The organism is Azohydromonas lata (assembly GCF_034427735.1).
GTDB classification, from domain to species: domain Bacteria; phylum Pseudomonadota; class Gammaproteobacteria; order Burkholderiales; family Burkholderiaceae_C; genus Azohydromonas; species Azohydromonas lata.
Genome location: NZ_JAXOJX010000031.1, coordinates 1 through 55,747, shown reverse-complemented (window position 1 = coordinate 55,747; position 55,747 = coordinate 1). Strand labels below are relative to the sequence as shown.

Genomic DNA, 55,747 nt, shown 5'->3' with positions numbered 1-55,747 from the left:
GTGGGCCTGGGTTTCGTGCTGTGCATGGCGGCACTGACTTATTGGGTGGGCTTGTGGCAATCGCGATGGCTGCCCCGTACCTTCATCGCCGGCAGCGGTTTGACCGATTTCAAAATCGGTGCCGAATATGCGCTGTCAATTGTGCTGGCCCTGGTGGCGCTGCGCCTGGCCTGGCGGGCACGGCGCAAGCCTACCCACACTTTGCACCTGATGGCCGCCGCGGCCTGGACGCTGAGCCTTTGCGGCCTGTTTTTCGCTCTCTACGCCACCGTCACCGACATTCTCAACCTGCTGGGCCACCTGTACCAGTCGGCGGCCTACGCCATGATTTACTACGGCATTTATGTGCATGGCGTGCGCCAGCCGCAGGCGGCGCTGACTAGCCTGAGCTCGCGCTACCGCAATATCCTGGACAGCACCGACGTCGGCACCTGGGAATGGAACGTGCAAAGCGGCGACGTATTCTTCAACGAGCGCTGGTGCAGCATGCTGGGTTATGCCCAGCATGAAATAAAACCGCGCCTGGAGAGCTGGTACAGCCTCATCCACGTGGACGATTTTGCCAACATAGAAAAAGCGCTGGTGGCCCATTTGGACGGCGGCACGCCGTTCTATGAATGCGAGCACCGCCTGCGCCACAAAAATGGCCATGACATCTGGGTACTGGACCGCGGCCAGGTATTGGAGCGCGACGAACAGGGCCGCCCCCTGCGCGCCGCCGGCATGCACATGGACATTACCGACCGCAAGGCCATGCAGCGGCGCAATGACGAATTGCTGGCGCGCCTGCAGAAAATCACGTCCAAAGTGCCGGGCATGGTTTTTCAATACCAGTGGTGGCCGGGCGGGCGCAGCGCCTACCCTTATGTCAGCGCCGGCGTTCGGGAGCTGTTCGGCGTGTCGCCGCAGGACGTGGCGCGGGACAGCTCGCCCATTGCCGCCAGGGTGCACCCCGACGACATGGGCCAGGTGGCCGCCACCATCAAGGCCTCGGCCAAATCCATGCGCACCTGGCACACCGAATTCCGCACCCTCTGGCCGGACGGCAAAATTTTATGGGTGGAAGGTTTGGCGGAGCCGGAATCCCTGCCGGACGGCAGCATCCTGTGGCACGGTTATGTGCGCGACGTCACCGAGCGCAAGCGCATGTCCGCAGAATTGCAGAAATACCACCTCCACCTGGCGGACCTGGTTGAGACCCGTACTGCGGAACTGGAAGCCGCGAAATTCGCGGCGGAATCGGCCAACGCCGCCAAAAGTGCCTTCCTGGCCCACATGAGCCACGAAATACGCACGCCGCTCAATGCCATCATCGGTATGGCGCAAGTGGCCCTGCGCGACGCGCAGGCGGCACCGGCACAGCGGCATTTGCGCCAGATTCAGGATTCCGGCCGCCTGCTGCTGGACCTCGTGAGCGACGTGCTGGATATTGCCAAAATCGAGGCCGGCAAGCTAGTGCTGGAATACCGGCCCGTGCGCTTGCCGCAGGTCATACAGCGGGCCATGCGCTTGACGGAGCATCGCGCGCTGACGCAGCAATTGCAGTTCGGCGTCAAATGCGCGGAGGATTTGCCGCCCGGCATCTTGTGCGACGAAACCCGGCTGCTGCAGGTGCTGGTCAATTTGTTGGGCAATGCCATCAAATTCACCGAGCATGGCGGCGTGCACATGCGGGTGCGGCCCATGGAGTTTCAGGGCAGGCGCTGGATTGAATTTGCCATCAGCGATACCGGCATCGGCATCAGCCCCGGCCAGATTGACGCGCTGTTCCGGCCTTTCCACCAGGGCGACCACTCCACCACGCGGCGTTTCGGCGGCACGGGTTTGGGCTTGTCCATCAGCAAGCGCATCGTGGATTTGATGCAGGGCAGTATCACGGTGGAAAGCGAGGCCGGCCGGGGCTCGTGTTTCCGTGTGCGCATTCCCCTGGTGGAGGCGGCGGTGCCGGAAGACAAATGGGCTTTGGCGCGCATGGAGGGCCTGCAGGGCGTGCGCCGCCTGGAGGGCTTGAACATTCTCGCCGCGGAGGACGACGGGGTGAACCGCTGGGTGCTGCAGGATTTGTTGCAGCAGGAAGGCGCGCATTGCCTGATTCTGGGTACCGGCTCCGAGGCGCTGGAATTGCTGGACCAGCGCGCGAATTTCGATTTGTTCATCACCGACGTGCAAATGCCCGGCCTCAGCGGTTATGACACGGCGCGTCGCTGCCGGGAAAACCATCCCGAAATCCCCGTGCTCGGCTTGACCGCCTATGCCCTGGCCGAAGAAAGGCAGCGCTGCCTGGAGGCCGGCATGGCCGCCCACGTGACCAAGCCGGTGGACGTGGATATTTTGTGCGAGACCATTTTGAAAGTGCTGGGCCGGGAGGGGGGCGCGGCGGACCAACCCGCGCCAGTGCTTCAGGCCGACATGCCGCCGGCCGTGGCCATGGCGCCGGCCGGGGTGGAGGCGGCTGCCGTCGAGGCGCCGGTGATCGACTGGCCGGGTTTGTGGCAGCGGCTGCGGCGGGCCGAGTCGGTGCGGCAGATCCTGCAGACCCTGGTGGACCACCACGGCGCCTCGGCCGAGGCGCTGCGCCGCTACGGCAGCCAGGCCGACCTGCCGGCCCTCTCCGGCCTGGCGCACCAGTTGCGCGGCGTGGCCGGCACCTTGTGCGCCGAGCCCGTCAAGCGGGCGGCCACCGTGCTGGAAGGGCAGATCCGCCAGACCGGCACCTACGAGCCCCAGGCGCTCGACAGCCTGGCCGACGCGGTGGACGCGCTGATGGCGCAGGCGCGCGGCGGGCTCAAGGACGGCTCGCTGACCCGCTCCTGAGCGCCCCCGTTTCCGCCGCCGCCGGCGTGGGCGCCGGCGCTTACCCGGCCGCGTCGCCTTGCTCGGCGATGCGCCGCAGCGCCTGCTCGAAGGCCTGCGGCGGCTGCGCGCCCTGGATCAGGTAGCGGTCGTTGACGATCACCGAGGGCACGGACTGGATGCCCAGCTCCTGCCACTGCCGCTGCAGCGCGCGCACCTCGTCGGCATAGGTGCCTTGCGCCAGCACCTCGCGGGCGCGGGCCCCGTCCAGCCCGGCCTTGCGCGCGGCCTCCAGCAGCACGGCGGGGTCGGACGGGTTCTGGTCGTCCGTCTGGTAGGCCTGGAGCAAGGCGCGTTTCAAGGCGAGCTGTTTGCCTTCCAGGCCGGCCCAATGCAGCAGCCGGTGCGCGTCGAAGGTGTTCCAGATGCGCGTGCGCGGGCCGAAGGTGAAGCTCACGGCGGCGCCGCGCTCGCGCAGGTGGGCGCGGGTTTCCTCCAACTGTGCCGGGGTGCGGCCGTACTTGCGGCACAGGTGCTCGGTGCTGTCCTCGCCCTCGGGGCCCATGGCGGGGTTGAGCTCGAAGGGCTGGAAGTGAATCTCCACCGGCATGTCCGGCAGTTGGGCCAGCGCCTGCTCCAGCGCGTACAGGCCCACGGCGCACCAGGGGCAGGCGATGTCGGAGACGAAGTCGATTTTCAGCATGTGGATTCCTGTGCGGGAGCGGCGGGAAGGGCGTCGGCCGCAGTGGCCGCAGTGGCCGGGTTGGCCGGGCGCCGCTGCAGCGTGACGGCGGCTTGCGTGCCCAGGGCGCGGGCGCGCAGTTGGCCGCAGCCGCCGTCCACGTCCTGCCCGGCCGAGTTGCGCAGCCGGGTGAGGATGCCGCGGCGGTTGAGCCAGCGCGCCATCTCGGCGGCGCGCTCGCCCGCCGGACGCTTGAAAGGCAGCTCCGGCACGCTGTTGTAGGGGATCAGATTCATCATCGCGTACTTGCCCTTGAGCAGCCGCTCCATGCCGGCGAGCTCCTCGTCCGTGTCGTTGATGCCTTCGAGCAGCGTCCACTGGAACTGGATGGGATAGCCGGTGAACCGCGCGTAGCGCTCGGCCGCCTCCACGAGGTCTTGCGGCGCGATGCGCGGGGCGCGCGGCAGCAGGCGCTGGCGCAGCTCGGCGTCGGTGGTGTGCAGCGACAGGGCCAGCGCCGGCTTCACCGCCAGCGTGGGCAGCCGCTCGAAGGCGCGCTCGTCGCCCACGGTGGAGAACACCAGCTCCTTGTGGCCGATGCCGCCGGCCGTGCCCAGCACCTGTATGGCCTCCAGCACGTTGTCCAGGTTGTGCGAGGGCTCGCCCATGCCCATGAACACCACGCGCTTCACCTCGCGCTGCGACCGCGCCAGGGCCACCTGGGCCACGATTTCCGCGCTGCCGACCTGGCGCAGCAGGCCGGACTTGCCCGTCATGCAAAAGGCACAGCCCACGGCGCAGCCGACCTGGCTGGAGACGCACACCCCGCCGCGCGGCAGCAGCACGCTTTCCACGGCCTGGCCGTCGGCGAGGTCCACCAGCAGGCGCACGGAGCCGTCGGCGCCGGGGTGGGAGGAGCGCAGGCGCGCCAAGCCGTCCAGCTCGGCCTGCAGCGCGGGCAGCGCGGCGCGCACCGGCGCCGGCAGCCAGTGCTCGGGGCGGCGCACGGTGGTGGTGTCCAGCGGCAGCGCGCGCGTCCACAGGCGCAGGAGGTGCTGCTCGTGCACGGGCCGCGCGCCCAGGGCGCGCAGGCGCTGGCGAAGGGTGTCAACTTGCATGGGGTTACTGCTGGGAAGAAGGGCGGCCTGGGCGCGAAGGCGGGAGTGTAGGCAGCTGAAGCAAAGGCGGCGGCGAGGGCAGCGGCGAGGAGGGCTGGCGGCGGCTCGATGGAACGCCGGGTGACCGGCCGGAATTTTAGGCGCCGCCCCGCCCACGGCCTTTGGGCCGCCGCGCGGCGCGGCGCGGGTTGACCCGCCCCCAGCTTTGTCCGGGCCGCCGCGGGAGGATTGCACCGCGGCGCCAGGGAGCTTCCTCCCTGCATCCCACCCTGGTTCCAGGGTTAGCCTTCAGACCAGGGATTGATATTGCCGGCCGGTTTTCTTCTCCGGCTTGCTCTTGCAGGCCCTTGTTCGCCGCTGCCGCGCTTGGCCTCGTGAATGCGCCGCGGCCGGCAGCGGCGAACCCTCCACCGTGCCTTGGAAGTCGCTGTAGGCACATCGTCGTTTTCGCAGTTGCAGTGCGCAGGCGCGGTCCGGTGCGGGGAGCGATCCCGCCGGCGGCGTGTGCGCCCCTGTCCCAACCGAGGACCCGCGACATGAACTTCCGCAACCTGACCTTCAAAGCGCGGCTTGCCGCGGCCTTTGCGCTGATGGCGCTGCTGGTGGCCGCGGTGAGCGTGACGGCACTGCACGCCCTGGCGCGCGAGCGCGCCGGCTTCGAGCTGTACGGCCGCGGCGTGGCGCCGCGCGTGGAGCTGGCGCAGGAGGTGCTGGCCCAGGCGCAGGCCCGCGCCGTGGCCCTGCGCGAGCTGCTGCTGGCCGGCACCCCCAAGGAGCGCCAGGCCGCCACCGCCGCCCAAACGCGGGCGCACCAGGGTGTGACGGAAGCGCTGCAGCGCCTGCGCAAGCTGCTGGCCCAGCCGGGCGTGGGCGCGCAGGAGCGCAGCCTGTATGCCGGCATCGAGAGCGCCGAGTTCCTCTATGGGCCGCTGATGCAGTCCGCGGCCGCGCTGGGCCGCGACGGCCAGCGCGAGCAGGCGCTGGACAAGCTCAACACCGCCAGGCCGTTGCAGGTGCAACTGATCCAGGCCGTGCGCGACTACCGCAACCACGGCGCCGTCCAGGCCGCCGAGGTGCTGGAGCAGGCCGGCGCGGCCTACGCCCTGACCCGCAACCTGCTGCTGGCGGGCTGCGCCGGCGCCGCGGCGCTGGCGGCGGTGCTGGCGCTGCGCATGAACCCCTCCTTCAACCGCCAGCTCGGCGGCGAGGCGGCCGAGGCCGTGCGCGTGGCCCACGAGCTGGCCCAGGGCCGGCTCGACGTGGTCGTGCCCTGCCGCCCCGGCGACGAGCACAGCCTGATGGCCGCGCTCCAGGCCCTGCGCGACCAGCTCGTGCGCACCGTGGGCGAGGTGCACCGCAACGCCGAGGGCGTGGCCGCCGCCAGCGCGCAGATCGCCCACGGCAACCAGGACTTGAGCCGCCGCACCGAGCAGCAGGCCTCGGCGCTGCAGCAGACCGCCGCCTCCATGGACGAGCTCGGCAGCACCGTGCGCCACAACGCCGACAACGCCAGCCAGGTCGATCAGCTCGCCAAGGGCGCGTCGGACGTGGCGATCAAGGGCGGCGAGGTCGTGGCCCAAGTGGTGCAGACCATGCGCGGCATCGAGGACAGCTCGGCCAAGATCGCCGACATCACCAACGTCATCGACGGCATCGCCTTCCAGACCAACATCCTGGCCCTGAACGCCGCGGTGGAGGCCGCCCGCGCGGGCGAGTCCGGGCGCGGCTTCGCGGTGGTGGCCGGCGAGGTGCGGGCGCTGGCGCAGCGCAGCGCCGAGGCGGCGCGCCAGATCAAGCACCTCATCACCGACAGCGTGCGCCGCGTGGGCGAGGGCTCCACCCTGGCCGACGAGGCCGGCCGCACCATGGGCGAGGTGGTCACCGCCATACAGCGCGTGACGGACCTCATGGGCCAGATCAACGCCGCCAGCGCCGAGCAAAGCCGCGGCGTGGCCCAGGTCGGCCAGGCCGTGGCGCAGATGGACCACGCCACCGGGCAAAACGCCGCGCTGGTGGACCAGAGCGCCGCTGCGGCCTGCAGCCTGCGCGAGCAGGCGCAGCGGCTGGTGCTGGCGGTGTCGGTGTTCCGCACGGCGCCGTCGCAGCCCGGCCGCGCGCCGTTTGCCGAGGCCGACGCGGCTGCGCGGGCGGAGGCCCCGGCCCTGCCGGCGGCGCAGCCCGCACCGCAGGCCGCGCAGCACACCCGCCCCGCGCGCCAGGAGCCCGCGGCAACGCGCTTGGGAGCCCAAGCCCTGCTGATGCCGCTCATGGCGCGGCCCGGCGCCGCCGTGGGCGCCAGCAGCTTGGGCGGCGCCTGAGGGGCGCGGCGCCCGCCCTGCCGCCACGTCACATCAGCGCCACGCCCTTGACCTGCGCGAACACCTCGTCGCCGGGCTGCAGCGCCAGCGCCTCGCAACTGCGCCGCGTGATGCGCGCCAGCAGCCGCGTGCCGCCCAACCGGGCCAGGGCGAGTTGCAGCAGCGCCGTGCCGCGGTCGGCCTGCACCTGCTCGATGACGGCCGGCAGCACGTTGACGATGGTGCTTTCCTGCGGCCGCACCCGCGTGAGGCTCACGTCGCGTGCCAGTACGTGCGCGCGCACCCGCTGCCCAAGCGCCATGCCGGGCTGCTCGCCCACCCAGAGGCTGCCGCCGTGAAAACCGATGCGCACCAGGCCGTAAGCCTCGTCGCGCTCCACCACTTGGGCGTCTATCACCACGCCGGCCTCGTCGGGCGCGCCGGCGCCGCCGCGGCGCACCAGCGCCGGCAGGTCGGTGCGCGCCATCAGCTCGGCCAGCGGGCCGGCGGCCGCCACGCGGCCGGACTCCAGCAGCACCAGGTGGTCGGCCAGCCGCGCCACCTCGTCCAGCGAGTGCGTGACGTAGAGGATGGGCAGCGCCAGCTCGCGCTGCAGCCGCTCCAGGTAGGGCAGGATCTCGGCCTTGCGCGCCGCGTCCAGCGCGGCCAGCGGCTCGTCCATGAGCAGCAGTTGCGGCGCGGTGGCCAGCGCCCGCGCGATGGCCACACGCTGGCGTTCGCCGCCGGAGAGCGTGGTCACGCGGCGGCCCATCAGCGCGCCTATGCCCAGCAGCTCGATCACGGGCTCCAGCGCCAGGCGCTGCGCGGCGGCACCGGCGCGCTTGCGGCCATAGGCCAGGTTGCCCTGCACGTCCAGGTGGGCGAAGAGGGCGGACTCCTGGATCACGTAGCCCAGCGCGCGGCGGTGCGGCGGGACGAAGCGGCCGCGCGCGTCGTCCTGCCAGACCTCCTCGCCCAGCGCCACGCGTCCTTGCGCGCGCTCCAGCCCGGCGATGGCGCGCAGCAGCGTGGTCTTGCCGCAGCCCGACGGGCCGAAGAGGGCCGTGACGCCGCGGCCGGGGAGAGATAAAGAGACGTCCAGCGCGAAACCCGGACGCGTGAGCGACAGGTGCGCCTCGATCACGCCCGGCCCCCGTCGCGCGGCGCGCGGTTGAGCAGGTACAGCGCCACCAGCACCGTGAGCGCGAAGCCCACCATGCCGGCGGCCAGGCGGTGGGCGTCGGCCATCTCGCCGGCCTCCACGTGGTCGTACACGGCCATGGACAGCACCCGGGTCTGGCCGGGGATGTTGCCGCCGATCATCAGCACCACGCCGAACTCGCCCACCGTGTGCGCGAAGCCCAGCACGCTGGCCGTGAGCAGCCCCGGGCGCGCCAGCGGCAGCGCCACGGTGAAGAAGCGGTCCAGCGGCCCGGCGCGCAGCGTGGCCGCGGCCTCCAGCGTGCGCTCGGGGATGGCTTCGAACGCCTGCTGCAGCGGCTGCACCACGAAGGGCAGCGAGTAGATGACGGACGCCACCACCAGCCCGCCGAAGGTGAAGGGCAGCCGCTGCCAGCCCAGCGCGTCCATGAGCCGGCCCAAAGGCCCGCCGGGCCCCATGAGCAGCAGCAGGTAAAAGCCCAGCACCGTGGGCGGCAGCACCAGCGGCATGGCCACCAGCGCCGCCGCCACCGGTTTCAGCCGCGAGCGCGTGCGCGCCAGCGCCCAGGCCAGCGGCGTGCCCACCAGCAGCAGCACCAGCGTGCTGGCGCCGGCCAGCGCCGCCGTCAGGCGCACGGCGCTCCAGTCGGCGTCCGTCACGGCTTCTTCACCGCGGCGGCGGGTGCCGCGGCGCCGTCGCCGGGCAGCCGGTAGCCCCAGGCGCGGATCTCGGCCTTGGCCGGCTCGCTCCTGAGGTAGGCCAGCAGCGCCTGCGCGGCGGGCTTGCCCTGGCCGGGCTTGAGCAGCACGGCGTCCTGGCGGATGTCCTCGTGCAGCCCGGCGGGCACGCGCCACCACGAGCCCGTGGGCGGCTGGCCCGGCACCGAGAGCTGCGACCAGGCGACGAAGCCCAGCTCGGCATTGCCGGAGGACACGAACTGCTGCGCCTGCGCGATGGACTCGGCCGTCACCAGGCGCGGCGCCACCGCCGCCTCCAGCCCGCGCGCGCGCAGCGTCTGCAGCGCCGCGCGGCCGTAGGGCGCGGTCTTGGGGTTGGCGATGGCCAGGTGCCTGAAGCGGTCGGACGCAAGCACGGCGCCCTGCGCGTCCACCAGCCCGGGCTGCGCGCTCCACAGCGCCAGCTCGCCGATGGCGTAAGTGAAGCGGCTGCCCGCGACGGTGCGGCCCTCGGCGTCGAGCCTGGCGGGGGTCTCGTCGTCGGCCGACAGCAGCACCTCGAAAGGCGCGCCGGCCGCGATCTGCGCGTAGAGCTTGCCGGTGCTGGCCGCCGCGGCCTTGAGCTTGTGGCCGGTGGCGGCCTCGAAGCCCTGGGCGATGCGCGAGAGCGGCGCGTTGAAATTGGCCGCCACGGCCACCAGCACCTCGTCGGCCCGCGCGGTGAAGGCCGCCACTGCGCAAGCCACGCCCACCACGCTTCTCAACAGCTTCATGCGCTCCGTCATCGACTGACCCCCGTGAAACAGGGCTCCATGATGCGGGAAAACACCAGGATCCCGTCGCGCCACGCGCCCCGGCGGGCGCGGTCATCCGTCACGTGCTTAGCAGCTTGGCGCATGTCATATGCGAAAACCAAATTTGGATAGGGCTAAAGAGTCGATGAAAACGCATAAACAAATTTGAAAATGCGGTTTATTCATCAAAACAAAGCATCACAAAGCATCACGAGCCATGAATCTCCAGCAACTGCGCTCCGTGCGCGAAGCCGTGCGCCAGGGCTTCAACCTCACCGTCGTGGCCGACGTGCTGCACACCTCCCAGCCCGGCGTGAGCCGCCAGATACGCGAGCTGGAGGAGGAAATCGGCATCGAGCTGTTCGTCCGCGCGGGCAAGCGCCTCACGGGGCTGACGCCGCCGGGCGAGATGGTGCTGCCCATGATCGAGCGGCTGCTGCAGGAGGCGCACAACATCCGCTGCGCCGGGCAGGAGTTCGCTTCTCAAGGCCAGGGCACGCTGACCATCGCGGCCACGCACTCGCAGGCGCGCTACGCGCTGCCCGGGGCGGTGCGCGACTTCAGCGAGCGCTACCCCGGGGTGGCCTTGCGCCTGAAGCAGGGCTCGCCGCAGCAGGTGGCGGAGCTGCTGCTCTGCGGCGAAGCCGACATTGGCGTGGCCACCGAGGCGCTGGCCAGCTATCCGGACCTGGTGGCGCTGCCCTGCTACCAGTGGACGCACGCCGTGATCGTGCCGCCCGGCCATGCGCTGGACCGCGACGCGCAGCAGGGCCTGCCGCTGACGCTGGAGCGGCTGGCCGGCTTTCCCATCGTCACCTACGAGCCCGGCTACACCGGGCGCAGCCACATCGACGAGGCTTTCAAGCGCCGCGAGCTGGCCTTCGACGTGGTGCTCTCGGCCATGGACGCCGACGTGATCAAGACCTACGTGGAGTTGGGCATGGGCGTGGGCATCATCGCCGCCATCGCCTGCGACGAGGAGCGCGACCAGCGCTTGAAAGTGCTGGATGCGCGCCACCTCTTCGCCACCAACATGACGCGGCTGGCCGTGCGCCGCGGCAGTTTCCTGCGCGGCTTCGTCTACGACTTCATACAGGCCTTCGCCCCGCCGCTCACGCGCGTGCAGGTGGACAAGGCCATGGCGGCCCAGGAAGGCGATCACCTGGACCTGTGAGCGGCCGGCGCAGCCGCGCCCGGCGCCGGGGCCGTGAACGATTCACGGCTGCGCAGGCCTGTCAGGGGTGGTTCTGTGTACGAACTGTGACGTGGCGCACACAACGACTTTGTGCTGCATCAAAGTGCAGCCGTGCCTGCCGGAGTAGGGCGGCCAAGGGACGTGCGTCACGCACCAGCAGTACCCACAGGAGAAAAACTCGTCATGGATTTCTTGAACCGCTTTCGCATCGGCGCCCGGCTGGGCTGGGGATTCGGCGCCGTGCTGGCGCTGCTGTGCGTCATGGCCGCGGCGGCCTTGTTCGAGCTGACCGCGCTGGCCGGCGTGTCGCGCTACTACGCGGCCAATCTCGTGCCCTCTTTCGAGGCGGAGCACAAGGTCGCGATGGCGCTGGGGGCCATGCGCCGCTTCGAATCGCAGCACATCATGGTCAATACCGTGGCCGAGATGGACGACATGGAGCACCGCGTCGCCGAGCAGCAGCAACTGCTGGCGCGCACGCTGGAGCACTACGAAAAGACGCTGATCTCCGGCGAGGAGGACCGGCGCTTGCTGGGCGCGGTGCACTCGGCGCTGACGGCCTACTACGCTGTGTGGGACCAGATACGGCCCTTGTCGCGTGAGACGGCGAACAACCCCGCCGCCACGGAAAAGGCGCAAAAGCTGCTGTTCGGCCCCTCGCGCGAGGCCTATGCGCGCGCGGACGAGGCGCTGCAGCACTGGTGGTCGCACAACAGCCAGCTGGCCGAGGCGCAGGAGGTCAAGGCCGAGTCCACCGAGGCCCAGGGCCGCTGGATGCTCCTGGGCGTCGCCGTGCTGGCCCTGCTGCTGGGCGTGCTGGCGGCGGTGGTGATCACGCGCTCCATCACGCACCCCATGGCACAGGCCGTGGACGCGGCCGAGGCCGTGGCCCAGGGCGACCTGAGCCGCCGCATCGAGGCCAGCGGCAAGGACGAGACGGCGCAACTGCTGCGGTCGCTCTCGCACATGAACCAGCGCCTGGCCGACCTCGTGCGCCAGGTGCGCAGCGGCTCCGACGCCATCGCCACGGGCAGCCACGAGGTGGCCGCGGGCAGCACGGACCTGTCGCAGCGCACCGAGAAGCAGGCCGCCAGCCTGCAGGAGACGGCGGCCTCCATGGAGCAGCTCAGCTCCACCGTCAAGCACAACGCCGACACGGCGCAGCAGGCCTCGCAGATGGCCGCCTCCGCCAGCGGCGCGGCGCGCCATGGCGGCCAGACGGTGGCCGCGGTGGTGGCCACGATGCAGGAGATCAGCGACAGCTCGCGCAAGATCGAGGACATCATCGGCGTGATCGACGGCATCGCCTTCCAGACCAACATCCTGGCGCTCAACGCCGCGGTGGAGGCCGCGCGCGCGGGCGAGCAGGGCCGGGGCTTCGCGGTGGTGGCCGGCGAGGTGCGTTCGCTGGCGCAGCGCAGCGCCGAGGCGGCCAAGCAGATCAAAGGCCTGATCGCCGACAGCGTGGGCAAGGTGCAGACGGGCTCGCAGCTCGTGGGCGACGCGGGCAGCACCATGCAGGACCTGGTGAGCCAGGTGCAGCGCGTGTCGGACCTGCTGGGCGAGATCAGCTCGGCCTCGGTGGAACAGACCAGCGGCATCGGCCAGGTCAGCCAGGCCGTGTCGCAGCTCGACGAGGTGACGCAGCAGAACGCCGCGCTGGTGGAAGAGAGCACGGCCGCGGCCGACAGCCTGAACATGCAGGCCAAGCGCCTGGTCGAGCTGGTGCGCACCTTCAAGCTGGATCACGAGGCGCCCGCGGCGGCCCTGGCGCCGCAGGCGCCCTTGGCGCCCGCGCCCGCGGCCCGCGTGCTGGCGCAGCGCACCATCGCCAAGGCCCACGTGAGCAGCCGCAGTGCGCGCCCGGTGGCCGCGTCGCCGTCCTCCGGCGGCGGCAGCGGCAGTGGCGACGAGTGGACCTCCTTCTAAACCGCTTGGGCGCGCTCGGCACGGCCCTGCACGCCATCCTCACCAGGGCCTTGCCGGCGGGACGCTGAGGCTAAACGCCGGTGGCGCGCGGGCCTGTCCAGGCGCCGCGCGCCGCGGCAGGTCCGGGCGGCACTTTGTCCGAAGTGTCAAATCCCCAGGGCGATCGGTTTGCGATGGGTCAATTTCCCTACCTTTCTGCCGATCCCATGGGGACTTTCAACCCCCGAAGACTTCCCTCATGGATGGATTGAACCGCTTGCGCATCGGTTCCAGGCTGGGCCTGGGCTTTGGCGCCGTGCTGCTGTTGTTGTGCGCGCTGACGGCCGTGGCGCTGCTGCAAATGCGGGCGCTGGCCGCGAACACCGGGTACTACACCCAAAACCTGGTGCCCTCCTACGAGGCGCTGTACGAAATCACCGGCGCCTTGAGCTCCATGCGCCGGCTGGAGGCGCAGCACCTCCTGGCCTCCAGCGCCGAGGAGATGGATGACCTGGAAAAGCGCATCGACGGCCACAAGAAGGCCCTGCTCGACGGCGTGGCGCACTACGAGAAGGAGCTGCTCTCCGACGCCGGGGACCAGCGCGCCCTGGAAGACGTGAAAAATCAGGCGCAGGCCTACTTCGCCCTGTGGGAACAGCTTCGCCCGCTGTCGCGGCGCGGCGTGGAAGACGCTGCCACCATGGACAAGGCGCGCAAGCTGCTGTCCGGCCCGTCGCGCAGCGCCTACCGCAAGGCCGAATCGGCCCTGCAGGCCTGGTGGAGCTACAACCTCACGCTGTCCGCACAACAGGGCAAGGCCTCCGAAGCCACGCAGTCCAGCGCACGCACCCTGATGCTTTGCGGCAGCGCCGTGGCGCTGCTGCTGGGCGTGCTGGCGGCGGTGGTGATTTCGCGCTCCATCACGCAGCCGCTGTCCAGCGCGGTGAAGGCGGCCGAGGCCGTGGCCGATGGTGACCTGACGTACCGCATCAACGCCCGCGGCAAGGACGAGACGGCGCAACTGCTGCAGGCGCTTTCGCGCATGAACGGGCGGCTGGCCGACCTCGTGCGCCAGGTGCGCAGCGGCTCCGACGCCATCGCCACGGGCAGCTGTGAGGTGGCCATGGGCAGCACGGACCTGTCGCAGCGCACCGAGAAGCAGGCCGCCAACCTGGAGGAAACGGCGGCTTCGATGGAGCAGCTCAGCGCCACCGTCAAGCACAACGCCGACACGGCGCACCAGGCCTCGCAGATGGCCGCGGCCGCCAGCGACGCCGCGCGCCAGGGCGGCAATGCCGTGGAGGCGGTGGTGGCCACCATGCAGGACATCAGCGCCAGCTCGCGCCGCATCGAGGACATCACGGGCGTGATCGACGGCATCGCCTTCCAGACCAACATCCTGGCGCTCAACGCGGCCGTGGAAGCCGCGCGCGCGGGCGAGCAGGGCCGCGGCTTTGCCGTGGTGGCCGGCGAGGTGCGCACGCTGGCGCAGCGCAGCGCCGAGGCGGCCAAGGAGATCAAGGGCCTGATCGCCGACAGCGTGGGCAAGGTGCAGACGGGCTCGCAGCAAGTGGGCGACGCCGGCAGCGTGATGCAGGACCTGGTGCGCCAGGTGCAGCGCGTGTCGGACCTGCTGGGCGAGATCAGCTCGGCCTCGGTGGAGCAGACCAGCGGCATCGACCAGGTCAGCCAGGCCGTGTCGCAGCTCGACGAGGTGACGCAGCAGAACGCCGCGTTGGTGGAGGAGAGCACGGCCGCGGCCGACAGCCTGAGCCAGCAGGCCAGCCGCCTGGCCGAGCTGGTGCGCACCTTCAGGCTGGATCACGAGGTGCCGGCCTACGCCGCGGCGCCCGCGCCCATGGCGTCCGCCGCGCCGGCCCCCGTGGAGCGCCGGCCCTCGCCGACGCTCACGGCCCAGGCCCCGCAGCCGAGGCGCTCCGCGCCCAAGGCGGGCAGCGGCAGCCGCGCCGCCATCGCGCCGCCGCCCATGGCCGCCGCGCCCGCCCCGGCGTCCCACGGCGGCGACGACGGCGAGTGGACGTCGTTCTGAGCGCTTGAGCCCCGGGCCCGGTCTGCAAGCGGCGGGGCCCGCTTTTTCAGGGCAACACCTCCTCCGCGTTGCGCAACGCCTGGCCGGCCGCGCCGCGCAGCACGCGCAGTTGCGCCGCCAAGGCCTCCTTGAGCGCAGGCCGCATCGACTTGTAGCGGTTGACGAGTTGATGCGGGTCCTGCGCGAGGTCGTAGAACTCGCCGTCGCCGTTGTCGTAGAGCGCAAAGGTCTGGCCGCCGGCGGTGCGCAGGCCGCGGTAGATGTGGTTCTTCCAGGCCGGGTGGGCGGCAGCCTCGCGCCCGTCGGCGGGCTCCAGCAGCCCGGCCTCGGTGCCTGGCGCCGCCGCGGCGGCCGACTCGGCACCGCCGCCGCCGCTTTCCAGGCTGGTCGGGCTTTCCAGCAGCAGCGCCTGGCGCCAGCGCGCGGGTGAGGCGCCGGCCAGCAGCGGCAGCAGCGAGCGGCCGTCCACGAAATGCGGGACGTCCGCGCCGGCGATGTCGGCAAAGGTGGGCGCCAGGTCCACGTTGGCCACGAGGCGGCTGACCCGGCGCCCGGCCGGCAGCCCGGGGCCGCGCACCACCAGCGGCACGCGGATGTCCTCCTCGTACAGCCAGCCCTTGCCCTCCTTGAGCCGGTGCTGGCCCTGGTGGAAGCCGTTGTCCGAGGTGAAGAAGACGTAGGTGTTGTCCAGCTCGCCCGTGGCGCGCAGCGTGCGCACCAGGCTTTCCACGAAGTCGTCCAGCGCCAGCGTGGACTGGCGGCGCTTGCGGTAGAGCGCGTCGATGCCGGCTTCATCGTCCGCCGTGAGCCGCCTCACGTACTGCATCCAGTCGGGCTTGTCGCTGACGTCGGCTTCGTTGAAGGAGGCCGTGCGCGGCGCCTTCACCCCCGGCAGCGCATCCGCATAGCGCTGCGGCGGCGTGGCCGGCGCGTGGGGCAGGTAGGGCGCGAGGTACAGGAAGAACGGCTTGCCCGGCGGGTCCTCGCCGGCGCCGCGCAGGAAGCTGGTGGCCTGCGCCAGCAGCACGTCGTTGATGTGGCTTTGCGGCGCACTGCCGTAGCTCAGCGTGCGGCCGTTGGCGTTGACGCGGTAGTTGAACTGGTTGTAGGGCGTGCCGCCGTTTGGGCTGAACCAGTGGTCCCAGCCGGGGGGCACGTAGTTGCGGCCGACTTCGTCGTTGGGATAGCCGTTGAGGTACTTGCCTATGAGCGCGGTGCGGTAGCCCGCGCCCTGCAGCCAGGTGGCGAGGGTGGAGCGCTCCAGGCCGTCGCGGTTGAACTTCATGAAGCCGCCGTCAGGCCAGTGCCCGGTGAAGATGCCGGTGTTGTGCGCGAACTGCCCGCGCAGCGTGGAGGCGCGCGAGGGGCAGCACAGCGACAGGCTCACGAAGCTGTTGTCGAAGCTCACGCCCGCATCGCCCAGCAGCCGCTGGGTCTTGGGCATGTGGCGAAACAGCGCCGCGTCCATGTCGTCCACCAGGATGAACAGGATGTTGGCGCGCTGCGCCTGGGCATGCACCGGCGCCGCCAGGGCCGCCAAGCCCAGCAGCAGCGCCGCCGGCACCGACAGCAGCCGGCGGAAAAGGGCTGAGGACAGGAAAGCGGAAGGACTCATCAGGACGTCTCGTTCGTGTCTGGACAAAGGCACTCCCGCGGCGCCGCGGCGCCGTGCGTGCGTGCAAGGGATGAGGGAGTGCGTGGAAGGCAGCGCGCGGCCCGTGAAAGCCCGGCCGTGCCGCCGTGTCAGCGCCTGCGGCCAGCGCAGGGCGCGGCGCTACATCGCCACGCGGCGCAGCGGGCATCCAGGCGTGGCGAAGGGGCGCAGAGGAAGGTCGATCCGGTCACGGGTACTGCCAAGGTGAGGGCTCGAAAGGGAAGCCGCGAGGGGTGAAGGACGGCCGGGTTGGCCGGCTGGAAAAAGGCACCCGCCCGGCGGCACGGGCGGGCCGGGAAAGCGGTGGCGGTGCTCAGGTCGCCAGGCGCGGGGCTGGCGCCGGCGCGGGCCGAACTGGCGCGGCGTGCTCCCGGTGCGCCAGGCGCTGCGCCATGGCCTCCACCCAGCGCTGCGCCAGCGGCCAGGGGCCGAAGCCGGACTCGGCGTTGATGTGGCCGGCGTCGCCCAGGTTGAGGGTCTCCATCCCCCAGCGGCCGGCCCAGCCCAGGGCGCTGTCGGCTTGCATCCACGGGTCGGTGTCGCTGGCCACGAGCAGCCCGGGCACGCCCAGGGGCCGGCGCGGCAGCAGCGGCGCCACGCCGAACTTGTCCGGCTCCGCCGGCGCGGCCATGAACACGGCGGCGATGGGCGCATCCGGCCGCAAGGCCAGGCAGCGCGCCAGGGCCAGGCAGCCGAAGCTGTGGGCCACGGCGATGCAGCGCGCGCCGCCGGCCTGGCGCAGCGTGTCGTCCACGCGCTGCGCCCAGCGCGGCAGGTCCGGCGTGTCCCAGTCGTCCTGGCACACGCGCAGCGCGCCGCGATGGCGCCGCTGCAGCCAGGTCTGCCAGTGCCCGGGGCCGCTGTCGCGCAGGCCTGGGACGATGAGCAGCCGCGGGGCGCTCACAGCGTGGCGATCGACACGTCGGTCGATTTCACGAGGGCGATGACGTCCTTGCCCGGCACCAGCCCAAGCTCCTGCACGGAGCGCGTGGTGATGACGGAGGTGACGACCTGGCCGCCGGCGGTCTCGATGTCGACTTCCGAGACCACGGGACCCTGGATGACTTCCAGCACCTTGCCGCGGAACTGGTTGCGCACGTTGATGGCGGTGATGGGCATGGGTGGGATGAGGCTGGTGGTGGGTGTGGGCGGCGCGTGCGCTCAGACGGCGCGGCGCAGCGGGATGGCGCCGGCCGCCGCGGCAGGCCATCGCTCGGCCGGCGTTGGGCGCAGCAGCCGCTGCAGCAAGTGCGCTTCGAAGGCGGCGAAGTCGGGGTGGGCGCGGTTGCGCGGGCGCGGCAGCGGCACGCGCTCGTCCAGGGCGATGCGCTGCTCCTCGATGAGCACCACGCGGTCGGCCAGCGCCACGGCTTCCGAGACGTCGTGCGTGACCAGCAGCGCGGTGAACCCGTGCTCGCGCCACAGCTCCTCGATGAGCTGCTGCATCTCCATGCGCGTGAGCGCGTCCAGCGCGCCCAGCGGCTCGTCCAGCAGCAGCAGCCGCGGCTCGTGCACCAGCGCGCGCGCCAGGGCCACGCGCTGGCGCTGCCCGCCGGAGAGCACCGAGGGCCACTCCAGCGAGCGCCTGGCCAGCCCAACCTGGGCCAGCGCGCGGCGCGCGCGCTTGCGCCCCTCGACGGGCGGCAGGCCCAGCGCGACGTTGTCCAGCACGCTCTTCCAGGGCAACAGCCGCGCGTCCTGGAACATGATGCGCGTGCCTTGCCCGTCGGCGTCGCCGCTCACGCGCAGCGAGCCGGCGTCAGGCCGCTCCAGGCCGGCCACCTGGCGCAGCAGCGTGCTCTTGCCGCAGCCGCTGCGCCCGACGATGGCCACGAACTCGCCCGGCGCCAGGCGCAGGCAGACGTCGTCCAGCACCGTGCGCTCGCCGTAGCGCTTGCCCAGGTGCTGCACCAGCACCTCGGCGCCGCGCGGCGCTGCCCGTTTGGGCGGGAAGTCCGCAGCGCTGCCCGCGGCGGGCTCCGGCGGGACGAAGGCGGCGCGCTGCGCGCCGCCCAGGGGAAAGTGTTCGATGTGCATGAGGCTGGCTTTCAGCGGGGGTTTCAATGCTGGTGCGCGGGGTGCCAGCGCAACCACCAGCGCTCCAGGCCGCGGGCGGCGAGGTCGGCCGCCTTGCCCAGCAGGGCGTACAGGACGATGCCCACGAGCACCACGTCGGTCTGCAGGAACTCGCGGGCGTTCATGGTCATGTAGCCGATGCCGGCCTGCGCCGACAGCGTCTCGGCCACGATGAGCAGCACCCACATCAGCCCAAGCGAGAAGCGCAGGCCCACCAGGATGGACGGCAGCGCCCCGGGCAGGATGACGTGGCGGTAGAGCGGCCAGCCGCTCAAGCCGTAGCTGCGCGCCATCTCGATGAGCCCGCGGTCCACCGAGCGTATGCCGTGGAAGGTGTTGAGGTAGATGGGAAAGAACACCGCCACCGCCACCAGGAAGAGCTTGGCCCCCTCGCCGATGCCGAACCACAGGATGACCAGCGGTATGAGCGCCAGCGGCGGGATGTTGCGCAGCATCTGAAAGGTGGTGTCCAGCAGCGTCTCGGCGCGCCTGAAGCTGCCGGTGAGCAGGCCGAAGGCCAGCCCCAGGCTGCCGCCCAGGGCCAGCCCGGCGAAGGCGCGCCCCGTGCTCACCGCCACGTGGTGCGCCAGCTCCCCGGAGGCCAGCAGCGAATAGAACGCCGTGAGCACCGTCCAGGGTTCCGGCAGCACGCGGGTGGAGAGCCAGCCCGCGCGCGAGCACAGCTCCCAGGCCGCCACGATGAGCGCCGGCACCAGCCAGGGCAGCAGGTGGCGCCAGGCCTGGCGCGATGGGGTGCGCTGCGCCGTGCCGGGCGGCGGCGCCTCGTGCACGCGGTCCTGCGCGGGGGCCGCGGGCCCGCCGGCCAGGGCGCTTGCGCGCGCAACGCCGGCGTTGGCGGCGGTGGGGCCTGCCGGCTTGGCCGGCGGCGCGTCAGAAGGAAATGCGCAGCTGTGTGACATGGTGGTCCTTGGCGTGCAGGAGCGGCTGCGGCTCCAGCGCGATGAATTCCAGGCGGTTGCCGAAGGGGTCCTCGGTGCTGGCGCGGCCTTCGCCGTCCAAGGCCCAGGCGTCCACCGGGTGCCCGGCGGCGCGCAGGCGCTGCAGCACCGCGGGCAGCTCGCGCAGCCGCAGCGCCAGGTGGGCCTGCGGCGCCACGCCGGTGTAGCGGCCCTCGCAGAGGTCCAGCGTCATGCCGTCCAGGCCGAAGCGCAGCAGCCGGGATTCGAAGCCCTCGTGCGCATCCGGCGCGGGCAGCGGGGGCAGGCCCAGCACGTCGCCGTAGAAGCGGCGCGCCTGCGCGGCGCCGCCGGGCGGCATGGGCAGTTGCACGTGGTCGAGCAGGGGCGGGCTCATGGCGTCAGCTCGCGGACTGCTGGCGCGGCACGATGCCGTTGGCCACGATCTCGCCGAAGGGCCCGCTCAGCGCCGGCGCGCAGAGTTTCTCGCGCACCGACAGCGGCAGCAGCGGGAACACCAGCTCGGCGAAGCGGTAGGCCTCCTCCAGGTGCGGATAGCCGGAGAGGATGAAGCAGTCCAGCCCAAGCGCCGCGTATTCCTGGAGGCGGTCGGCCACCTGTTGCGGGTTGCCCACCAGCGCCGTGCCCGCGCCGCCGCGCACCAGGCCCACGCCGGCCCACAGGTTGGGCGCGATCTCCAGGCCGCGGCGCACGTCGGACTTGTCGAAGCGGCCGCGGTGCAGCTCGGCCATGCGGCGCTGGCCCACGGAGTCCATGCGCGCCAGGCGCTGCTGCGCGGCCTCCACCGTGGCCTCGTCCAGGTGCGACAGCAGCGCCGAGGCGGCGCCCCAGGCGGCTTCCTCCGTCTCGCGGACGATGACGTGCAGCCGTATGCCGAACTTCAGTTGCCGGCCATGGCGCGCGGCGCGCCGGCCCACGTCGGCCACCTTGGCCGCCACGGCCGCGGGCGGCTCACCCCAGGTCAGGTAGGTGTCGACCTGCTCGGCGGCCAGGTCGTGCGCGGCTTCCGACGAGCCGCCGAAGAACACCGGCGGGTAAGGCCGCGCATGGGGCGGGTACAGCAGCTTGGCGCCTTGCACGCGCAGCCGCCGGCCCTCGAAGTCGAAGGATTGCCCCTCGTGCGAGCGGGCGATGATCTCGCGCCAGATGCGTATGAACTCCGCCGACTCCTCGTAGCGCGCGGCGTGGTCCAGGAACTGGCCATCGCCGGCCAGCTCCTCGGCGTCGCCGCCGGTCACGAGGTTGACCAGCACCCGCCCGCCGGAGAGCCGGTCCAGCGTGGCGGCCATGCGCGCGGACTGCGCCGGCGCCACCAGCCCCGGGCGCAGCGCGACCAGGAATTTCAGCTGCCGCGTGGCGTCTATCAGGCTGGCCGCGACAATCCAGGAGTCCTCGCAGGAGCGGCCCGTGGGCAGCAGCACGCCCTCGTAGCCCAGGCTGTCGGCCGCGACGGCCACCTGCTTGAAATAGGCGAAATCGGCCTGGCGCGCGCCGGCGCTGGTGCCCAGGTAGCGCGAGTCGCCATGGGTGGGAATGAACCAGAAGATCTTCATGGCAATGCCTCGTGGTTGAAGCACGCGCCGCCGGTGGCCCGTCCCGCGCCGGTGTGCGGGCCGCCGATGGCGGTGCGTGAAGGGGGTGTTCAGGGCGCGCCCTTGGCCGCCACCGCGTCGGCAATGCGTATGGGCTTGGGGATGAGCTTGAGCCCGTGGAAGGTGTCGGCGATCTGCTGCTGGCGGGCGACGATGGCGGGCGTCAGCGGCGTGACCTTGAACTCGTAGCGCTGGATGCTGAGCTTGACCACCTGCGGGTCCAGCCCCTGCAACGGCGCGATGAGCGCAGCCGCCTCGTCCACGTGGCTCTTGAGCCAGCGGCCGCGGTCCACGAGGTCGTCGAACAGCGCCTGGATCACCTGCGGGTTGCGGTCCACGAAGCCGCGCTCGGCCAGGTAGAAGTTGAAGTTGTCCACCGCGCCGCGGCCGTCGGCCAGGACGCGCGCGCCCAACTGCTTCTCGGCGGCGGCCAGGAACGGGTCCCAGATCACCCAGGCGTCCACCGCGCCGCGCTCGAAGGCCGCGCGCGCATCGGCCGGCGGCAGGAACACCGGCTGGATGTCGCCGTACTTCAGGCCGTGCTTCTCCAGCAGCCGCACCAGCAGGTAGTGCACGTTGGAGCCCTTGTTGAGCGCCACCTTGCGCCCGCGCAGCTCGGCCACGCTCTGGATGGTGGAGTCCTTGGGCACCACCAGCGCCTCGGCCGTGGGCGAGGCCGGGTCGTGGCCGATGTAGATGAAATTGGCCCCCGCGGCCTGGGCGAAGATGGGCGGCGCCTCGCCCACGTAGCCCACGTCCACCGAGCCGACGTTCAGGCCTTCGAGCAGTTGCGGGCCGGCGGGGAATTCCACCCACTGCACGGTGGCGCCCAAGGGGGCCAGGCGCTTTTCCAGCGTGCCCTGCGCCTTTTGCAGGACGAAGAGGCTGGCGGACTTCTGGTAGCCCACGCGCAGCGTGACGGCCGGTTGCGCGCGCAGCCACTTGGGGTTGACGGCCAGCACGGCGGCGGCCACGGCGCCGCGCAACAGGATGCGGCGGCGGTACGGGGAGTCGAGGTCGGGCAGCATGGAAAGTCCTTTGGAATTCGTGTGCGGGGCGCTGCGCGCGGCCAGGGTGGCGGCGCGGGCGCGGGGCATGCAGGGGTGGCGGGCGGCGCTCAACAGGGCGGCACGGCCGCGGGCAGGGCGTGGAGGCGCGGTACGGGCATCTGCAGCGCGGTGCTGTGGCTTGTGCAAAGGCTGACGTTCTTCATGCCCCGCACGATAGGCAGCCCCCGCGCATGAAGGAACGAAGGAGTGCGGCTATGTTTATCCGGCACCTGCATATGCGGCCGCTGCTGTAAGCAGGCTTGGCAACGGGCCGGCACCGGTTGCCCGTGCAATCGCTTGAAACGCCGCCTTACGCTGCCAACGCCTGGCCTGCTTGCTTATGCGCATTGCTGCGTTGCCGATGTGAAGACGCGCTTTCTAGGATGCCCCCGAGTCGCCTGGCGGCCGCGGCACGGCGGCCGGCTCCAGGCGGTGCAGCCAAGGAGATCCGTTTGAAAGAACCCGCCTGTACGGCCCCGCCGGACAACTTCGAGAAGCCGCTTCAAGACACCGAGATCAAGACCACCACCTGCTGCATGTGCGCCTGCCGCTGCGGCATACGCGTGCACCTGCGCGACGGGCAGCCGCTGTACATCGACGGCAACCCCCGCCACCCGCTCAACCAGGGCGTGATCTGCGCCAAGGGCAGCGCGGGGCTGATGAAGCAGTTCTCCCCGGCACGCCTCACGCAGCCGCTGCGGCGCAAGGCCGGCGCCGAGCGCGGCGACGGCGACTTCGAGCCCATTTCCTGGGACGAGGCGCTGTCGCTGCTGGAAAGCCGGCTGCGCCACGTCCGCGCCACCGACCCCAAGCAGTTCGCCTTCTTCACCGGGCGCGACCAGATGCAGGCCCTCACAGGCCTCTTCGCACGCCAGTTCGGCACGCCCAACTACGCCGCGCACGGCGGCATGTGCTCGGTGAACATGGCCGCCGGCATGATCTACAGCATAGGCGGCAGCTTCTGGGAGTTCGGCGGGCCGGACCTGGACCACGCCAAGCTGTTCGTGATGATCGGCACGGCCGAGGACCACCACAGCAACCCCATGAAGATCGCGCTGGGGAAGTTCCGCCAGCGCGGCGGCCGCTTCATCGCCATCAACCCGGTGCGCAGCGGCTACGCGGCCATCGCCGACGAGTGGATTCCCATACGCCCCGGCACGGACGGCGCGCTGTTCATGGCGCTGCTGCACGAGCTGATCCACGCCGGCCTCGTGGACCGCGCCTTCCTGCAGCGCTTCACCAACGCGCCGCAACTGGTGGCGCTGGACGAGGGCGAGCGCGAGGGCCTGTTCGCCTTCGACCCCGGGGCCGGCCCCGCCCCCGACGGCCGCAACCCGCACAACAAGCTGGCCTGGGACCAGGCCAGCAATGCCGTGGTGGTGGCCTACCCGCAGGGCGTCGAGCCCGGGCGCGACCTGGCGCTGGAAGGCCATTTCACGCTGCCGGACGGCACGCGCGTGGCGCCCGCCTTTCAACTGCTGCGCGAGCGCGTGGCCGAGGCGACGCCCGATTGGGCCGAAGCCCTCACCGGCATCCCGGCCGCGCGCATACGGCGCCTGGCGCGCGAGCTCGGCGAGACGGCGCTGCGCCATGGCGAGGCGCTGCCCATCCCCTGGACCGACGCCTGGGGCCAGCGCCATGCGGACGTGCCGCTGCGCCCCGTGGCCTTCCACGCCATGCGCGGGCTGGCGGCGCACTCCAACGGCTTCCAGACGGTGCGCGCCCTCTCCGTGCTCATGAGCGTGCTGGGCACCATAGACGCGCCGGGAGGCTTCAGGCACAAGGCGCCGTACCCGCGCCACATCGTGCCCAACTACCGCGCCTTCAACGACCCCGACAAGCTCCAACCCAACACGCCGCTGGACGCGCAGCCGCTGGGCTTTCCGGCCAGCCCGGAGGAGCTGGCCGTGCACGCCGACGGCACGCCACTGCGCATAGACCACGCCTTCTCCTGGGCCTACCCGCTGGCCGTGCATGGGCTCATGCACAACGTCATCGCCAACGCCGCGCGCGGCGACCCCTACCGCATCGACACGCTGCTCATCTACATGGCCAACATGGCCTGGAACTCCAGCATGGACCCGCTGGAGGTGCGCAAGGCGCTCAACGCGCGGGACGCGAGCGGCGAGCACTGCATCCCCTTCGTCGTGGTGTGCGACGCCTTCCAGAGCGAGACGGTGGCCTACGCCGACCTGGTGCTGCCGGACACGACCTACTTGGAGCGCCACGATGCGATGAGCCTGCTGGACAGGCCCATCTCCGAGTTCGACGGGCCCATGGACTCGGTGCGCGTGCCCGTGCTGCCGCCGCTGGCACAGTGCCGGCCCTTCCAGGACGTGCTGGTGGAGCTGGCTTCGCGGCTGGGCTTTCCCCTGTTCACTCAAGCCGACGGCTCGCGCAAGTACGCCGATTACGCCGACTTCATTCAGCGCTACGAGCACCAGCCCGGCATCGGCTTTCTCATGGGCTGGCGCGGCGAGCACGGGCGCGAGCTGCGCGGCGCGCCCAACCCCAGGCAGTGGGAAGATTACGCCCGCAACGACTGCGTGTTCCACCACAAGCTGCCCGCACACATGCAGTACCGCCGCAACTGGAACCGCGACTACCTGGACTTCGGCAAGGCCATGGGCTGGCGCCAGCGCAACTGCCCCATCCAGCTCGTCCTCTACGCCGACACGCTGCAGACCTTCAGGCTGGCGGCCCAGGGCAAGCGGCCTGGGCGCCAGCCGCCGGACCACCTGCGCGAGCGCGTAGCGGCCTGGTTCGACCCCCTGCCTTTTTGGGCGCCGCCGCTGGAGGACGGCGTTAGCGACGCGCGGGCGTTCCCGCTGCACGCCATCACGCAGCGGCCCATGGCGATGTACCACTCCTGGGACTCGCAAAACGCCTGGCTGCGCCAGTTGCACAGCCGCAATGCGCTGCACGTGCATCCCGCCACGGCGCGCGCCGCGGGCGTGCAGGACAACGGCTGGTGCTGGGTGGAAAGCCGCTGGGGCCGCGTGCGCTGCCGCCTGCGCTGCAGCGAGGCGGTGGAGCCCGGCACGGTGTGGACCTGGAACGCCATCGGCAAGGCGCCCGGCGCCTGGCAGTTGCCCGCCGGGGCGGACGAGAGCCGCGAGGGCTTCATTCTCAACCACCTGCTCAGTGCCACCTTGCCGCTGGCCGAGGGCCCGCTCGCCAATGCCGACCCCATCACGGGGCAGGCCGGCTGGTACGACGTGCGGGTGCGGCTGCGCCCCTGCGAGCCCGGCGAGGAGGGCGAAACCGCGCCCAAGCCGGCCACCGTGCCCGCACCGCCCGGCGTGCTGGGCGTGGGCGCGGCGTTGCGCCTGCTCAAGGCCCGCTTCGCGCCCGGGAGGTCCGCATGAAGCTGGCCATGGCGCTCAACAGCCTCCTGCCCTGGCTGCGGCGCGAGGGCGGCGAGGGGCGGCCCTTCACGCCCGCGCCCGCAAAAGCCTCGCCCGCCAGGGCCGTACAAGCCGCTCAGGCCGCGCGCAGCGAAACCCTGGCCCGCCAGTTGGCCCTGGTCATCGACCTGGACGCGTGCGTGGGCTGCCACGCCTGCGTGGTGTCGTGCAAGCAATGGAACAGCAGCGGCCGCGACGGCCTGCCGCCGGACCCGGGTGCTTTTGAAGACTCGCCCAGCGGCACCTTCTTCAACCGCGTGCAGACCTGGGAGGCCGGCCGCTACCCGCAGACGCAGACCGTACACCTGCCCAAGAGCTGCCTGCATTGCCAGGACCCGCCCTGCGTGCCCGTGTGCCCGACGGGGGCCAGCTACAAGCGGGCCGAGGACGGCATCGTGCTCGTGGACGCCGACAAGTGCATGGGCTGCAAGTACTGCAGCTGGGCCTGCCCCTACGGCGCGCGCGAGTACGACGAGGCGCGCGGCGTGATGACCAAGTGCACCCTGTGCGTGGACCGCATCCACGACGCCGCCCTGCCGGCCGAGGACCGCCAGCCCGCCTGCGTGAAGGCCTGCCCAACGGGGGCGCGGCTCTTTGGCGACGTGAACGACCCGGCCTCGGAGGTGTCGCAGGCCATCGCGGAGCGCGGCGGCTATGCGCTCATGCCGGAGTGGGCAACGAATCCGGCCAACCGCTACCTGCCCAAGCGCGTGCGCGGGGCGCCGGACGAGGGCGGGCCGGCCGGGACGCCGGGAGGCCGGCCATGAACCCGTCCTGGTCCATCATCGTCTTCACCACGCTGGCCGGCGCCGCCCAGGGCCTGGTCGTGGTCCTGGCCTTGGCGCACCTGTCAGGGTCGGCCCCGGCGCGGGGTTTCATGCTCATGGCCTTGGCGCTGGGCGGGGCGGGGCTGCTGGCCTCGCTGGGCAGCGCCTTCCTGCACTTGGGCAGGCCCTCGCGGGCGTGGCGGGCCGTGGCGATGTGGCGCAGCTCGTGGATGTCGCGCGAGGTCATCGCGCTGCCGGCGTTCATGGCCGTGGTCGCCGCTTGGGCGCTGGCGCTGCGCATGGGCGCGCCCCCTGCGCTGCAAGCGCTGCTGGCCGTGGCGGCGCTGCTGCTGTCGGCGCTGCTGTGGCTGTGCACGGGCATGGTCTACGCGTGCCTGCGCATGGTGCAGGCGTGGGCGCACCCGCTGACGGTGCTGAACTACGCGCTCATGGGCCAGGCCGCGGGCACCGTGCTGGCCGGGGCGCTGGCCGCGGTGGCGGGTGAAGAGAGCTTTGCGGAGCGCCTGCTGCCTTGGGGGCTGGGCCTCACGCTGCTGGCCCTGGGCGGCCGGTGGCTGGCGCTGCGGCGCAACGCGCGCCTGGTGCCGCGCTCCACGCCGCAGTCGGCCACGGGCTTGGACAGCACCCGCGTGGCCCAGCTCTCCATGGGCTTCACCGGCGGCAGCCACAACACCCGGGAGTTCTTTCACCAGGCTTCGCCGTGGGCGTTCAGGTGTGTAAAACCGCTGTTCCTGCTGCTGGGGTTTGAACTGCCGGCCCTGCTGCTGTGGCTGGCGTGGGCCGGCGCCTGGAGCGGCGCGGCGCCCTGGGTCCTGGCGCTGCTGGTGCAAAGCCTGGGGCTGCTGGCGGAGCGCTGGTTCTTCTTCGCGCAGGCGCGGCACCCGCAAAACCTGTACTACCAGGCCGTGGCCTGAGGCGGCTTGCGCCGCCGTTCAGGCCCGCTCGGCCACGGCGGCGCGGGGGGCGGCCGGCGCGTCCGGCCGCGGCAGCAGCGCGTCGTGGGCACCGCGCGCCACCTGCAGCATGAGCACGGCCCCGGGCAGCGCCAGCAGCAGCGCCATGCCCTTGTAGATGGCCTGCACGCCCAGCGTGGGCCCCAGCGCCGCGGTGACCAGCCCGGCCACGGGGAAGGGCAGGTACTGCACCAGGTAGAACACCCCGATGACCTTGCCCAGATGCGCGCTCGCCACGGCCTGTACGCGCAGGGTGCGGTTGAACAGGTTGAACCACGCCGCGCCGCCGATGGACAGCGCGAAGGCCGCCGCGTACACGGCCACGCTGTGCGTCCAGGCCATGGCCGCCATGCCGGCGCACAGCACCGCGTAGCCCGCGGTGCCCAGGCGCGCCATGGCCTGCGGGCCCGGCAGCCGCGGCACCAGGCGCAGCGCCAGCAGCCCGCACAGGCCGGCGGCGGCGTTCATGAGGCCGAAGACGTGGTCCGACGCGCCGAACACGCCGGTGATGACGGAGGCGTTGGCGCCCACCGCCACGGCAAAGGCCAGGTTGATGATGAAGCCCACGCCGGCCAGCAGCCGCAGCGGGCGGTTGCGCCACAGCAGCGTCCAGCCCAACACGAGATCGGCCGCCGCGTGGCCGGGGGCCTGTGCATCGGCCTGCACCGGCTGCGTGCCCGGCAGGCCGCGCCAGCACAGCGCCGACAGCGCGAAGCCGCAGGCCGCCACGGGCAGCAGCGGCAGCTTGCCCAGCGCATGGGCCAGCAGCGCGGCCAGGCCCGGCCCAAGCAGCCGGCCCAACAGCTCCAGGTTCTGCACCAGGGCCTGCAGCCGCGACAGCGCGCCATCCCCGGCCAGCGCCGGCGTGGTCTTCTCCACCGCCATGCGCACCGGCGCCATGCACAGCGACAGCAGCCCGGAGCCCGCCATGAGCACGCCCACCGTCCAGTGCGGCCGCAGTGCGCACAGCAGCGCCGCGCTGATCAGCACGAGGGCCCGCGCCGTGTTGGCCACGAGAAACAGCCGCCGCCCGCCCAGCCGGTCGGCCAGCAGCCCGGCGAAGGGGTAGGCCAGCAGTGCGGGCAGCCACTCCACGGCGAAGGCCATGCCGGCCCAGCCCACGCTGCCCGTGCGCTGGAACACGAGCAGCGGTACTGCAAACAGCACGGCCTGCTCCGCGAGCAGGCCAAGCATCAAGCTGGCGCCAAAGGCATGAAGACGCCGCCGGTCTGGTTCGGCCATGAAACGGGAACTCCCTCCGCCCCGGCATTTTGCAAGCAAGCGGCGGCAGCGACCCGTGCGGATTGCCACACCGCGGCCCGCTGCGGCGGCGCAGGGCGCTCCCGCGCGGGCCTGGCGGGTGGCGCGTCAGTGCTTGTGGGCGCCCGCGGCGGCGCCGGGGTCGCCGGCGGCCACGGGCACCTGCAGCGCCAGCGAGCCCTCGCGGCCGTCCTTGTCCACGAAGCGCAGCGTCACGGGCAGCGTGCTGCCGCTGGGCAACGCCTGCTTCACGCCGGTGAGCATGAGGTGCAGGCCGCCCGGGCGCAGTTCCACGCCCTGGCCCGCGGGCAGCTCCAGGCCCTTGTCCAGCGCGCGCATGCGCATCACGTCGCCCTCCATGGCCATCTCGTGCACTTCCACCGACTCGGCCAGCGGCGAGCTGCCGCCCAACAGCCGCCCGCCCACGCCGCTGGTGAGCTTGGCGTAGACGCCGGTGCTGCGCTGGCCGGGCACGGTGGGCCGCGCCCAGGCGTCGCGCACGTCCACGGGCGCCACGCCCGCGGGCAGCACCTCCAGCCGCGCGGCCGGGAAAGCGGATTTCACACCGTCCGCGCCGGGCAGCTCGGCCCAATCGGCGCTGCCCTGGTCGCAGCTTTGCAGCACCTTGAACCACAGCGTGCCGGGCTTGTCGGTCACGCGGCCGCGCAGGTTGAAGGTGGTCTTTTCAGAGGCGGGCAGCGCGGCCTGGGCGTTGGCGGCCGTCCAGGTGACGTCGCGTCCCTTGGTGTCCAGTTGCCAGCCGTTGCGGGCCTGCGCCTCGATGAGCGTGAAACCATCGGGCAACCGCACGCGCAGCGCCGTGGTGGCGGTGGCGCCCTCGCAGGCGTGGCCCACGCGGAAGGTGGCGTTGTAGGTGCTGTCGGCCGTGACGCCGCCGGGCGGCAGCGTGACGTGGGCCTGGACGGCGGACAGGCTCATCAAGGCCGCGGCGGCGGCGACGTTGCGAATGGATGCTTGCATGGTGTGTCCTGTCAAAGGTCGAACTTCAGCTCAGCCGTGTAGCTGCGCTGCGGGTACGGGTGGAAGTTCCAGTAGGTGTAGTTGTTGAGGTTGTCCACGCCGAAGGCGGCGCTCCAGCGCTTGTCGATGCGGTAGAGCACGCGCAGGTCGGCCACGGTGAACTTGCTCACGCCCATGTAGGTGAAGCCGTTGATGTCGGCGTTGTTGAGCGTGCGGAACTGGCGGCCGCTGTGGCGCACGCCCAGCGAGGTGGTCCAGTGCTCGTCCCACTGGTAGCTGGCCAGCAGCGTGGCGCGCACGCGCGGGATGTTGGGCTGGCGTTTGCCGATGGTGTCGCCGGGATCGTTCACGAAGCCGGCGTTCTCCTTGATGGTGGAGTCGGCATACGTGACGCTGGCCCACAGGTCCAGGCCCTTGAGCAGCCAGCCGTTGGCGTTGAGCGCGGCTTCCACGCCGCGGGTGGCGACGCGGCCCACGTTCTGCACACGGCTGATGTTCTTGCCGGCCGCGGCGTCGGCCGTGGTCTGGGTGTAGAGCGCGTCGCGCGTGTCCTCGGCGAACAGCGTCAGCCGCGCCAGCGCGGGTCCCAGGTCCTGCTCGGCGCTGAGTTCGGCGGTCCAGGATTTTTCCGGGCGTAGGCTGGGGTCGTTGATGAACTGCGAGTCGGTCGTGGACGTGGCGCCGTACAGCTCGTTGACCGTGGGATAGCGCACCGCGCGGCCCAGCGAGGCTTTCAAGAGCGTGGCGGGCAGCCACTGCCAGGACAGGGCGGCCTTGGGCGAGAAGTCCGTCTCGTGGCGGGCGGGCCAGGGGCTGCCGCTGGAGGCCGTGAAGTTCGTCTGCCCGTTGTCGGCTTCCCAGCGCTCGGCCCGGCCCCCCAGCACGGTCTTCCAGTCCTCGGCGAGTTGCCAGGTGTCCTGGGCCCACAGGCTGCGCAGCCGGGTGTCGCCCTGCACGCGGCTGGTGGGCGTGCCGCGCCCGTCGCCGGCGATGCTGCCGGCCACGCTGGTGCTTTGGTAGCGCAGCTGGTATTGGTCCTGCTGGAAGCCGAACTCCACGACATGCCGCCCTTCGGCCTGCGGCGGGCGCCACGTGCCCTTGAGCGCCAGCGTGTTCCAGCCCGTGCCGCGGCCGTCGGCCAGGGTGCTGGTGGACGGCGGCACATCGCCTGCGGCACTTTGGCGCTTGTCGTCACGCTTGTAGTCGTAGAGGCTGGCCGAGGCCTCCCAGTCCCACTCGCCGCGCGTGCGGCTCTTGAGGGACAGGCCGTGCATGGTGTGCAGCAGCTCCTCGCGCGTGACGTTGAGGCCGCTCCAGTCCGGCGTGCCATCGGCCTTGCGCACGTAGCTCTGCGCGTTGCCGTCCGCCTCGTTGCGCCACACGCCGAACACGTAGCTCGCGCGCAGCGTGGGGCTCAGGTCATAGGCCAGTTTGAGCTTCAAATGGTCCTGCACCGTGTCGTACTGGGTGCCCGCGCCGGTGATGAACCAGGGTTGGCCGGCGTTGTTGAAGCCGGGCACGGCCCCCGTGCCCGCCACGGCCTTGGTGGTGTTGGCAAAGGTCAGCGGCTGCCCTTCGCTGTCGGTGCGGTTGACGTTGAGCCACCAGGCCCAGTCGCCGGCGCGGTCGCCCAGGGAGACGCTGGCCTGTTTCGCGTGGTAGGTGGCGTGGGTGCCGTAGAGGTCGAAGGGCTGCGCGACGTAGCCCACCTTGCCGTGGGCTTCGAACGTGGTGGGCATGCGCGTGACGTAGTCCACCACCGCGCCGACCGAGTTGCCGGGGTAGGCCGCCGAGAAGGGGCCGTACATCACGTCCACCCGCTCGATCTCTTCCGGCGTCACCAGACCCCAGCGCGGCGGGAAGGACAGGCCGCCGATGCCGTTGCCCAGGAAGTTGGACAGCAGGATGCCGTCGGCATACACCGCCGAGCGCGCGCTGTTGCCCGTGCCGGAGGCGCGGCTGGAGAGGATGGCGTGGTTGTAGTCGCCGATGTAGCGCTTGCGCACCAGCAGGCTGGGAAAGTATTTGAGCGCGTCCTCGCTGTCGGTGGCGTTGACGCTGCGCTCGATGTCCTGGCGCGTCACGCCTTCCGTGGTGGTGGGAATGTGCGTGGGCAACGAGGTGGGGCGCGAGCCGGAGACGGTGACCACGCCCAGCTCGCGCGTGGGTGCTTCGGTGTCCAGGGCCGCGACGGTTGGCGGCATGTCCAAGGCTGGTTGTGGAGCCTGCGCCCAGGAGGCGCAAGCCATGGCGGCGCACAGCGCGGTGAGCGCCTGTGGCGGCTTCAAGAAAAACATGGGTTCGTCCTGCAATGACGTAAAAGGGCGCCCGGCACGCGCGCGCTTTTGGGCGCGGCGCCGGACGGTTCAGGCGGTCAGAGCAGGAAGGCAGGCGGGCCGCGCGACAGCGGCCCAACCCAGTCCAGCGAGGGCGCGGCGCCTTGCGGCGCGACGTCCGGGGCCTGGCGGTTGGGCACGAGCAGCAGCGCGGCCACCGCGGGGGGCGGCGCGGCGGCCATGGCGCCGGGGCAGCAGCAGTCGTGGTGGTGCGATTGCGGAGCGCCATCGTCCGCGGGCAGCGGGATGCGGCGGTGGCCTTGGGCGGAGCACACGTCCACGCCCGCGGCCATCGCGGTGGCCATGCGCGGCATCCACAGCGCCTGCATCAGCAGCGCCAGCACCAGCGCGGCCAGCGCAACGAGGCGCTGGGGTCGGCGATGGCGAGCAAGGCGATGCATGGGGCCGGATTCTAGAAAGGCGCGCGGCCCTTTCGGCCCAACGACGTCCAGCCGCACGGGCCGGCGTGCAACAGACTTGACATTGCTCAGGCCGTCGTACGGGGCACCAGGCGCTCGCCGAAATACCTGGACTGGTTCAAGGCGCGCCGGCGCGGCGGCGCGTCAAGCCAGCCGCCAGAGCTGGCCGTGGGCAGGTGCGGCCGGCCACTCATGGGCAGCGGCGGGCGGCGCGGAGCGGGTGGTGGCCCACTGGCGGGCCAGCATCCAGCCGCCATGGGTGACGAGCAGCCGCGGCGCGTCATCCACCGGCCAGGCCGCGGCGCGCGCCAGCATGTCCAGCAGCGATTCGCCGCCGCCGGGGCGCGCCGTTGCAAAGGCGTCGCACCAAGCATCGACTTCGGCGTGGGCAATGTGCGTCCAGGGCCGGCCGTCCCAGGCGCCGAAGTCCAGCTCCAGCAGCGCGGCATCCCTGCGGTGCTGCCAACCCCAGCGGCGCAGCCAGCGGCCCACATCCGCGCAGCGGCGCAGCGGCGAGGTCCAGACCACGCGCGGCAGCCCGTGGCGGCGCGCCGCCTGGCGTATGCGGTGGGCCAGCCGCTTGGCGCGGCGCGGGTCCACGCGCAGATCGGTGCGGCCTATGCAGCGGCCGGCCGCGCCTTGCGCGCGCGGGTGGCGCCAGGCCCACAGGGGCGGATTCATGGGCGTTTCGGCGGCGGGGGCGTCAACCATGCGTGCCTCCGATGAGCACCGCCACCCAGGCCAGCAGCGCGGCCAATTCCGAGAACTGTTGTGCCGCGCCCAGCGTGTCGCCGGTGAAACCGCCCAGGCGGCGGCGCAGCCAGCGCACCATCCACCACACCACCGCGCCCATGGCCGCCAGGGCCCAGGGCAGGGCGGCCACGGCCGGTGCGCCGCCCAGCGCCGCCGCGGCCAGCGTGGCGAGCAACAGCCAGCCCAGGGCCACGGCCACGCCCGTGGGCTCTATGTGCAGCGCCAGCGGCTTGGCTTTGGCGTGGTCCGGGTCGCCGCCGTAGGGCAGCGCCCGCATGAGCAGCACCGGCGCGCAGCGCGAGGCGCCATGGCCCCAGGCCAGGGCCAGCGCGGCCACCAGCGGCGAGCGCGCGGCCAGGGCCGCCAGCGCCGCAGCCTTCAAGCCCAACACCAGCACCAGGCCCAGTGCGCCGTAGCTGCCCAGGCGCGAGTCCTTCATGATTTCCAGCGCCCGCTGGCGCGAGACGGCGCCGCCCAAGCCGTCGCAGGTGTCGGCCAGTCCGTCCTCATGGAACCCGCCGGTGAGCCAGACGGTGGCTGCGATGCTCAACCCCGCCGCAATGGCCGGCGGCCACAGTGACGAGGCCGCCAGCAGCACGGCAGCACCCACGGCGCCCACGACCAGGCCCACGGCCGGAAAGTGCCGCGAACAGGCCTGCAGCCATGCCGGCTCGAACCCGATGCGCTGCGGTATGGGCACGCGCGTGAAGAACTGCAGCGCGATGAGGAAGAGGCGGATTTCGTGGAACAGCCGGTGGATCATCGGGCCCGGTCGCTCAAGCCTCGGCCCCGCGGCTCACGCCCGCGGATTCAAAGCTCGCCATCTCGTTGAGGATGCGGCAGGCCGACTCCAGCAGCGGCCAGGCCAGCGCGGCGCCCGAGCCCTCGCCCAGGCGCAGGCCCAGGTCCAGCAGCGGCTCCACGCCCAAGTGCTCCAGCAGCAGCGGATGGCCCCCTTCCTGCGAGCGGTGCGCGAACACGCAGCGCTGCAGCACGGCCGGCTGCAGCGCGTGCGCCACCAGCACGGCGCTGCAGACGATGAAACCATCCACCACGATGACGCGGCGCTCCTCGGCGGCTTGCAGCACGGCGCCCACCATCATGGCGATCTCGAAGCCGCCCAACGCCGCCAGCGCCTGCAGCGGCTCGACGGCGCCGGCATGGCGCTGCAGCACGGCCGAGAGCACGCGCACCTTGTGGGCCAGGCCCGCGTCGTCCAGCCCCGTGCCGCGGCCGGTGCAGCGCTCGATGGGCAGGCCCGCCAGGCGCGACAGCAGCAGCGCCGCGCTGGAGGTGTTGCCAATGCCCATCTCGCCCAACAGCAGCGCGTTGCCCGGCAGGCCGCGCACCACGTCGCGCCCGGCTTCCACCGCCGTGGCGCACTGGTCGGCCGTCATGGCCGGCGCCTGCGACGCGTCGGCCGTGCCCGGCGCGATCTTGCGCAGCAGCAGGCCCGCTTGCGGCGCGAAGTCGCAGCGCACGCCCGCGTCCACCACCGTGAGCGACAAGCCGTGCTGGCGTGCCAGCACGCTGACCGCGGCGCCGCCAGCGAGAAAATTCATGACCATTTGCCAGGTCACGTCCGCCGGGTAGGCCGACACGCCTTGCGCCGTGAGGCCGTGGTCGCCGGCGAACACCACCATCTGCGGCTGCTCCAGCCGCGGGTGCTCCGTGCCCAGCACCTGGGCTATCTGCAGCGCCAGCGCTTCCAGCCGGCCCAGCGCGCCCAGCGGTTTCGTCTTGCCGTCCATTCGCCGGCGCAAGGCGGCGTCCAGTTCCGGCTGGTCCAGGGGGGCGATGGTGGGCAGGCTGCTCATGGTCTGGTGTCCCGGTCGGGGGTGCCGGGGTGGTTGCTTTGTCTATGAATTGTCGCGGAGCGCGGAGCGTGCAAGGCGGCGGTGCCCTCAGGCGCTGTCGCGCCATGCCTGCAGCAGCGCCTGCTGCGCCGGCGGCGGTTGCACGCTCAGCCGCACCCAGCCCGGCAGGCCGAAGGACGTGGCGTCGCGCAGCTTGATGCCGCGCTCGCGCAAGGCGCGCAGCCGCGCCGGCAAGCCGCTGTCGCAGGGGCGCGCCAGCCAGAAGGGCGTGACGGAAGGCTGCTGCACCCAGCCCAGCGACTGCAGCGCCGCGCGCTGCTGGCGCTTCCAGGCGCGCAGCCGGCTGCAGGCAGCCTGCACGCCCTGCTGCGTGGCCGGCAGCGTCCAGGCCTCCAGCAGCGCCACGCCCTCGGCCGACAGCACCCAGCCCGGCGCCAGCGACAGCAGCGTGGCGCGCAAGGCGTCGTCATCGGCCGGTGCGATCACCCAGCCCGCGCGCACGCCCGTGAGGCCCAGCGACTTGTTGGGCGAGAAGCACTGCCAGGCCGACTCGGCCACGGCCGGCGGCACCGGGCAGCGGCCTTCCAGACGCAGCGGCGCGTAGGCGCGGTCCAGCGCCAGCACGTGGCCGCGGCCGGCCAGCGCGGCCAGCGCCGGCCAGAAGGGTGCTCCCAGGCTTTCGCCGGTGGGGTTGCAGGGTTCGCACAGCCACACCAGTGCCGGCGCGGCGCCGTGCGTCGTCAAGCCGTCCAACAGGGCTTCGCCGCTCGCGTAGGGGCGCACGCTCAGGCCCAGGGCTTGGGCGGCGGCGCGGTAGTCGCCATAGCCGGGCTGCGGCACCCACGCCTGCTGGACGCCCCGCAGCCGTGCGGCCAGCGTCAGACGGCGTATGGCCTCGCTGCTGCCGGCCGTGGGCAGCACGCGGCCGGGTGCCACGCCATGAAAGGCGCCCAACAACTCGCGCAGCGCGGCATAGGCGGGGTCGGGGTAGTGGCGCCGGTCGGCCTGCAGGAGCGCGCGCCGCACCGGCGCCGGGGCCTCCAGCGGGCAGGCGTTGGTGGAGAAGTCGAACTCGATCGGCGGGCCACCGTCGGGGCCGCCGTGCTCGACGTGAACCGGCGCGGCGTCTTGGGTCGCGGGCAAGTCCATCAGCCTGTCCATGCCAGGCCTCCACACAGCCGCCAGGCGGCCAGGTCGGCCGCGCCGCACAACAGCGCGGCCAGCAGCACGGCGCGGCCGCACCAGGGCAGCGCGCGGTGCAGGTCGGCGCTGCCCGGCAGCCGTCCGCCCGCGTTGAGCGCGTACACGCCGGGCTTGGACAGCCGCGCACCCAGCAGCAGCGCTACCGCCCCCATGGGCCAGCCGCCGTTGGGCGAGGGCGTCACGCGGGCTTCGCGCGATAGCCCCGCGGGCCAGCGCCCGGCCGCGGCGCACAGCAGCAGCGCGGTCAGCCGCGCCGGCAGCCACGAGAGCGCATCGTCCGCATGCGCGGCCCATTTGCCCGCCCATTCCCAGCGCCCGCGGTAGCCCCACATGGCGTCGGCCGTGTTGGCGAAGCGGTACAGCGCCGCGCCGGGCAGCCCCGCCACGGCGAACCAGCACAGCGGCGCGACCACCGAGTCGTTGAGGTTCTCGGCCAGGGTTTCAATCGCCGCTTCGCGCACCTCGTGCGCTTGCAGCCTGGACGTGTCGCGGCTCACCAGCCGCGCCAATTGCTGCCGGCCCTCCGGCAGCGAGCGCGCCAGCGCCGCCTCCACGCCGCGCACCTCGTCGCGCAACATGCGCCAGGCCAGCAGCGGTTTCAGCAGCAAGCCCAGCAGCGGCGCCGCGGCCCACCAGGGCAGCGACAGCAGCCAGCGCTGCAGCCCCCAGGCCAGCGCGGCCACCGCGCCCGCGCCCAACAGCCAGGCCAGTGCGCCGCACGTAAAAGCCCAGGCGGGTTGGAGGCGCAACAGCCGCGGCCCAAGGGCGCCCAGGTAATGGCCCATGCCCACGACGGGATGCAGCCGCGCCGGCGGTTCGCCCAGGGCGCGATCCAGCACCAGCGCCACGGCGCCGGCCAGTGCAAGCGACGCCATCAGTCCTCTATGCCCCGCTGCGCGGGCACGCCGGCCTTGAAGTGATGTTTCACCAGCGTCATCTCGGTGACGGTGTCGGCCAGCTCGATGAGCTCGGCCGGCGCGCCGCGGCCGGTGAGCACCACCGTGACGTGCGGCGGGCGCTCGCGCAGTGCCTGCAGCACCTGTTCCAGCGACAGCCAGCCGTAGCGCAGCGGGTACATCACCTCGTCCAGCACCACCATGAAGTGCTCGCCGGCGCGGATCATGGCCTCGGCTCTGGCCCACCCCGCGCGGGCCAGCTCGGCGGAATGGTCCAGGTCGCGGCTCTTCCAGCTGAAGCCGTCGCCCAGGCCCTCTATGGGCACGCCCAACTGCTCGAACACGCGGTGCTCGCCGAAGCGCGCGCTGGGCACCTTCATGAACTGGAACACGTGCACCCGCTTGCCGCGCCCATGCGCGCGCAGCGCCAGGCCGAAGGCGGCGGTGCTCTTGCCCTTGCCGTCGCCGGTGTGGACCATGACCAGCCCGCGGCGCTCGCCCTCGGGGCGCTCGTAGCGTGCGGCGGTGGGGGGGGCTTCTATGTCCATGCCAACTTCTTTCGCTCTTGCGGACGGCCGCGCTCAGCTTTGCGGCCAGCCGTCCGTGTGTATGAATTCTTCCAGCGGCCTCACCTTGCGCCAGCCTTCGGCCTGCAGCATGGGCTCGTCGTAGAAATGGTCCACCGGCCCCAGGCACAGCAGCGCCATGGGGCGCGCGCCCTGCGGCAGGCGCAGCAGCCCGGCCAGCGCCTCGGGGTCGAACAGCGACACCCAGCCCATGCCCAGGTTCTCCGCGCGCGAGGCCAGCCACAGGTTCTCGATGGCGCAGGCCAGCGAGCACAGCGCCATTTCCTGCGGCAGCGTGCGGCGGCCGAACACCGTGCCGTCGTCCGGCGCCAGCACCGCCACCAGCAGCTCGGCGCACTCGCGCACGCCTTCGACCTTGAGCCGCAGGAAGTCCGTGCCGCGCTCGCCCAGGGCCTGGGCCGTGGCGTGGCGCTCGGCCTCCACCAGCCCGGCGATGTCGCGGCGCAGCGCGGCGTCGGCGATGCGTATGAAATGCCAGGGCTGCATCAGCCCCACCGAAGGCCCCTGGTGCGCCGCCTGCAGCAACCGGCGCAGCACGGCGGGCTCCACCGTGCGGCCCGGCAGGAAGTGGCGCATGTCGCGCCGGGCCGCGATGACGCGGTAGAGCGCCTCGCGCTCGGTGTCGTTGAAATGGGTGTTCATCGTGGTCCTCGCCTCCTCCAGGCCCTGCATCGTGCCGCGTGCGCGCGGCCAGGCCGCGATACCGCAGCGCCTTGCTGGCGCAGGGTTTGCGAGCATGGCCGCTCTGGCGGCCGGCGGGCTGAGGGCGCTCAAGCTCACCCCTCAAAAACCGACCTTGAGCGTGAGCCGCAGCGTGCGCGGCTCCGCCGGGTGGACGTGGCGCGCATCCGTCACGGGCAGCGCTTCGCCGGGCGCGTGGGACTCGTAGGCGTACTCGATGTCGTTGACCTTGCGGTTGAACAGGTTGAAGACGTCCAGGGTGATCTCGCTGTCGCGGCCCAGGCGGCGGGCCAGGCGCAGGTTGGTGGTGAGCGAGGGGCGGGAGCGCACGCTGTCGTCCTCGACCAGCGCGGCGCTGCCCAGGTAGCGCCACTGCAGGCTGGCCGACCAGGGCCCAAGCTCGCGCAGCGTGAGAGCCACCGAGGCGATGCGGTTGACGGCATTGGGCACCTGGTCGCCCTCGGGGGCGTGCGTGGCAAAGCGCGCCTGCGACCAGGCCAGGTCCGCGTCCACCAGCAGCCAGGGCAGGGGGATGTAGCGGTTGTTCCACTCCACGCCGTGGCGCCGGCTGGGCCGGTTGGGCTCGGTGCCGCCGGCATCGCCCACGTAGACCAGCTCCGAGTCGAAATCCAGCTTCCACAGCGCCAGCGAGCTTTGCAGGCCGGGCATCAGCTCGCTGCGCGCGCCCAGCTCCATGCCGCGCGCGGCCACCAGCCCCGGCACGGGCGCCGCGGCGTCGGTGGCACCGCGCGCGTCGTTGCTGTGGAAACCCCGGCCGGCGTTGAAGAAGAACTCCGTGCGTTGCCACGGGCCCAGGACCAGCGACAGCTTGGGCGACCACAGGTGCGCCGACGCGGCGCCGGAGTTGGCGGTGCCGCTGACGTTGTCCACGTCGAAGCGGGCCTGGTCCGCGCGCAGTCCCGCGATGGTGCGCAGCCAGGGCGTGACTTCCACCGAGGTCTGGCCGTAGAGGCCCCACTGCGTCTGGCGCACGCGGTCCTCGCGCACCGTGGCCGTGAGCTGGCGCTGCGCGCTGTCGAACAGGCCCACGCGTATGCGGTCGTGGCGCAACTGCCATCCCACCTCGCTGCGCGCGGGCAGGGCGCCGAGCGCATGGTTCACGGCGTGGCTGGCGCTCAGGCCGTAGACCTGGCGCCGGTCCCGTTGGGCGATCTGGTCGCCCTGGTCCGGCCGCTCCAGCGCGAAGGTGTGGTTGGAGAAGAGCTGCAGCCGGTAGTCCAGCGCGTAGGCCGCCACCTGGGTGGCGCTGCCGTCGTCGCCGCGCGCGTGCCATTCGCCGGACAGGCTGCTGCGCCGGGTGTTGCCGCCGTCGCTGGGGTCCAGCGAATCGAAGCGGCCGAAGGGCCGGCCCAGGTAGCTGCCCGCGTCTATGAGGCGTTGCGGCACCTGGTTGGTGGCGGTCCAGTGCGCGTCGTAGTGCATCACGCTGGCGCTGAAGCCGCGTGCCGCGCTGCCGCCGCTGAGCGTGAGCACGCCGTTGGCCTTGTGCTGGCCTTCAGGCACGGTCCACGGCCCGTCGTTGCGCTGCAGCTCCACGGCGCCCAGCAGCGACAGGCCGGGTTGCACCTCGGTTGAGCCTGCACCCAGGGCGCGGCGGTAGCCGCGCTGGCCTATGGTCAGCGTGGCCTGCGGCCCGTCCAGCTTGCGCACGTAGCGGATGTCGGCGGAGCCGGCCGCGGAGAAGTCGCCCGCCTGCGCGAAGTACGGCCCCTTGCGGTACTCGATGCGATCGACCAGCTCGGGGATGAGGAAATTCAGGTCCGCGTAGCCCTGGCTGTGGCCGTGCGTGGGCATGTTCACCGGCAGCCCGTTGACGGTGGTGGCGAAGTCGGTGCCGTGGTCGAGGTTGAAGCCGCGCAGGAAGTACTGGTTGGCCTTGCCGTCGCCGGAGTGCTGCGTGACGATCATGCCGGGCACGAACTCCAGCACTTCGCCGGGGCGCAGCCCGGGGCGGCTCTTGAGCAGCTCGGCGCGTATCACGCCTTGCGAGGCGGCGTCGGACGCGCCGACGGCGTTGTCGTAATGGCGTGCGGTGACCTTGATGGCGGGCACCACGGACGCGTCCGGTTCCACGCTGACGGCGCCGGCCGGCGACGGGGAATCAGGGCTGGCCAGCCCGCTGGCGGGGGTGGCGTGGGCGGTTTGCGCCGGGGCCGGCGTCCACGCGGCCAGGCAGGCGCAGGCGAGTGCCGAAAGGGGCCAGCGGGCGCGATGCGGGCGCCTCGGGTCCAGGAATGAGGTCATGGAAGAGCAGGAACAGGCTGCCGGATGCCGCCTCCCCGCGGCTTCCTGGCCATACGCCGCGCGCCAGGCGCGGCTCCCTGTTGGCCGGTATCCGGGCTGGCGGCGCGTCCGGGAGACCCTTCCCGGAAGCCACAGGCTTCCAGTGGGCGAGGACCCGAATGGGGCTTTTGGTCGAAGCCCCGGCCGTTGACCGTTGCGGGGGCAGCTCAGGCTGGAGCGCACGCGGCGCGGCGGCTCTTCCTGATTCCCGTTTAACCGGACCGGCGGAACGCCGGTCCGAGCACCAACGGGAAGGATTTTACTATCCACGGATGCCTTTTTCGCACAAAGTTGCCAGTGCATCCAATGGCCGTGTACTCTGGCGAGACGCCGTGCGTCTTCAGGCCCCCGGCCCCTGGTGGAACACGAGGTCCTCGACCACCTCGCCGCCGCACAGGTGCTGCTCGATGATGCGGTCCATGTTGGCCGGCGTGACGTTGTAGTACCAGGTGCCATCCGGCTGCACGCACATCACCGGCCCGCCCTTGCAGGCCGCAAAGCAGCTCACGCGGCTGCGCTTGACGCGCAAATCGCCCTGGTCCAGCCCGGCGGCCTTGAATTTCTCACTCAGGCTGTCGAACAGGGCCTGCGACTCGCCTTGCTGCGTGCAGCGCGGGCCGGTGCAGATCAGCAGGTGGCGGCGGTAGGTGCCGATCTTGGGTTTCACCACCTCGGCGGCGGGCGCGGTGGCGGCGGTGTCTTGATCCAGGCTCATGGGCTCAACCCTCGCTTTCAGCAACGCTTTCACCCGCAGGCGCCTCTTCCACCGGCTCGGCCAGCGTGGCGGCGATGTACTCCACCGGCAGCCGGTGCAGCCGGGCCAGGTCGGCCACGGTGTGCCCCTGGGCCTGCTGGGCCTGCAGCGTTTCCAGCCAGCCCAGCAGGCCCGTGCTCAGCGAGCGCCCGGCCTTCTCGCCCTCGCGGGTCTCGAAGCCCTGTTCCACGTCGTACTTGTTGGCGTAGCCGCGCGGCGTGACCATCAGCCCGTGGCTGATGAAAGTGGCGCTGTTGCCTATGAGCACGGTGCTGAGCATGCCGATGTCGCACTCGGCCATCTTGTCCAGCGTGGTGAACTCGATGTGCTGGCGCCGCCGGTAGGCGCTCTTGACCACGGCCACCGGCGTGTCGGGGCGGCGGTGGCGCAGGAACAGGCGCTGCGCCTCCACGATCTGGCGCGTGCGCCGGCCGCTCTTGGGGTTGTAGAGCGCCACCACGAAGTCGGCATAGGCCACGGCGTCCAGGCGGCGGGCGATCACGGGCCAGGGCGTGAGCAAGTCGCTCAGCGAGATGGCGCAGAAGTCGTGCGTCAGCGGCGCGCCCACCAGCGCGGCGCAGGCGTTGAGCGCCGAGGCGCCGGGAATGATTTCGAGCTGCACCGGGTCGTCCGGCGTCCAGCCGGCCTGGAACAGCACCTCGTAGGTCGGCCCGGCCATGCCGTAGACGCCCGCGTCGCCGGAGGAGATGAGCGCCACCTTCTTGCCCGCGCGCGCGGCCTCCAGCGCGTGGACGGCGCGGTCCAGCTCTTCCGTCATGCCCTTGCGCACGACTTCCTTGCCTTCGAGCAGGTCGGCCACCAGCTTGATGTAGGTGACGTAGCCCACCACCACGTCGGCCTCGGCGATGGCCGCGCGCGCGCGCTGCGTCATGTGCTCCACGCTGCCCGGGCCTATGCCCACCAGCATGATCTTGCCCGCGGGCGCGGCGGCAGGGGCTTCGCCGACGGCGCCGGCGGTGTCGATTGAGGTCATGGCTGTTCCATCCTTGATGCGATGCGCGCCACCGACACGGTGGCGTTGCGGCCGTGCGGGCCGCGGTGCTTGTGTTTCTCGACCAGCAGGGCCTGCATGCCGGCACCGGCGGCCAGCAGCGCCGCCGCCTCGCTCACCGAGGGCGTGCCGGTATAGCGGCGCACCGTCTCCGACGGGTTGGGCACGGGCACCGCCGCCAGCTCGGCCGGCGTGTGGAAGCGCAGCGTCCAGCCGTGCTTGCGGGCCAGGGCGAGCAGGCCGGCCTCGTCGGCCTTGAGGTCTATGCTGGCGGCGGCGGCCACGTCGGCCCAGTCGGCGCCTATGGAGGCCAGCGCCTGCGACACGGCCTCTTCTATCGTCTCCATGGGCGTGCCGCGGTCGCAGCCCAGGCCCAAGGCCACGGGGCCCGTCATGCCGCCGCGCCTTGCAGCGGCGGGCGGTACACCACCAGCCGCTCCTGCAGTTGCGCCCACAACGCGGCGGGCACCTCGCGCTGCGTCACCCACAGCACGGCGGCGAAGCGCGAGAGGTCCACGTCCTCTAAGCGGTTGAAGCGGTGGATGCTGGCGGGCAGCGGCGTGGGCCGCGTCCACCAGTGCGGGCTGCCCGCCTCCTGGACGAAAGCGATGGGCTCGCCGTTGACCACGTGGGCCGACACGCGCGTGACGTTGAGCTTGGGCGCCTCCACGCGCCAGCCCAGCTCGCGGCCCAGGATGTCCACGGGAATGGTTTTACCAACGTCCGAGGCCGTGGTGACCACCGCCGTGGCGCCCAGCAGCGCGGCCACTTCCTCGGCGCAGGCGTTGGCGCCGCCGACGTGGCCGGAGAGCACGGGGATGACGAAGCGGCCCGCGTCGTCCACCACCGTGACGCCCGGGTCCTCGTCCTTGGATTTCAGGTGCGGCGCGATCAGCCGCACCACCGCGCCCAGCGACACGAAGAACACGAGCTGGTCGTAGCCCTCGAAGAGGGCCGCGATCTCGTCGCGCAGCGCGCCCGCGTAGGCGCGCACGGGGTTGGCCAGGCCGGCAAAGGCGGGCGCGAACTTCTCGCTGCACACCACGTGGGCCAGCGGCAGCCGGGCGGCGAGGTCGGCCGCCTGCTGCGCGCCGTGCTTGGTGATGGCGACGATGGCCAGGCGCGGATCGGTACTGCTCATTCTTCGGTGCTTTCGGTGATGGCGGGTTCGAGAGCGGGGCTGCTCTTCTTGAGGCAGCCGCGCACGCGTTCGCCGCGCACGCGGTGCGGGTGGTGCACCAGCATCAGCGACAGGTAGCTCACCTTCTGGCCGCGCAGCGCCAGCAGCGTTTCGCCGCGGAAGACGCGCTCGTCCGGCGCGCCGCAGCGCTCGATGAAGGCGGCGCCGGCCAGCAGGTCTCGGCGCTGCAGCCAGTCCAGCAGCTCGTCCATGAGCGGCTTGACCTTCATGAGCACCAGCGTGTCGAAGTCCTGCAGCAGCCGGTCCACGGCCGCGATGCCGTAGGCGGCGGGGACGATGGCGACGGTGTCGTCCTGCTCGGCGAGCGGCCGGCCCAGCGTGGCCGCCGACGCCGTGAAGGCGTTGACGCCGGCGAGGGTGTGCACCTCCACGCCCGGCTCCAGCGAGCGCACCGTGCGCGCGAGGTGGCCGAAGGTGGCGTAGGTGCTGGCGTCGCCTTCCACCAGGAACAGCACGTCCTGCCCGGCGCGCAGGGCAGGCAGCACGGCCTCGGCCGCGCGATGCCAGCTGCGCACGAGCTTTTCCTCGTCGTGCGTCATGGGGAAGAGCAGCGCCAGATGGCCTTGCGGCGCCTCCAGCCCGGCGCGCTGGACGATGTCGAAGGCGTAGCTGGGCGTCTTGGTGCTGCGCGTGGGGTAGGTCCACAGCGCGTCGCGGCGCTGCAGTTGCGCCCAGGCGGCGCGGGTGATGAGGCCCGGGTCGCCCGGGCCCAGGCTCACGCCCATGAGGCGGCCCAGCGGCGCCGTGTGCAGTGCTTCGGTCATGCGGCGTCTCCGCGTTGTGCGCACACGATCCACACCGGGTTCTCGGCCGCCATGCGGTGCATGTGCAGGATGGGCTTGCTGCGCGAGGCCTGCAGCATCACCACGTCCCAGGCGGCCCCGGCGGCGCGCAGCGCCTCGGTGGCGGTGGCCAGGTTTTCCAGGGTCACGAAGTTCATCACCAGCGTGCCGCCCGGTTTCAGGCGGCGCAGGCACAGCGCGATGAGCTCGGTGAGCTCGCCGCCGGAGCCGCCGATGAAGACGGCATCGGGGTCGAGCCAGCCGTCCAGATGCTCGGGCGCCTTGCCGTGCACCAGCGTGTGGTTGGACAGCCTGAAGGCCTCGCGGTTGCGCCCGGCAATGGCGAAGTCCTCGGCGTTCTTTTCAATCGCGTAGACGTGGCCGGCGGGGCACAGCCGTGCCGCCTCCAGGCCCACGGAGCCGGAGCCCGCGCCTATGTCCCAGACGATGCTATCCTCGCGCAACTGCAGCCGTGCCAGCGACACGGCGCGCACCTCGTGCTTGGTGATCAGGCCTTTATCTGGCTGGCGTTGCTGGAAGCTCGCGTCCGGCAGGCCGAAGCGCACGGCAGGCGCGGCGCGCCCGGTGCGCCACAGCAGCAGCACGTTGGGGTCGGCAAAGCGGTGGTTCGCTGCCTCCGCAACGCTCATGCCCGTGACGATGCGCTCGCCCGGCTGCAGCAGCCGCTCCGCCACGGCCAACTGAAAGTCGTCTTGCAACCCTTCGGCCAGCAACAGCCGCGCCACGCGGTCCGGCGTGTTGTCGGGGCTGGTGAGCACGGCCAGGCGGTCGTGGCGGCGCAGCGCCTGAGTCAATGCGTACAGGCCGTGGCGTGGGTCGGCGCCCGTGAACCATTCGCCGGCGTCCTTGGCGTGGATGCTGGCGATCTTGAGGTCCTGCCACACCAGGCCGACGCGGGCGCAGGCGAGCTGGATGGTGGACAGGTTGGGCAACACCTCGATGGCCTCCAGGCACAGCCGCATGGCCAGGTAGCCGGCGATGCCGTGGCACAGCGGGTCGCCCGTGGCCAGCACCACGCAGCGCTGACCGGCGGCCTGCGCTGCGCGCACGTCCTCCACCACGGCCGACAGCGCGCTCAGCTCGCGGCGCTCGGCCTCGGGGTTGAGGCGCGCTTCCAGCAGCGCCAGGGTGCGCCGCGCGCCAATCACCACGTCGGCCTGCGCCAGCGCCTGGAGCGCCACGGCGTTGAGGCTGGCCGCGCCGTCGTCCAGCACGCCGACGATGCGGCAGCGCGGCGGACGGTTTTTCACTTCATCCAGCATGGGACGATGCCTCCGCAATCTTCTTCCCGTCGAAATCGCACACCAGCACGTCCAGCCGGAAGCGGCCGGGGTAGCGCTGCATCACGGTGTCCACCACGGCCCGCGCCAGCGCGGTGTGGAAGGCTTCCAGGAGCCCAAGCGCCTGCATGCGCTCGGCCGCGAAGCGGGCCGTTTCGGCGGCGGCAATGGCGGCGCACTCCTGGGCAGGCGCCCCTATGCCCGCGGCCAGGCGGGCCAGCAACGCGGTGTCCACCTCCGCGCGGTTGGCGTGGGTGATGGTCTCGCCCTGGGCGATCTTGGTGAGCTTGCCCACCATGCCGCCGATGACCACGCGCGGCAGCTGAGCCTTCTGCGCCGCGTCCAGCGCGTAGCGCAGGAAGTCGCCCATCTGCACGAAGCAGGCTTCCGGCAACTGCGGCAACTGCTCCATGGCGAACTTCTCGGTGCGCCCGCCCGTGGTCAGCACCACGGCGCCGGCACCGGTGGTGGCCGCCACCTCCACGCCCTGGACCACGCTGGCGCGGTAGGCCGCCGTGCTGTAGGGCTTGACGATGCCCGTGGTGCCCAGGATGGAGATGCCGCCCAGGATGCCCAGGCGGGCGTTGAGCGTCTTCCTGGCCATCTCCACGCCCTGCGGCACGGAGATGGTCACGCGCAGCCCGTCGCGCGCCAGCAGCGCGGCGCCGGCTTCGCGCACGTTGTCCTCGATGTTCTGGCGCGGCACGGGGTTGATGGCCGGGCCACCCACTTCCAGGCCCAGGCCCGGCATGGTCACCGTGCCCACGCCAAAGCCGCCGCGCAGCTCGAAGCGGCCGGCCTGGCCAGGCAGCCGCTGCACGTCGGCGGTGAGGTGGGCGCCGTCGGTGCAGTCCGGGTCGTCGCCCGCGAACTTCACGACCATGGCGTGGGCGCTGTCGCCGTCGCAGCGGCCGTCGTGCACGGCAAAGCGCACGCGCTGCCCGTTGGGCAGCAGCGATTCCATCTCCGCCGGCACTTCGCCGGTGGCCAGGCCTTCCACCGCGGCGCGCGCGGCGGCGGCCGAGCAGGCGCCGGTGGTGAAGCCGGTGCGAGTGCCGCGCTTGACGGTCTTTTCCATCATGGCCGTGCTCTCCTGCGCGCGCCCGTGCCCGTCAGGCCACTTGGGCCGTTCGGGCCGTTTGGGCCGCGCGCTGGCGCGCCTCGGCCAGGGCCAGCAGCGCGTGTATGGCGGCCACCACCAGCGTGGAGCCACCCTTGCGGCCGCGAATCACGATCCAGGGCACGTCCTGCAGCGTGGCCATCAGGTCCTTGGACTCGGCCGCGGAGACGAAACCCACCGGCATGCCCACCACCAGCGCCGGGCGCTGCCCTTCCTCGCGGATCAGGCGCACCAGCTCGATCAGCGCCGTGGGCGCGTTGCCTATGCCCACGATGGCGCCCTGCAGCAGCCCCAGGCGCGCGGCCTTGCGCATGGCCTGCACGGCGCGCGTGGTGTCCTGCGCCTTGGCGGCATCGATCACGTCCGGGTCGCTGATGAACTGGTGCGTGCGCACCCCGAAGTGGGCCAGGCGGGGTTGCGACAGGCCGGAGCAGATCATCTCCACGTCGGCCACCAGCGGTGCGCCGCCGCGCAGCAGGGCCTGGATGCCGGCCTCCACCGCGCCGGGATGGAAGTCGGTGAGGCCGTTGAACTCGAAGTCCGCGTTGGCGTGGATCATGCGGCGCACGATGGGCCATTGCTCGGCCGCATAGGCGTGCGGCCCCGCTTCGGCGTCGATGATGGCGAAGCTGTCGTGCTCTATGGCCTGCCCGGCGCGCGTGAGCTGCTCGGTGACGGTGTTGACCGTGCTCATGCCGGCACCCCGGCGTGCCCGTGGTGGTGATCGTGGTCATGCGCGTGGCCGTGCACATGGACGACCTGCTCATGCGCCTGGGGGTGCGCATGCGCGTGCGCCTCGGCCGGCTGCGGCGCATGCGTGTGCTCGTGCGAGTGGCCGTGGCCCAGGTCGTGGGCGACTTCGCGGTAGCGGCAGCCGTCGCAGGCGAGCTTCGCCTGCGGCGTGCCGTTGCGCAGGTCGGCCACGCGCTGCTCCAGCAACTCGAAAATCTCTTTCTCGAAGCCGAAGTGCTCCGAGCACGCGAAGCGCAGCTGCGGGTACTGCGCGCGCAGGTGCTCCACCTGGCGGTGGATGCGCTGCATCAGCGTGCCGGTGTAGAGGTAGTAGGGCAGCACCACGATCTGGCGCATGCCCAGCAGCGCCTGGCGCTGCACCACGCGCTCCAGGCGCGGCCAGGTGATGCCGGTGAAGGCCAGATCTATCAACTCGTGGTCGCCTTCCTCCATCAGCCAGCGCGCCATCTTGGCCATGTCGCCGTTGGCCGCGCGGTCGGAGGAGCCCCGTCCCAGCACGATCACGCCGGTGGTGGTCGGGTCGGGCATGTCCAGCGCCGACATGGCCTTGCGCAGCCGGCGCTTGAGGATGGCAAGAATCGGGTCGCAGGCCGTGAGGTGCGGGCCGTAGAGGAACTCCACGCCGGGGCAGTGCTCGCGGGCGTGCTCTATGGCCTCGGGAATCTCCATCTTCACGTGCCCGGCGGCATTGAGGATGAGCGGCAGCACCAGCACACGCGACGATCCTTTCGCCGCGGCCAGCAGGCCGTCGTGCAGCGAGGGCGGGGCGAACTCGATGAAGCAGACTTCGATGCGCCAGCCGGGCTGGCGCGCGCGCCAGAGCTCCACGAACTCGCGGATCTCCTGGTTGCCGCTGTCTTCGCGCGAGCCGTGGCCCACGAGCAGGATGGTGTCGGTCATGGGGCCTCCGGGGCCGGTGCGGCGGGCTCGGTGGCGCGCCGGAAACGATGGGTGAAACTGGGGTCGTACAGGCGCGAGCGCGTGAGCTCAGGCCACTGCCGCGAGCCCAGCGTGGGGCTGGCGATGACCATGGCCTGGCTGACGATGCCGGCGTCGCGGCACAGTTGCTTGATGGTGGCCAGCGTGCCGCGGACGATGCGCTCCTCGCCCGGCCAGCTCGCCTTGTGCACCACCAGCACCGGCGCGTCCTCGCTCCAGCCCGCGGCGCGCAGCCCGGCTTCGACCTTGTGCAGCAGCGTGATGGACAGGAAAATGCACAGCGTGCAGCGGTGCGCGGCCAGCTCGCGCAGCGACTCGCCCGCGGGCATGGGCGTGCGCCCCTCCACGCGGGTGAAGATGGTGGTCTGCGTGACCTCCGGCAGCGTGAAGGTCTCCACGGCCGCGGCCGCCGAGGCCATGGCCGAGGACACGCCCGGCACCACCGCCACCGGGATGCCCGCCGCGTCCAGCGGCTGCACCATCTCGATGAGCGTGCCGTACAGCGCCGGGTCGCCGGTCTGCAGCCGCACCACCGTCTGGTGGCGGGCGGCGCGCTCGATAAGCCACGCCGCCATCTGCTCCATCGTCATGTCCTTGCTGTCGGCGATCTCGCAACCGGCCGGTGCCCAGCGCGTGGCGGCCTCGTTGACGAGGGAACCGGCGAACAGGATGGCGCCGGCGCGCTCGATGAGCGAGCGGCCCTTGACGGTGATGAGCTCGGGGTCGCCGGGGCCGGCACCCACGAACCAGACGGTGCCGGGCAGGGTCGCTGCGTTCATGGCCATGGGATCAGGCGGCGGCCGTCAGGCGCTCGTCCAGGCAGGCGCGGGCCCAGGCCTGCTCGCGCACGGTGGCGGCCAGGCGCACCAGGCCGAACGTGAACACCGGCTCCAGCGCGGCCACGCTCACGTAGGAGGCGGCGAACATCGCCCAGTCGGAGAGCGCCGTGGCCTGTTCGCCCAGGGCCAGCCAGAAGCCCACCATCAGCGTCACGCCGGCGTAGTAGGCGGCGTCCAGGCGCACGATGCGGCCCAGGCGCTGCGCGGCGGCGCTGCCCATGGTGTGGTGCACCACCATCAGCGGGACGATCAGCGACAGGGCGTTGACGGCCAGGTGCACGAGGTCCTGCGGCTCGAACAGCAGGCCCTGCAGCAGCAGTCCGGCGGCAAAGCCGAAGAGCGTGGGCAGGTAGCCCAGCAGCAAGTACATGGGCATGGCGCCGATGAGGTGCAGCTCCGACGGGCCGGCCTTCATGTGAAAGCTTTGCATCAGCACCGAGAAGAACACCGCGGCCAGCGCCGTGCGCAGCCACAGCGCGGGCTTCTTGAGCAGCGCGGGGGCATGGGCCGCCAGCACCGCCACGGCGGCGGCATTGGCGAACATGAGCTTGCCTTGGGCCAGCAGGCCGGGTTCTATGTGCATGGGTTTTCCTCTCTGTGATGGGGACGGTGGCGGCTCAGGCGCCCAACACCCGGGCCACCGCGCCGGGGTTGGAAGGGAAGTAGGCGTGGAAGTAGCTGGCCGTGAGCCGGCCCACGCGGTACACGGCTTCAGCGGCGCGTCCGCCAGTGGGCGAGACGCCGCGCACCAGCGGCGCCAGCGGCGTTTCCAGCGTCGAGTAATGGAAGCTGTGCCCGCGCAACTCGCCCTCGGGCATGGCCACCGACTGCATGCCCAGCGCCTGCAGCCGCGGCTTCATGACGGCTTCGCCAGGCAGCAGGCCGGCCATGGCGTGGCGCTGGCCCTGGGCGTCGGTCAGCGCGTCGGTGAGCACCAGCATGCCGCCGCACTCGGCCAGCATGGGCTTCTGCGCCGCTTGATGCGTGCGCAACGCCTGCATGAAGCCGGACCGCTGCGACAGCGCCGCCGCATGCAGCTCCGGGTAGCCGCCGGGCAGCCACAGCGCGTCGCAGTCCGGCACCGCGTCGCCGGCCAGGGGAGAGAAAAAGGCCAGCGCCGCGCCCAGCGCGCGCAGGGTGTCCAGGTTGGCGGGGTAGATAAAGCTGAACGCCTCGTCGCGCGCGATGGCGATGCGGTGCCCGCGCAGCAGCGGCGGCACGGGTTCTTCCGGCTCGGCCTCGAAGCGCACCGGCGCCGCGCTGAAACCGGCGCCGCCGGCCGCGGCCCAGGCGTCGGCCCAGCGCTCCAGGCGGGCATCCAGGTCCGGCAGCTCGGCCGCCTGCACCAGGCCCAGGTGGCGCTCCGGCAGGGCCAGCGCCTCGTCCCGGGGCAGGGCGGCCAGCAGCGGCAAGTGGGCGGGCAGCGACTCGCGCAGCATGTCCGCGTGACGCGCGCCGCCAATGGCGTTGGCGATGACGCCCGCCATGCGCATGTCCGCACGGTAAGTCGCCAGGCCGTGGGCCAGCGCGCCAAAGGTCTGCGCCATGGCGCCGGCCTTGATGACGGCCACCACCGGCAAGCCGAAGGCCGCGGCCAGGTCGGCGCTGCTGGGCGTGCCGTCGTACAGGCCCATCACGCCCTCGACCAGGATCAGGTCCGCCTCGCGCGCCGCCGCATGCAGCAGCGCGCGGCAGTGCGCCAGCCCGCCCATGAACAGGTCGAGCTGCTGCACCGGGTGGCCGCTGGCGCGCTCCAGCAGCATGGGGTCTATGAAGTCGGGGCCGGTCTTGAAGACGCGCACGCGCTTGCCTTGGCGCACGGCATGGCGCGCGATGGCCGCGGTGACGCTGGTCTTGCCCTGGCCCGACGCCGGGGCGCCCAGCAGCAGCGCCGGGCACATGGCGTGGCGGGATGCGGAGGCGGGCGCCGCGCAAGGATCACCCAGGGTTGCGTGCGAAACGCCATCTGCGCCCAAGGGGCACGACGAGAGGGACATGGAACCGCGAAGGCTTGACGCCAGGTCCCGCTTCCCCGCAGGCCCCGAGCTCATATGCCGCGCCTGCTTGCGGCAGGGGCGGCGCCTTGTTGGCCGGTATCCGGGCTGGCGGCGCGACCGGCGGACCCTTCCCAGAAGACGACGTCCTCCAGTGGGCGAGAGCCGGTTGAGGTGTGTGGACACCTCGGCCGTTGACCGTTGCGGGGGCAGCTCAGGCTGGGGTGCCGCGAAGCGGCGGCCCTTCCTGATTCCCGTTTAACCGGGTCGGCAGAGCGCCGACCCGAGCACCAACGACGCGCATTCTAATGACAAGCGTGGCGTGTTCCTCACCCCAGCGGTGCCCGGATGTGAGCTGCGTCAGGGCGCGCCCGGGCCAGCGGCTAAAATTGGGCGTTTGTTGGTGCCTGTTGGCGGCCCGCCGGCCGCGGCGGTTCAACGGGAATCAGGAAGGGCGCGCCGCCGGCCTGGAAGGCCGTGGTTGTGCCCTCAACCTGGGCTGCCCCCGCAACGGTCAGCGGACGCAGGGCGGGGCGGCTGCCCTGTCCCTGCGCCCCGGCATCGGCCACTGGGCCCTTTCTTGCTTGGACGGCACGTGCCGCGGGCCTGGGAAGGCCGCAGGGCCTGCCGCTGCCGGCCCGGATACCGGCCAACAAGGGGACGCGGCGCGTTGGTGCGCCGTGCCGTTTGAAGTTCGTTGCCGCGGGGAAGCGGTGGCGCATGCCTTGCCGTCAAAGTTTTTCATGACCCTTTCCCGCCACAGCAGTGCCCTCCCCCCGGCGGGTCGCCATGAGCTCATCCTGGGCGGCGCCAAGAGCGGCAAGTCGCGCACGGCCGAGCTGCGCGCCGCCGCCTGGCTGGCCGCCGCGCCGGGCCGCGAGGCCACGCTCATCGCCACGGCGCTGGCGGGCGACGAGGAAATGGCCGAGCGCATACGCCGCCACCAGGCCGAGCGTGCCGCGCGCGTGGACGCGCTGCGCACCGTCGAGGCGCCGCTGGACCTGCCCGGCGCCTTGCGCATCCATGCCCACCCCGAGCGGCTGCTGGTGGTGGACTGCCTCACGCTCTGGCTCACCCAATGCCTGCTGCCGCCCGCGGGCGACGGCCTGGACAAGGCCGGCTGGGCTGCATGTGAAGCCCAGTTGCTGGCCGCCTTGCGCGACAGCGCGTCGCCCGTGGTGCTGGTGTCCAACGAAATCGGCTTGGGCGTGATGCCCATGTCGCGCGAGGCCCGCGCCTGCGTCGATGCGCTGGGCCTGCTGCACCAGCGCGTGGCCGCGCTGTGCGAGCGCGTCACGTTGATGGTGGCGAGCTGCGAGCTGCGGGTGAAGGGCGCCCAATGAACGCCGCCCAAATGAAACCCGCCTCGATGCGGCGCGCCGTGCTGGCCGCCCTGGCGGCGCTCACCCTGGCGCTGCCCGCCTTCGGCCAGTCTTTTGCGCTGCGCGACGACCGCGGGGTGCAGCTGCACTTTGCCGCGCCGCCGCAGCGCATCGTCACGCTGCTGCCCTCGCTTACCGAAAGCATTTGGGCCCTGGGCGGCGGCGCCCGCCTGGTGGGCGTGGACCGCTACTCCAACTGGCCCCGCGACGTCGAGAAGCTGCCGCACCTGGGCGGGCTGGAGGACGCGCAGATCGAAGCCATCGTGGTGCTCAAGCCGGACGTGGTGCTGGCCTCCACCTCCGCGCGCGCGCTGGACCGGCTGGAGGCGCTGGGCGTGCGCGTGCTGCGCCTGCGCTCGGAAAGCCATGCCGACGTGCGCCGCACCCTGGAGCTGCTGGCCCGGCTGCTGGGCACGCCCGCCGAGGGCGAGCAACTGTGGGCGCGGCTGGAACGCGAGATGGACGCCGCCGCGGCCCGCGTGCCGGCGTCCCTGCGCGGCCAGCGCGTCTACTTCGAGGTGGAAGGTGGCCCCTACACCGCGGGCACCGCCTCCTTCATCGGCCAGACGCTGGCGCGGCTGGGCGTGGGCAACATCGTCCCGGCGGACATGGGCCCCTTTCCCAAGCTCAACCCGGAATTCGTCGTCCGCGCCCAACCCGCCGTGGTGATGGGCGTGCCGCGGGAGATGGCCGGCCTGGCCCAGCGTCCGGGCTGGGGCATGCTGGCCGCGCTGCGCGAAGGCCGCGTCTGCGGCTTCGACACCGCGCAGTACGACGTGCTCATCCGCCCCGGCCCCCGCTTGGGCGAGGCCGCCGGCCTGCTGGCCGACTGCCTGGCGCGCGTTGGGCGCAAGTGACCATGGCCGTGTTCAACCTCAAGGCCCGGCCCGCCCAGCCCGCACCGGACGACGCCGCGCGGCGCCGCCGCGGCCTGGCCTGCGCGCTGGCGCTGCTGCTGGTGCTGGGCCTGCTCGCGGGCCTGGCCAGCGGCAGCGACGGCTTCTCGCCCGGCGCCCTGTTCGAAGACCTGGCCGGCGGCCAGGCCGCGCTGATCGTGGGCGAGATCCGCCTGCCCCGCACCGTGGGCGCCGCCCTCGTGGGCGCACTGCTCGGTTTGGGTGGGGCCCTCGCGCAGGGGCTGTTCCGCAACCCGCTGGCCGATCCCTATCTGTTGGGCTCCTCGGCCGGCGCCGGCCTGAGCGTGGTAGCTGTGCTGGCCGCCGCCTCCGTGGGCGGCGCCAGCGTGAGCATGGCCACCGTCGCCTGGCTGGAGCGCGTGGGCATGGTGGTGGCCGCCTTCGTGGGCGCGCTGGGGGGCGCGGCGCTCACGCTGTCGCTGGCGCGCGGCGCGCTGCACACCACGCGGCTGCTGTTGGGCGGCGTGGTCGTGTCGGTGCTGTTGGGCGCGGGCACCGACTTGCTCACCGTGATCAGCCCCGAGGCGCTGCGCGGCAGGCAGGCCTTCATCCTGGGCAGCACCAGTTTCCTGAGCCTGTCGTCCCTGCCGGTGCTGGGCCTGGGCCTGGCGCTGCTGCTGGCCATCGCGCTGCGCCGGGCGCGGGCGCTGGATGCGCTCACCTTGGGCGAGGACAGCGCCGCCAGCCTGGGGCTGGACCTGGCGCGCGTGCGCCTGGTGATGGTGGCGGTGATGAGCCTGGGCACGGCGCTGGCGGTATCGCAGGCCGGGCTGGTGGCCTTCGTCGGCCTGGTGGCGCCGCACCTGGTGCGCCGCCACGCGCCGGGGGCGCACCGCTGGATGCTGGCGGCCAGCGCCGCCATGGGCGCGGTGCTGCTGCTGCTGGCCGACGTCATCGCCCGCGCCGCCATCGCGCCGGAAGAGCTGCCCGTGGGCGTGGTCACCGCCGTGTTGGGCGGCCTCTACCTCTTTGCGCTGCTGCGCCGCCGGGGGCTGTCGTGACGGTGCTGATGCAAGTCAGCGGCCTGTCCGTGGCGCTGGGCGGGCGCCCCGTGCTGGACGGCGTGGACTTGTCCGTGCTGCCGGGCTGGACGGCCATCGTGGGGCCCAACGGCGCGGGCAAGTCCACGCTGCTGCGCACCTTGGCCGGCCTGCAGGTGCCGCAGGCCGGCACGGTGGAGTTGCAGGGCCGCAGCGTGCACCGCATGCACGTGGTGGAGCGGGCGCGGCACCTGGCCTGGCTGGCGCAGCAGGGCCATACCACGGGCGAGCTGACCGTGCGCGAGACGGTGGGGCTGGGCCGCATCGCGCAATTGGGCCTGCTGGGCACGCCCGGGCCGGCCGATGCCGCCGTGGTGGCGCAGGCCATGGCGCTGACCGAGTGCGCCGAGTGGGCGCAGCGGCGGCTGCAGCAGCTCTCCGGCGGCGAGCGCCAGCGCGTGCTGCTGGCGCGTGCCCTGGCCACCGAGGCGCCGCTGCTGCTGCTGGACGAGCCCACCACGCACCTGGACGCGCCGCACCAGGTGGCGCTGGCGCGGCTGTTCGACCACCTGGCGCGCGACAGCGTGCAGCCGCGCAGCATCGTCACGGTGCTCCACGACCTGCCCATCGCGCTGCGCGCCGACCGCGTGATCGTCCTGGCCGCCGGCCGCGTCGTCACCCAGGGCGCGCCGTTCGAGGCCGGCGTGCGGCGCGCGCTGGAAGAGGTCTTCCAGGGCGCCATACGCATAGAAGTGGACGCGCGCGGACGCTCGCGGGTGGAGCTGGCGCTGGACGAGCCGCAGGCCTGAAGCCAATTCGTTCTCCACACTGAAACGACCTCGTCACACCCGCGCAGGCGGGTGTCCACGAGTACTGGGCAGCCTCCCGGCGTGCGTGGATGCCCGCCTTCGCGGGCATGACGGGAAAAATTCCAGCTTCGAACGAGAAATCGAATGAAGCGCCGCCGCGCTTGCTGAAAGCTCAGGCGCCGCGCGGCGCGGCGCCGTCCTGCGCCTTGCCGCGCCCCGTGCGCGCCTGCAGCTCGTCGATGCGCTGCGAGGCCTGCGCCTTGGTCAGCGTTTCGTCGAAGGGCTCCTTGGCCTCCTCGCTCAGCGTCTTCAGGTAGGACTTCTGCGCCCCCGTCATCGGCTCGTCGCCGGTGACCCAGTCCTGCGGGTCCTTTTGCATGTTGCTGTCGTCGGCTTCGCTCTGGACGTGCTTGTCGGTCATGGACATCTCCTGATGGCTGGATGGATGTCCAGTAGTCGGCAAGCAGCGTGCCGCTTCAAGGGCTCAGCGCCTAGCCGCCAGCGCGTTGTCCGCCGCGGGGAGCCAGCGCCCCTGGTCGCGCAGCCGAGCGCCGTCGAATCGCAGCCAGCTCTGCGCGCCGTAGTGGCGCAGCC

General features: G+C 72.0%; 50 protein-coding genes and 2 riboswitches (1 of these 52 cut by a window edge). Of the genes, 12 read left to right on the top strand and 38 right to left on the bottom strand.

Annotated features, from left to right (window positions below):
- Positions 1 to 2,814 carry the 3' portion of an MASE3 domain-containing protein gene (locus SM757_RS18400; RefSeq protein ID WP_066341296.1) on the top strand. It extends 375 nt beyond the left edge of the window, so only the last 2,814 of its 3,189 coding nucleotides appear in the window; its start codon lies off the left edge, out of view; it ends in the stop codon at positions 2,812 to 2,814.
- A gap of 40 nt (positions 2,815 to 2,854) precedes the next feature.
- Here the strand turns inward: SM757_RS18400 and SM757_RS18395 are convergent, their stop codons facing one another.
- Both SM757_RS18395 and SM757_RS18390 read right to left on the bottom strand, forming a co-directional pair.
- The gene (locus SM757_RS18395; protein ID WP_066341298.1) at positions 2,855 to 3,496 is read right to left on the bottom strand and encodes a DsbA family oxidoreductase; all 642 of its coding nucleotides are present in this window, start codon (positions 3,494 to 3,496) and stop codon (positions 2,855 to 2,857) included.
- A complete protein-coding gene (locus SM757_RS18390) occupies positions 3,490 to 4,593 on the bottom strand; it encodes an RNA methyltransferase (RefSeq protein WP_066341300.1) in 1,104 nt (367 codons plus the stop codon). The genes SM757_RS18395 and SM757_RS18390 overlap by 7 nt, the downstream gene beginning before the upstream one ends.
- Positions 4,594 to 5,129: 536 nt before the next feature.
- On the opposite strand from SM757_RS18390, the gene SM757_RS18385 reads away from it, so the two are divergent.
- Entirely contained in the window at positions 5,130 to 6,911 is a 1,782-nt protein-coding gene (locus SM757_RS18385) for a methyl-accepting chemotaxis protein (RefSeq protein WP_322466609.1), read from the top strand.
- A 28-nt stretch (positions 6,912 to 6,939) separates the two neighbouring features.
- Here SM757_RS18385 and modC read toward each other — a convergent pair whose 3' ends face one another.
- The 3 genes from modC to modA are packed head-to-tail and all read right to left on the bottom strand — an operon-like array spanning position 6,940 to position 9,502.
- Positions 6,940 to 8,034, bottom strand: a complete 1,095-nt coding sequence (modC, locus tag SM757_RS18380) for a molybdenum ABC transporter ATP-binding protein (protein WP_322466608.1) — start codon at positions 8,032 to 8,034, stop codon at positions 6,940 to 6,942.
- Positions 8,031 to 8,711, bottom strand: a complete 681-nt coding sequence (gene modB / locus SM757_RS18375; protein WP_322466607.1) for a molybdate ABC transporter permease subunit — start codon at positions 8,709 to 8,711, stop codon at positions 8,031 to 8,033. Before modB ends, modC begins: the two co-directional genes overlap by 4 nt.
- Entirely contained in the window at positions 8,708 to 9,502 is a 795-nt protein-coding gene (gene modA, locus SM757_RS18370) for a molybdate ABC transporter substrate-binding protein (protein WP_322466606.1), read from the bottom strand. The genes modB and modA overlap by 4 nt, the downstream gene beginning before the upstream one ends.
- 238 nt (positions 9,503 to 9,740) lie before the next feature.
- Between modA and SM757_RS18365 the strand changes: the two genes are divergently transcribed.
- From SM757_RS18365 to SM757_RS18355, 3 genes are all read left to right on the top strand, one after another.
- On the top strand, positions 9,741 to 10,697 hold the full coding sequence (locus SM757_RS18365; protein WP_322466605.1) for a CysB family HTH-type transcriptional regulator: 957 nt from the start codon (positions 9,741 to 9,743) through the stop codon (positions 10,695 to 10,697).
- Between the two features lie 204 nt (positions 10,698 to 10,901).
- Positions 10,902 to 12,647, top strand: coding sequence for a methyl-accepting chemotaxis protein (locus tag SM757_RS18360; protein ID WP_322466604.1), 1,746 nt, complete (start codon positions 10,902 to 10,904; stop codon positions 12,645 to 12,647).
- A gap of 238 nt (positions 12,648 to 12,885) precedes the next feature.
- On the top strand, positions 12,886 to 14,676 hold the full coding sequence (locus SM757_RS18355; protein ID WP_322466603.1) for a methyl-accepting chemotaxis protein: 1,791 nt from the start codon (positions 12,886 to 12,888) through the stop codon (positions 14,674 to 14,676).
- Positions 14,677 to 14,722: 46 nt separating this feature from the next.
- On the opposite strand, the gene SM757_RS18350 is transcribed toward SM757_RS18355, so the two are convergent.
- The 8 genes from SM757_RS18350 to SM757_RS18315 form a co-directional block, all read right to left on the bottom strand.
- On the bottom strand, positions 14,723 to 16,291 hold the full coding sequence (locus tag SM757_RS18350; RefSeq protein WP_066342081.1) for a sulfatase family protein: 1,569 nt from the start codon (positions 16,289 to 16,291) through the stop codon (positions 14,723 to 14,725).
- 352 nt (positions 16,292 to 16,643) lie between these two features.
- Positions 16,644 to 17,234, bottom strand: coding sequence for an RBBP9/YdeN family alpha/beta hydrolase (locus SM757_RS18345; RefSeq protein WP_322466602.1), 591 nt, complete (start codon positions 17,232 to 17,234; stop codon positions 16,644 to 16,646).
- A complete protein-coding gene (locus tag SM757_RS18340) occupies positions 17,231 to 17,449 on the bottom strand; it encodes a TOBE domain-containing protein (RefSeq protein ID WP_066342079.1) in 219 nt (72 codons plus the stop codon). Before SM757_RS18340 ends, SM757_RS18345 begins: the two co-directional genes overlap by 4 nt.
- 42 nt (positions 17,450 to 17,491) lie before the next feature.
- Complete coding sequence (locus tag SM757_RS18335; protein WP_407655775.1) at positions 17,492 to 18,361, bottom strand: ATP-binding cassette domain-containing protein; 870 nt, start codon at positions 18,359 to 18,361, stop codon at positions 17,492 to 17,494.
- Between the two features lie 29 nt (positions 18,362 to 18,390).
- A complete protein-coding gene (gene ssuC / locus SM757_RS18330) occupies positions 18,391 to 19,326 on the bottom strand; it encodes an aliphatic sulfonate ABC transporter permease SsuC (protein WP_322466600.1) in 936 nt (311 codons plus the stop codon).
- Positions 19,298 to 19,720, bottom strand: coding sequence for a VOC family protein (locus tag SM757_RS18325; RefSeq protein WP_066342078.1), 423 nt, complete (start codon positions 19,718 to 19,720; stop codon positions 19,298 to 19,300). The genes ssuC and SM757_RS18325 overlap by 29 nt, the downstream gene beginning before the upstream one ends.
- A gap of 4 nt (positions 19,721 to 19,724) precedes the next feature.
- Positions 19,725 to 20,897, bottom strand: a complete 1,173-nt coding sequence (gene ssuD, locus SM757_RS18320) for an FMNH2-dependent alkanesulfonate monooxygenase (RefSeq protein ID WP_322466599.1) — start codon at positions 20,895 to 20,897, stop codon at positions 19,725 to 19,727.
- Positions 20,898 to 20,986: 89 nt separating this feature from the next.
- Positions 20,987 to 21,964 (bottom strand): sulfonate ABC transporter substrate-binding protein, encoded by a 978-nt coding sequence (locus tag SM757_RS18315; protein ID WP_066342086.1) that lies wholly within the window; start codon positions 21,962 to 21,964, stop codon positions 20,987 to 20,989.
- A gap of 473 nt (positions 21,965 to 22,437) precedes the next feature.
- Between SM757_RS18315 and SM757_RS18310 the strand changes: the two genes are divergently transcribed.
- The 3 genes from SM757_RS18310 to SM757_RS18300 are packed head-to-tail and all read left to right on the top strand — an operon-like array spanning position 22,438 to position 27,094.
- Positions 22,438 to 25,353: a molybdopterin oxidoreductase family protein gene (locus tag SM757_RS18310; protein ID WP_322466598.1), complete on the top strand. Its 2,916-nt coding sequence runs from the start codon at positions 22,438 to 22,440 to the stop codon at positions 25,351 to 25,353.
- Between the two features lie 8 nt (positions 25,354 to 25,361).
- The gene (locus SM757_RS18305) at positions 25,362 to 26,159 is read left to right on the top strand and encodes a 4Fe-4S dicluster domain-containing protein (RefSeq protein ID WP_407655774.1); all 798 of its coding nucleotides are present in this window, start codon (positions 25,362 to 25,364) and stop codon (positions 26,157 to 26,159) included.
- Positions 26,156 to 27,094: a dimethyl sulfoxide reductase anchor subunit family protein gene (locus SM757_RS18300; RefSeq protein WP_066342075.1), complete on the top strand. Its 939-nt coding sequence runs from the start codon at positions 26,156 to 26,158 to the stop codon at positions 27,092 to 27,094. Before SM757_RS18305 ends, SM757_RS18300 begins: the two co-directional genes overlap by 4 nt.
- 18 nt (positions 27,095 to 27,112) lie before the next feature.
- Here SM757_RS18300 and SM757_RS18295 read toward each other — a convergent pair whose 3' ends face one another.
- From SM757_RS18295 to SM757_RS18180, 24 genes are all read right to left on the bottom strand, one after another.
- Entirely contained in the window at positions 27,113 to 28,327 is a 1,215-nt protein-coding gene (locus SM757_RS18295; RefSeq protein ID WP_322466596.1) for an MFS transporter, read from the bottom strand.
- Between the two features lie 174 nt (positions 28,328 to 28,501).
- Entirely contained in the window at positions 28,502 to 29,374 is an 873-nt protein-coding gene (locus tag SM757_RS18290) for a copper chaperone PCu(A)C (protein ID WP_322466595.1), read from the bottom strand.
- 11 nt (positions 29,375 to 29,385) lie between these two features.
- Positions 29,386 to 31,623, bottom strand: coding sequence for a TonB-dependent receptor (locus SM757_RS18285; RefSeq protein WP_456062120.1), 2,238 nt, complete (start codon positions 31,621 to 31,623; stop codon positions 29,386 to 29,388).
- Between the two features lie 125 nt (positions 31,624 to 31,748).
- Entirely contained in the window at positions 31,749 to 32,111 is a 363-nt protein-coding gene (locus SM757_RS18280; RefSeq protein ID WP_066341448.1) for a DUF2946 family protein, read from the bottom strand.
- Between the two features lie 162 nt (positions 32,112 to 32,273).
- Positions 32,274 to 32,840, bottom strand: coding sequence for a histidine phosphatase family protein (locus SM757_RS18275; RefSeq protein WP_322466593.1), 567 nt, complete (start codon positions 32,838 to 32,840; stop codon positions 32,274 to 32,276).
- On the bottom strand, positions 32,833 to 33,645 hold the full coding sequence (cobS, locus tag SM757_RS18270; RefSeq protein WP_322466592.1) for an adenosylcobinamide-GDP ribazoletransferase: 813 nt from the start codon (positions 33,643 to 33,645) through the stop codon (positions 32,833 to 32,835). Before cobS ends, SM757_RS18275 begins: the two co-directional genes overlap by 8 nt.
- A 13-nt stretch (positions 33,646 to 33,658) precedes the next feature.
- Complete coding sequence (gene cobT, locus SM757_RS18265; protein ID WP_322466591.1) at positions 33,659 to 34,699, bottom strand: nicotinate-nucleotide--dimethylbenzimidazole phosphoribosyltransferase; 1,041 nt, start codon at positions 34,697 to 34,699, stop codon at positions 33,659 to 33,661.
- Positions 34,700 to 34,786: 87 nt separating this feature from the next.
- On the bottom strand, positions 34,787 to 35,860 hold the full coding sequence (locus SM757_RS18260) for an aminotransferase class I/II-fold pyridoxal phosphate-dependent enzyme (protein ID WP_322466590.1): 1,074 nt from the start codon (positions 35,858 to 35,860) through the stop codon (positions 34,787 to 34,789).
- Positions 35,848 to 36,777, bottom strand: coding sequence for an adenosylcobinamide-phosphate synthase CbiB (gene cbiB / locus SM757_RS18255; RefSeq protein ID WP_322466589.1), 930 nt, complete (start codon positions 36,775 to 36,777; stop codon positions 35,848 to 35,850). The genes SM757_RS18260 and cbiB overlap by 13 nt, the downstream gene beginning before the upstream one ends.
- Positions 36,777 to 37,346, bottom strand: a complete 570-nt coding sequence (cobO, locus tag SM757_RS18250) for a cob(I)yrinic acid a,c-diamide adenosyltransferase (protein WP_066341442.1) — start codon at positions 37,344 to 37,346, stop codon at positions 36,777 to 36,779. Before cobO ends, cbiB begins: the two co-directional genes overlap by 1 nt.
- A gap of 33 nt (positions 37,347 to 37,379) precedes the next feature.
- Complete coding sequence (bluB, locus tag SM757_RS18245) at positions 37,380 to 38,027, bottom strand: 5,6-dimethylbenzimidazole synthase (RefSeq protein ID WP_322466588.1); 648 nt, start codon at positions 38,025 to 38,027, stop codon at positions 37,380 to 37,382.
- A 141-nt stretch (positions 38,028 to 38,168) separates the two neighbouring features.
- Complete coding sequence (locus tag SM757_RS18240; protein WP_322466587.1) at positions 38,169 to 40,331, bottom strand: TonB-dependent receptor; 2,163 nt, start codon at positions 40,329 to 40,331, stop codon at positions 38,169 to 38,171.
- Positions 40,332 to 40,396: 65 nt separating this feature from the next.
- Positions 40,397 to 40,634, bottom strand: a riboswitch (cobalamin riboswitch).
- A 76-nt stretch (positions 40,635 to 40,710) separates the two neighbouring features.
- Positions 40,711 to 41,085: a (2Fe-2S) ferredoxin domain-containing protein gene (locus SM757_RS18235; RefSeq protein ID WP_066341437.1), complete on the bottom strand. Its 375-nt coding sequence runs from the start codon at positions 41,083 to 41,085 to the stop codon at positions 40,711 to 40,713.
- Positions 41,086 to 41,089: 4 nt separating this feature from the next.
- The gene (cobJ, locus tag SM757_RS18230) at positions 41,090 to 42,118 is read right to left on the bottom strand and encodes a precorrin-3B C(17)-methyltransferase (RefSeq protein ID WP_322466586.1); all 1,029 of its coding nucleotides are present in this window, start codon (positions 42,116 to 42,118) and stop codon (positions 41,090 to 41,092) included.
- Entirely contained in the window at positions 42,115 to 42,531 is a 417-nt protein-coding gene (locus tag SM757_RS18225; protein ID WP_322466585.1) for a cobalamin biosynthesis protein, read from the bottom strand. Before SM757_RS18225 ends, cobJ begins: the two co-directional genes overlap by 4 nt.
- Positions 42,528 to 43,277 carry a cobalamin biosynthesis central domain-containing protein gene (locus SM757_RS18220; protein WP_322466584.1) on the bottom strand — a complete coding sequence of 250 codons (750 nt, stop codon included), beginning with the start codon at positions 43,275 to 43,277 and terminating at the stop codon, positions 42,528 to 42,530. The genes SM757_RS18225 and SM757_RS18220 overlap by 4 nt, the downstream gene beginning before the upstream one ends.
- Positions 43,274 to 44,101: a precorrin-2 C(20)-methyltransferase gene (gene cobI / locus SM757_RS18215; protein WP_322466583.1), complete on the bottom strand. Its 828-nt coding sequence runs from the start codon at positions 44,099 to 44,101 to the stop codon at positions 43,274 to 43,276. Before cobI ends, SM757_RS18220 begins: the two co-directional genes overlap by 4 nt.
- Entirely contained in the window at positions 44,098 to 45,402 is a 1,305-nt protein-coding gene (gene cbiE, locus SM757_RS18210; RefSeq protein WP_322466582.1) for a precorrin-6y C5,15-methyltransferase (decarboxylating) subunit CbiE, read from the bottom strand. The genes cobI and cbiE overlap by 4 nt, the downstream gene beginning before the upstream one ends.
- On the bottom strand, positions 45,392 to 46,501 hold the full coding sequence (locus SM757_RS18205) for a cobalt-precorrin-5B (C(1))-methyltransferase (protein ID WP_322466581.1): 1,110 nt from the start codon (positions 46,499 to 46,501) through the stop codon (positions 45,392 to 45,394). Before SM757_RS18205 ends, cbiE begins: the two co-directional genes overlap by 11 nt.
- 31 nt (positions 46,502 to 46,532) lie before the next feature.
- Positions 46,533 to 47,234: a precorrin-8X methylmutase gene (locus SM757_RS18200; protein ID WP_322466580.1), complete on the bottom strand. Its 702-nt coding sequence runs from the start codon at positions 47,232 to 47,234 to the stop codon at positions 46,533 to 46,535.
- A complete protein-coding gene (locus SM757_RS18195; RefSeq protein ID WP_322466579.1) occupies positions 47,231 to 48,193 on the bottom strand; it encodes a sirohydrochlorin chelatase in 963 nt (320 codons plus the stop codon). Before SM757_RS18195 ends, SM757_RS18200 begins: the two co-directional genes overlap by 4 nt.
- Positions 48,190 to 49,011 (bottom strand): precorrin-4 C(11)-methyltransferase, encoded by an 822-nt coding sequence (gene cobM / locus SM757_RS18190; protein ID WP_322466578.1) that lies wholly within the window; start codon positions 49,009 to 49,011, stop codon positions 48,190 to 48,192. Before cobM ends, SM757_RS18195 begins: the two co-directional genes overlap by 4 nt.
- Positions 49,012 to 49,021: 10 nt before the next feature.
- On the bottom strand, positions 49,022 to 49,654 hold the full coding sequence (locus SM757_RS18185; protein ID WP_066341424.1) for an energy-coupling factor ABC transporter permease: 633 nt from the start codon (positions 49,652 to 49,654) through the stop codon (positions 49,022 to 49,024).
- Positions 49,655 to 49,688: 34 nt separating this feature from the next.
- The gene (locus SM757_RS18180) at positions 49,689 to 50,972 is read right to left on the bottom strand and encodes a cobyrinate a,c-diamide synthase (RefSeq protein ID WP_322466577.1); all 1,284 of its coding nucleotides are present in this window, start codon (positions 50,970 to 50,972) and stop codon (positions 49,689 to 49,691) included.
- Positions 50,973 to 51,142: 170 nt separating this feature from the next.
- Positions 51,143 to 51,375: riboswitch (cobalamin riboswitch) on the bottom strand.
- A 433-nt stretch (positions 51,376 to 51,808) separates the two neighbouring features.
- Between SM757_RS18180 and SM757_RS18175 the strand changes: the two genes are divergently transcribed.
- From SM757_RS18175 to SM757_RS18160, 4 genes are read left to right on the top strand one after another with little or no spacing between them, the layout of a single operon-like run.
- Positions 51,809 to 52,408: a bifunctional adenosylcobinamide kinase/adenosylcobinamide-phosphate guanylyltransferase gene (locus SM757_RS18175; protein ID WP_322466576.1), complete on the top strand. Its 600-nt coding sequence runs from the start codon at positions 51,809 to 51,811 to the stop codon at positions 52,406 to 52,408.
- A complete protein-coding gene (locus tag SM757_RS18170) occupies positions 52,405 to 53,304 on the top strand; it encodes an ABC transporter substrate-binding protein (RefSeq protein ID WP_322466575.1) in 900 nt (299 codons plus the stop codon). The genes SM757_RS18175 and SM757_RS18170 overlap by 4 nt, the downstream gene beginning before the upstream one ends.
- Before the next feature lie 2 nt (positions 53,305 to 53,306).
- Positions 53,307 to 54,365, top strand: a complete 1,059-nt coding sequence (locus SM757_RS18165; RefSeq protein WP_066341418.1) for a FecCD family ABC transporter permease — start codon at positions 53,307 to 53,309, stop codon at positions 54,363 to 54,365.
- 8 nt (positions 54,366 to 54,373) lie between these two features.
- Positions 54,374 to 55,153: an ABC transporter ATP-binding protein gene (locus SM757_RS18160; RefSeq protein WP_066341454.1), complete on the top strand. Its 780-nt coding sequence runs from the start codon at positions 54,374 to 54,376 to the stop codon at positions 55,151 to 55,153.
- Positions 55,154 to 55,325: 172 nt separating this feature from the next.
- Here SM757_RS18160 and SM757_RS18155 read toward each other — a convergent pair whose 3' ends face one another.
- Positions 55,326 to 55,574 (bottom strand): DUF3072 domain-containing protein, encoded by a 249-nt coding sequence (locus tag SM757_RS18155; protein ID WP_322466574.1) that lies wholly within the window; start codon positions 55,572 to 55,574, stop codon positions 55,326 to 55,328.
- Positions 55,575 to 55,747 lie beyond the last annotated feature (173 nt).

Coding starts and splice junctions, on each gene's coding strand:
- SM757_RS18395 (WP_066341298.1), bottom strand. CDS start 3,496: ATGCTGAAAATCGACTTCGTCTCCGACATCGCCTGCCCCTGGTGCGCC.
- SM757_RS18390 (WP_066341300.1), bottom strand. CDS start 4,593: ATGCAAGTTGACACCCTTCGCCAGCGCCTGCGCGCCCTGGGCGCGCGG.
- SM757_RS18385 (WP_322466609.1), top strand. CDS start 5,130: ATGAACTTCCGCAACCTGACCTTCAAAGCGCGGCTTGCCGCGGCCTTT.
- modA (WP_322466606.1), bottom strand. CDS start 9,502: ATGAAGCTGTTGAGAAGCGTGGTGGGCGTGGCTTGCGCAGTGGCGGCC.
- SM757_RS18365 (WP_322466605.1), top strand. CDS start 9,741: ATGAATCTCCAGCAACTGCGCTCCGTGCGCGAAGCCGTGCGCCAGGGC.
- SM757_RS18360 (WP_322466604.1), top strand. CDS start 10,902: ATGGATTTCTTGAACCGCTTTCGCATCGGCGCCCGGCTGGGCTGGGGA.
- SM757_RS18355 (WP_322466603.1), top strand. CDS start 12,886: ATGGATGGATTGAACCGCTTGCGCATCGGTTCCAGGCTGGGCCTGGGC.
- SM757_RS18350 (WP_066342081.1), bottom strand. CDS start 16,291: ATGAGTCCTTCCGCTTTCCTGTCCTCAGCCCTTTTCCGCCGGCTGCTG.
- SM757_RS18340 (WP_066342079.1), bottom strand. CDS start 17,449: ATGCCCATCACCGCCATCAACGTGCGCAACCAGTTCCGCGGCAAGGTG.
- ssuC (WP_322466600.1), bottom strand. CDS start 19,326: ATGTCACACAGCTGCGCATTTCCTTCTGACGCGCCGCCGGCCAAGCCG.
- SM757_RS18325 (WP_066342078.1), bottom strand. CDS start 19,720: ATGAGCCCGCCCCTGCTCGACCACGTGCAACTGCCCATGCCGCCCGGC.
- ssuD (WP_322466599.1), bottom strand. CDS start 20,897: ATGAAGATCTTCTGGTTCATTCCCACCCATGGCGACTCGCGCTACCTG.
- SM757_RS18315 (WP_066342086.1), bottom strand. CDS start 21,964: ATGCTGCCCGACCTCGACTCCCCGTACCGCCGCCGCATCCTGTTGCGC.
- SM757_RS18305 (WP_407655774.1), top strand. CDS start 25,362: ATGGCGCTCAACAGCCTCCTGCCCTGGCTGCGGCGCGAGGGCGGCGAG.
- SM757_RS18300 (WP_066342075.1), top strand. CDS start 26,156: ATGAACCCGTCCTGGTCCATCATCGTCTTCACCACGCTGGCCGGCGCC.
- SM757_RS18295 (WP_322466596.1), bottom strand. CDS start 28,327: ATGCTTGGCCTGCTCGCGGAGCAGGCCGTGCTGTTTGCAGTACCGCTG.
- SM757_RS18290 (WP_322466595.1), bottom strand. CDS start 29,374: ATGCAAGCATCCATTCGCAACGTCGCCGCCGCCGCGGCCTTGATGAGC.
- SM757_RS18285 (WP_456062120.1), bottom strand. CDS start 31,623: ATGGCTTGCGCCTCCTGGGCGCAGGCTCCACAACCAGCCTTGGACATG.
- SM757_RS18280 (WP_066341448.1), bottom strand. CDS start 32,111: ATGCATCGCCTTGCTCGCCATCGCCGACCCCAGCGCCTCGTTGCGCTG.
- SM757_RS18275 (WP_322466593.1), bottom strand. CDS start 32,840: ATGGTTGACGCCCCCGCCGCCGAAACGCCCATGAATCCGCCCCTGTGG.
- cobS (WP_322466592.1), bottom strand. CDS start 33,645: ATGATCCACCGGCTGTTCCACGAAATCCGCCTCTTCCTCATCGCGCTG.
- cobT (WP_322466591.1), bottom strand. CDS start 34,699: ATGAGCAGCCTGCCCACCATCGCCCCCCTGGACCAGCCGGAACTGGAC.
- SM757_RS18260 (WP_322466590.1), bottom strand. CDS start 35,860: ATGGACAGGCTGATGGACTTGCCCGCGACCCAAGACGCCGCGCCGGTT.
- cbiB (WP_322466589.1), bottom strand. CDS start 36,777: ATGGCGTCGCTTGCACTGGCCGGCGCCGTGGCGCTGGTGCTGGATCGC.
- cobO (WP_066341442.1), bottom strand. CDS start 37,346: ATGGACATAGAAGCCCCCCCCACCGCCGCACGCTACGAGCGCCCCGAG.
- bluB (WP_322466588.1), bottom strand. CDS start 38,027: ATGAACACCCATTTCAACGACACCGAGCGCGAGGCGCTCTACCGCGTC.
- SM757_RS18240 (WP_322466587.1), bottom strand. CDS start 40,331: ATGACCTCATTCCTGGACCCGAGGCGCCCGCATCGCGCCCGCTGGCCC.
- SM757_RS18235 (WP_066341437.1), bottom strand. CDS start 41,085: ATGAGCCTGGATCAAGACACCGCCGCCACCGCGCCCGCCGCCGAGGTG.
- cobJ (WP_322466586.1), bottom strand. CDS start 42,118: ATGACCTCAATCGACACCGCCGGCGCCGTCGGCGAAGCCCCTGCCGCC.
- SM757_RS18225 (WP_322466585.1), bottom strand. CDS start 42,531: ATGACGGGCCCCGTGGCCTTGGGCCTGGGCTGCGACCGCGGCACGCCC.
- SM757_RS18220 (WP_322466584.1), bottom strand. CDS start 43,277: ATGAGCAGTACCGATCCGCGCCTGGCCATCGTCGCCATCACCAAGCAC.
- cobI (WP_322466583.1), bottom strand. CDS start 44,101: ATGACCGAAGCACTGCACACGGCGCCGCTGGGCCGCCTCATGGGCGTG.
- cbiE (WP_322466582.1), bottom strand. CDS start 45,402: ATGCTGGATGAAGTGAAAAACCGTCCGCCGCGCTGCCGCATCGTCGGC.
- SM757_RS18205 (WP_322466581.1), bottom strand. CDS start 46,501: ATGATGGAAAAGACCGTCAAGCGCGGCACTCGCACCGGCTTCACCACC.
- SM757_RS18200 (WP_322466580.1), bottom strand. CDS start 47,234: ATGAGCACGGTCAACACCGTCACCGAGCAGCTCACGCGCGCCGGGCAG.
- SM757_RS18195 (WP_322466579.1), bottom strand. CDS start 48,193: ATGACCGACACCATCCTGCTCGTGGGCCACGGCTCGCGCGAAGACAGC.
- cobM (WP_322466578.1), bottom strand. CDS start 49,011: ATGAACGCAGCGACCCTGCCCGGCACCGTCTGGTTCGTGGGTGCCGGC.
- SM757_RS18185 (WP_066341424.1), bottom strand. CDS start 49,654: ATGCACATAGAACCCGGCCTGCTGGCCCAAGGCAAGCTCATGTTCGCC.
- SM757_RS18180 (WP_322466577.1), bottom strand. CDS start 50,972: ATGTGCCCGGCGCTGCTGCTGGGCGCCCCGGCGTCGGGCCAGGGCAAG.
- SM757_RS18175 (WP_322466576.1), top strand. CDS start 51,809: ATGACCCTTTCCCGCCACAGCAGTGCCCTCCCCCCGGCGGGTCGCCAT.
- SM757_RS18170 (WP_322466575.1), top strand. CDS start 52,405: ATGAACGCCGCCCAAATGAAACCCGCCTCGATGCGGCGCGCCGTGCTG.
- SM757_RS18165 (WP_066341418.1), top strand. CDS start 53,307: ATGGCCGTGTTCAACCTCAAGGCCCGGCCCGCCCAGCCCGCACCGGAC.
- SM757_RS18160 (WP_066341454.1), top strand. CDS start 54,374: ATGCAAGTCAGCGGCCTGTCCGTGGCGCTGGGCGGGCGCCCCGTGCTG.
- SM757_RS18155 (WP_322466574.1), bottom strand. CDS start 55,574: ATGACCGACAAGCACGTCCAGAGCGAAGCCGACGACAGCAACATGCAA.